Consider the following 57,671-nt stretch of genomic DNA (forward strand, 5'->3'; position numbering starts at 1 on the left):
GGCCGCACGGAGCGTCGGTCCCGATCCCGCACTGGGCGAGGCGACGCGCATCCAGCTGCTCCAGGCCCTGCCCGGCACGGGAGCCGAACTCGCCTCCGTCCTCATGGAACTGTACGACGGAGGGGACACGGCCGAGCGGATCGCCGTGCTGCGCGCCCTGCCCCTGCTCGACCAGGCCGGACGCGTCGAGGCGCACGCCAAGGGCCTGGTCGAGGACGCTCTGCGGACCAACGACGCCCGGCTCGTCGCTGCGGCCGTCGGACCGTACGCCGCACGCCGTCTCGACCAGGAGCAGTGGCGGCAGGCCGTGCTGAAGTGCGTGTTCCTCGGTGTGCCCCTGGACGTGGTGGCGGGCTTGGCCCGCCGCCGCGATCCCGAACTGGACCGCATGTTCGCGGCCTTCGCCGCCGAACGCATCGCCGCCGGGCGGCAAGTCCCCGCGGACGTGCGGCGGCAGCTCGACCCGGATTCCCCCGCGTGACAGGAGCCCGCGCCATGCGCATCTTCGACCCCCACATCCACATGACCTCCCGGACGACCGACGACTACCGGGCCATGCAGGCGGCCGGGGTTCGGGCACTCGTCGAGCCGGCGTTCTGGCTCGGCCAGCCCCGCACCTCGGTCGGCAGCTTCACCGACTACTTCGACGCCCTGCTGGGCTGGGAGCCGTACCGTGCCGCCCAGTACGGAATCCAGCACTTCTGCGCCCTCGCCCTCAACCCCAAGGAGGCCAACGACGAGCGGTGCTCGCCGGTCCTCGACGAGCTGCCCCGGTACCTGCTCAAGGACCGTGTCGTAGCAGTCGGCGAGATCGGCTTCGACCTGATGACCGAGGCCGAGGAGCGGGCGTTCATCCTTCAGCTGGGCCTCGCCAAGGAGAGCGGCCTTCCGGCCCTGGTGCACACCCCGCACCGCGACAAGGCCGTGGGAACCGCCCGTACTCTCGAACTCGTGAAGGCCTCCGGCATCGGACCCGGCAGGGTCCTGGTCGACCACCTCAACGAGGTGACCGTGCCGCTCGTCGCCGACTCCGGCTGCTGGATGGGATTCTCCATCTACCCCGACACCAAGATGACCCCGGACCGCATGGTGCGCATCCTCCAGGACCACGGCACCTCCCGCGTGCTGGTCAACTCGGCTGCCGACTGGGGTCACAGCGACCCGCTGCTGACCTTCGTCACCGCCTCCGCCATGCGCGCCGCCGGCTTCACCGAGAACGACGTGGATCAGGTGCTCTGGCGCAACCCCGTGGAGTTCTACGCACAGAGCGGGCGGCTCACGCTGGACCACGTGTCCGAGGTGGGCTCTCCGTCGGACACCTCGGAGTACGCCGGCAACTCCGTACGCAGGGGCGGCAGCTGATGAGGTTCCGTCACGGCAGCGGCGAGGACGTCCACCTCGGCTACTGCACCAACGTGCACCCTGCCGAAGATCTCGCCGGGATCTTGGACCAGCTCGACACCTACGCAGTCCCCGTCCGGGAGCAGCTGGCAGCGGACCGGCTGGGTATCGGCCTGTGGATCGCCCAGCCCGTCGCCGCCGCCCTGGCCGATGATCCCCGTGCCGCGCTCAGGCTCCGCACCGAGCTCGACCTGCGCGGACTGGAGGTGGTCACTCTCAACGGCTTCCCCTACCAAGGTTTCCACCAGCCGGTGGTCAAGCGCGCGGTCTACCGTCCCGACTGGTCCTCGCGGCCTCGGCTGGAGTTCACGGCCGACCTCGCACGGGTGCTCGCCCTGTTGTTGCCCGACGATGTCACGACCGGTTCCATCTCCACCCTTCCGCTCGGCTGGCGTGCCGACTGGACCCCGGAGCGTCACCTTCAGGCACTGCGGAACCTGGACGAACTCGGGCGCAGGCTCAAAGGCATCCGCCACCACACCGGCCGTACGATCAGGGTCGCTCTGGAGCCGGAGCCCGGTTGTGTCGTTGAGACGACCGGCCAGGCCGCCTACCATCTGCGCCATATGGATCCGGAGTACTTCGGCATCTGTCTCGACGTGTGCCATCTCGCCGTCGCCTTCGAAGACCCGCGCGCGGCCCTGCGGGAGCTGGACCGGGCCGGGTTGGGCGTCGTCAAGGCACAGCTGTCCTGCGCCCTGCACGCCGAACGGCCCGCGGACCCGGACGTCCGCCGGGCGCTGGCCGCTTTCATCGAACCCCGGTTCCTCCACCAGACCCGGCGAGCCGGAGCACCTCCCACCGGGGTCGACGACCTGCCACAGGCGCTGGCCGGTTCCATGGCGATGAATCGCGACGCACCCTGGCGCTCCCACTTCCACGTCCCTCTGCACGCCGACCCCGAACCGCCTCTGACCAGCACACGGCCGGTACTGCTGCGAGCCCTCGCCGCATTGCTCGCCACCGAGCGGCCCGGCACCACGCACCTGGAGGTCGAGACGTACACCTGGTCGGTGCTGCCCGTCCCGCCGCGCACTGCGCAGGAACTGGCCGCGGGCATCGCCGCCGAACTCGACTGGACCCGCCGGGAGCTGCTCACCCTGGGCCTCACCGAGCAGACCCCCCATTCCTCCGTGAACAGGAGTTCGTGATGAGTGTCGTGGTCCTCGACGTCGTCGGGCTCACCCCGCGCGCACTGGCCGACATGCCCCGCCTGCGGGCGGTCGCCGACACCGGCTTCAGCGCCGAGCTGGAGACGGTCCTCCCCGCGGTCACCTGCTCGGTGCAGTCCACCTTCCTGACCGGCGAACTGCCGTCCGGGCACGGGATCGTCGGAAACGGCTGGTACGACCGGGAGATGGGCGAGGTGGCGTTCTGGCGCCAGCACAACCGGCTCGTCGGCGGCGAGAAGGTCTGGCAGACCGCACGGCGGACCCGGCCCGACCTGACGGTGGCCAACATCTGCTGGTGGTACGCGATGGGCGCCGACGTGGACATCACCGTCACCCCGCGGCCGGTGTACCACTACGACGGGCGCAAGTCCCCGGACTGCTACACCAACCCGCCGGAACTCCGGGACGCCCTGACGGCCGACCTGGGCGTCTTCCCGCTGTTCGACTACTGGGGGCCCAGGGCCGGCCTCGCGTCCACGCGGTGGATCGTCGACGCCGCCCGGCGGGTCGTCGACCGGTACGACCCGGACCTGACGCTCGCCTACGTACCGCATCTCGACTACGACCTGCAACGCCACGGCCCGGACTCGGCGCAGGCACGGAAGGCCGCCCGCGACCTGGACGAGGTCCTGGGACCCTTCCTCGACGAGACCCTCGCCCGGGGCGCGACGGTCGTGGCCCTGAGCGAGTACGGCATCACCGAAGTGCGCCGCCCCGTCGACATCAACCGGGCCCTGCGCCGCGCGGGGCTGCTCAAGGTGTTCCGGCAGCAGGGCATGGAATACCTCGACCCGTGGACCTCTTCCGCGTTCGCCACCGCCGACCACCAGATCGCCCACGTCTACGTGGCCGACCCGGCGGACGTGCCGCGCGTGCGCGAGGTGCTCCGCGAGCTCGACGGCGTCGACGAGGTCCTGGACCGCTCGGGGCAGGCGGACCACGGCCTCGACCACGCCCGGTCGGGTGAGCTTGTCGCCGTGGCCGCTCCCGACAGCTGGTTCACGTACTACTACTGGCTGGAGGACCAGGCCGCACCGGACTTCGCCCGCGGCGTGGAGATCCACCGCAAACCGGGGTACGACCCGGCTGAGCTGTTCTTCGACCCGGGTGACCCGCTGGTGATGGCACGGGCCGCCGTTGCCCTGGCCAAGCTCAAACTCGGCATCCGCGGCACGATGGCCGTCGTACCGACCGACCCCGGATGCGTTCGCGGCAGCCACGGACGCATCCCCGCCAAGGCCGAGGACGCTCCCGTCCTGCTGTGTTCCGCTCCCGACCGGGCCCGGGCGCGCTTCCACGCCACCGAGGTCAAACAGTTCCTGCTGTCCTGCCTTTCCCGCTGAGGAGACCGGTGGGCCGGCGGCCGTAGCTCTGAGGGGCGGTCTCGACGAAGACCGCCCCTCAGACGTACAGCAAGCTCTGCGGGTGCCGAACACCCCTGCCCACAGGAGGAGTTCAGGAGTCGGACGGACCGGTCACGCGCTCCACCGCAGGCCGGGCCGGAGGGACGGATAAGGGAAGCCATTGCAGCCCATGGACGAGAAGCCCCAGCTGGAAGCGGGATTGAGCGCCCAGCTGCTGCTGGACGCGGGTGATCCTCCTGAGGACGGTCCGTTCGCTGACGCCCAGCATCCGGGCGATGGCCCGGTCCGTGGCGCCCGTCGCCATCAGCGCCAGCAGATGACCTGTCTCCTCGGTCAGCCAGTCGGCGGACGCGGACACGGCGTCACCCGGTTGCGGAAGCGGCGGGTGGCTCGGAACCTGGCTGTCCGCCGTGACTCTCGCCATGGGTGTCCTCAAGGGTGTGAGACGGTCCGAAAGGACCGGTGTGACGGATGGCTTGGTTGCTCCGCAGGGCGCTCTGGACTGTTACGCGCCCCGGGAAGTCGCGTCCCTCTGAGTGGACCAGGAGTGGTCCCGAGGCTGACGGAAAGCTCTTTCCCTTGTCGGTAGCAAGGCTAGAGAGGGGTGCGATCCGCAGTCAACGTGTCCCCGCGGTCGATTCGACGACATCCTCCTGACACGGCGCCGCCGCGTTCGGGATCGCTCCCGAGCTGTGCCGCCGCCGCGCCGTCGTTCACGCCCGCGTCCGGCAACCACCGTTGCAGAGGCCTCGGGTGCACGTAAGAGCAAGTCAAGTGACTGAAGCTGCTCAACTCTCTGCCGTATGAAGCAACTATTGACACCAGGAAGGGTGTCGCGGTCCACTCAGCCACTCACGCGAGGGGCCGTCCGGAACCACATGGTCGGAGTAATCCCCGCTCCGGCTCGGGCGTGCGTTCCCAGCCGCCTCCACGACCAAGGCAAGGACACATTCCCCATGCGAAGTCCATCTCCCCACACCATCGCGCGTACCGCCGTCGCCCTGGCCACGTCAGCCGCCGCCCTGTCGGCATTCGTGTTCGTGCCCAGCGCCGAGGCCTCGCCCACGGCCACCAGCCCCTCCGGCCACTCGCTGGCCGTCACTCCGCCCATGGGGTTCAACAACTGGGCCCGGTTCGGCTGCCGGCCCAACAACCCCAACACCGGCGACGAGGGAGTCAGCGAGAGTCTGTTCCTCGAGCAGGCTGACGCCCTCGTGAGCAAGGGGCTGGCGAGCAAGGGCTACGACACCGTCACCGTGGACGACTGCTGGATGACGAAGTCGCGTGACACCTCCGGGAACCTCGTCGCCGACCCCACTCTCTTCCCGCACGGGATGAAGTGGCTCGGGGACCAACTGCACGCCAAGGGCCTGAAGTACGGGGTCTACCTGGACAGCGGTACCTACACCTGCGGCGGCTACCCGGGCAGCTGGGGCCACTATCAGGCCGACGTGGACCTGCTCGCCTCCTGGGGCGTCGACTACATCAAGCTCGACGGCTGCAACATGCCTGCCGCGGCGAGTGACGCGGCCGGGTACATCAAGGCGTACAAGGAATTCGGCGCCGCGATGAAGGCCAACGCGAGCAAGCGCGACATGGTCTTCTCGGAGTCCTCCCCCGCGTACTTCTACATCGGCAAGTCCGACCTCGCCGACTGGTACACGGTCATCGACGAGGCCAGCAAGAGCGGCCAGCTCTGGCGCGAGGGCTATGACGTCAAGATGTACCGCTCCACCCACAACGCCTGGAGCACCAACATCAACCAGGCCGGGGTCATGGCCCAGTACGCCTACAACTCCCAGCTCGCCCGCTACGCGGCACCCGGCAGCTGGAACGACCCCGACTTCCTCATCACCGGTGACGCCCTCACCAAGGACGAGTCGCGCAGCCAGTTCGCCCTGTGGGCGATGATGGCCTCGCCGCTGATCCTCAGCGTCGACGTGGCGAACCTCTCCGCGGACTCCCTGTCCACACTGTCCAACACCGACATCATCGCCATCGACCAGGACGCGCTCGGCGAGCAGGCGGGCATCGTCTCCCAGAACGGTTCGGCCGACATCCTCGCCCGCCCGCTGGCGAACGGCGACCGGGCCGTCGCGCTGCTCAACCGCGGGAGCAGCACCGCGACCCTGAGCACGACCCTCACGGGCGTGGGATTCCAGGGCGGCGCGGCCTGCACCGCATCGGTCAAGGACCTCTGGACGGGAACCACGTCCAGCAGCAGTGGAACGATCAGCGCATCGGTGCCCGCACACGGTACGGCGATCTTCCGCATCAAGCCCGGCTCGGGCTGCACCGGCCAGAAGCCCACCGGGCAGATCTCCGGTATCGGCGGCAAGTGCCTGGACGACGCCAACAGCGGTTCCGGACCCAACAACCCGGTGACCCTCTACACCTGCCACGGCGGCGCCAACCAGCGCTGGACCGTCCAGGGTGACGGCACCATCCGTACCCTGGGCGCCTGCCTGGACGCGACCTACAAGAGCACCGACAGTCGCCACATCGGATACTGGGCGGTACTCAACCCGTGCAACGGCAGCGCCAGTCAGAAGTGGGCGTATCAGCGCAACGGCTACCTGAAGAACACCGGCCTGAACCTCTGCGCCGACGACTACTACTCCCGCACCACTGACACCAACCCCATCATCGTCGGAGCCTGCGGCGTGTCCAAGCCCAACCAGGGCAATCAGATCTGGGTCCTGCCCAACTGACCCCCGGAAAGAGTCGACCGGCCCCGGCACGCTCTGCCGGGGCCGGTCGGCCGCCGCCTCCGAGAGGGGTGTCTCGTCCCTCCTGCCGCCGTGGACGGTGCCTGCGTCAGCGCCGCTCACGTGGGGGCGTGCTCGCCCGGACGACGACCTCGCCCTTCACCCGCCGAAGGCGGGGGGCCGCCTCGGGTTCCGTGGTGACCACGAGATCGACCGACGTCTCCCCGATGTGTTCCAGTGGCAGCCGTACCGTGGTCAGTGCGGGAGTGACATCGCGCAGGGTGCTGATGTCATCGAAGCCCGCGAAGGCGAGGTCGTCGGGGACGGCGATGCCGAGATCCCGGCACTTCGCCATCGCGCCGACGGCCATGATGTCGGTAGCCGCGAACACGCAGTCGAGGGCGAGGCCCTCCGCGAGGAGCTGTCCCATGGACTCGTGGCCCCCGTCGCGGGTGAAGTCGCCGTGGACGACCGCTTCGAGGGAGGCGCCGGGGATGTGGGCCAGCCCTTCCCGGAAGCCCTGGAGGCGGTGGCGGGCGGTGAGCAGGTCCGGGGGGCCGCCCACCACACCGAACCGGCGGTGGCCGAGGTCGACCAACGCCTGGGCGAGCTGTCGGGCGCCGGCACGGTTCTCCAGGACGACGGTGTCGACCGGCAGCCGGTGCTGGCCGATGGACACGACGCGGCCTCCCGTGGCGCGGAAGGCGTCGACCTCCGCCCGCAGGGCATCGTTGAGCTTCGTGTCGGCGCTGCGGCTGCCGGCGAGGATGACGGCGCGGCAGCGCCGGCTGCGCAGTGCGGCGAAGTGGTCGATCTCGCGTTCCGGACTACGCGCCGTGTCGCAGAGCGTGACGAGGAGGCCGTGTACGTCCGCGGCCCGCATGACACCGGCGGCGATGGCGGAGAAGTACGGGTCGGCGATGTCGTGGACGAGCAGGCCGATCTCCTTGCTCGTGCCGCTCGCGACCGCCTGTGCCTGCACGTTCGTGGAGTAGTTGAGTCTGCGCGCGGTGTCCAGGACCTTCGCCTTGAGGTCCTCTCTCACACGGCGGGCTCCCGGGTGCAGGGCGCGCGAGGCGGTCGCCAGCGAGACGCCCGCCTCGGCGGCGACGTCGGCGAGGGTGACCGGATGGCGCTGCGACCGGTTCATGCGCGGACTCCTCGGGTGGGCGGCATGGGCCCAGCGGCGAGGCCGGCGCGGAGAGCCCATTGCCTCGGATGGTAGCGGCCCCCGTGCGGTCCTGATCATCGATCAGGCTTCCCGCAGGTCCGGTCCGTCGTCACCCATCGCGTGCACGGGTCGTGCGCGGACGGTGGGGGTGTCGTGTATACGACACCCCCACCGCGGTCGCCCAGGCCGGGCTTAGGGTGACTCTGATCCTGAGAAATGATTGGAGATGACGGAACTTCGTCTTCTCGATGCAGTATTGCGCAACTGATCTGCACTTTGCCTGGCCAGTCAGCGCGGCAACGATTCGGAGCGTCGATGAAACACATGCGATGGGTGGCGGCGTTGGTCGCCGCCGTACTGTCAGTCCTCGCGGCCGCGGTGCCGTCCGCAGCCCACGAATCCCGGTTCCGGGTGCTGGTCTTCTCCAAGACCACGTTCTTCACCCACGGCTCGATCGAGGCGGGCGTCACCGCGATCGAGAAGATGGGCGCCGACCACGACTTCGAGGTCGAGTCCACGACCGACGCCGCCGCGTTCACCGACGAGAACCTGGCGCGTTTCGACGTCATCGTGTTCAACAACACGAACTCCAACGAGACCTCGCCGCCGCTGCTCGATGCCAACCAGCGTGCGGCGTTCCAGAAGTTCATCCGCAGCGGCGGTGGCTGGACCGGCCTGCACGCCGCGACCGCGAGTGAGCGGAACTGGGACTGGTACGCCGGTCTCGTCGGTACCATCTTCGACTTCCACGGCGACTACAACGCCACGGGCGGCACCGGCCCCGGCCGGATCAAGGTCCTCGACCGCGCCCACCCGTCGACGAAGAACCTGCCGGAGCTCTGGGAGCGTAACGAGGAGTGGTACAACTGGCGCACGAACCCGACGGGGAACGTGCACACGCTCGCACAGATCAAGGTGCGTGACGGCGACAACAAGCTGGACGAGGGCGTCGACCACGCGTACTCGTGGTGTCAGAACTACGACGGCGGCCGGTCCTGGTACACGGCCGGCGGCCACTCGGCCTCGGCGTTCAGCGAGCCGGCGTTCCTGGAGCACCTGCGGTACGGCATCGAGTGGGCCGCCGGCGCTGTCGAGGGCGACTGCAGCCCCACGAAGAAGAGCTCCTACACGCGCGTCCCGTTGGTCACCGACGGCCTGTCGGACCCGTTCGAGCTTGCCGTGGCTCCCGACAAGCGGGTGTTCTACATCGAGCGCACCGGTGCCCTCAGGGTCATCGACCAGGCCACCTTGGCGGTCACCACTCTGCTGGACTTCGACTACACCGCCGAGCAGACCAGCCAGTCCGGCGGGCTGATCGGTCTGACCCTGGACAAGGACTTCGCCACCAACAAGTGGCTGTACGTCCTGTGGTCCGACAAGACCGAGTCGCGGCTCAACCTGTCGCGGTTCACCGTGTCGGGCAACTCGGTCGCCCTCTCCTCGGAGAAGCGGCTGCTGACCATCCCGGTCTTCGCGCCCAGCGGCAGCCGGGCGGCCTCGCACCTGGGCGGCTCGCTCGCCATGGACAAGTCGGGCAACCTGTACGCCGGGATCGGTGACAACACCGACCCGTTCCAGTCTTCGGGCTACACCCCGATAGACGAGCGGGCGGGCCGTGCCGCGTTCGACGCGCAGGCCACGTCGGGCAACACCAACGACCTGCGCGGCAAGATCCTGCGCATCAAGCCGCAGGCCGACGGCACGTACACCATCCCGTCGGGCAACCTCTTCGCCGCAGGCACCGCGAAGGCCAAGCCCGAGATCTACGCCATGGGCTTCCGCAACCCGTTCCGCATCACCGTCGACTCGCAGACCAACGCCGTGCTCGTCGGCGACTACGGCCCGGACGCGCGCAGCGCCAACGCGACCCGCGGTCCCGAGGGCACCGTCGAGTTCGACCGGATCACCTCTGCCGGAAACTACGGCTGGCCGTACTGCGTCGGGAACAACACCCCGTTCAACGACTACGACTTCGCCACCGACACCGCCGGTGCGAAGTTCAATTGTGCGGCCCCGGTCAACGACTCCCCGAACAACACCGGCCTGCAGAACCTGCCGCCGTCCAAGCCGGCGCTGGTGTCGTACGCCTACTCCGCCTCCGCCGAGTTCCCGGAACTGGGCACCGGCGGCGGTGGCCCGATGAGCGGGCCGGTCTACGACTACGACGCGGCCAACACCAACCCGAACAAGTTCCCTGAGTACTTCGACGGGAAGTGGATCACCTTCGAGCTGACGCGCCAGTGGTTCAAGACCCTGTCCATCCACAAGACCGCGCAGACGTTTACCAACTCGAAGTTCGCACCCACCAAGGTCGGCGACCTGCAGTCGATCAACGGGATCTTCGGTGACATGACGTGGACCCAGCCGTTCGAGGCCGAGTTCGGCCCCGACGGCGCGCTGTACGTCATCGACTTCGGCGAGGGTTCCGGATCGGGCCGTGGCGGCAGCAACGAGGGCTCGGGCATCTACCGGATCGACTACACGCCCAACGGTCCGGCACCGGTCGCGAGCATCATGGCTGACAAGGACAGCGGGAAGGCCCCGCTGACGGTGGCGTTCTCCAGCAACGGGTCCACCGGGACGAACCTCACGTACAAGTGGGACTTCGACAACAACGGCACGGTCGACTCCACAGCGGCCAACCCGACGTTCACCTACGGGACGACGGGCAAGAAGACCGCGAAGCTCACGATTGCCAACGCGGCCGGGTCGAACTCCGCGCTGAAGGAGATCACCGTCGGCAACACCCGGCCCACGGTGAAGATCAACATCCCGGACGGCGGCGTCTACGAATGGGGCGACCGCATCCCGTACACGGTGACGGTCACCGACCCCGAGGACACCGCCGTCGACTGCTCCCGTGTGACCGTCCAGACCAAGCTCGGGCACGACTCGCACGCCCACCCACTGGACACCTACACCGGGTGCAGCGGCACGCTGCTCACCGACCCGAGCGGTGCTGACGGCCACGGCGCGGGCCAGAACCTCTACGCCGTGGTCAGCGCGCAGTACACCGACGGCGGCGCGCTGAACGGCACCGTCCCCGCCCTTTCCGGCTCCACCGAGGTGGAGCTGCGGCCGAGGTTCATGGAGGCCGAGCACTTCGACACCACCAGTGGCGCGGTGAACCTGAACCGGACCACCGCGCACGGTGGTGTCCGGGTCGGCGACCTGGACCACGGTGACTGGATCAAGTTTTCCCCGCAGAACCTTCACCTGATCAACTCGGTCACGCTCGGCGCGTCTTCGGGGGCCGTCGGAGCCACCGTCGAATTCCGTGCCGACTCGCCCACGGGCCAGCTGCTCGGGTCGGTCGCCATCCCGAACACCGGCAGCTACGACACCCTGGTCTCGCCCACGGTGCCGCTGACCAACCCGAACCGGACGTTCGATCTGTACCTGGTCGTCAACAACCCGAACGCGACGGGTGACCTGCTGTCGCTGGACTGGCTGCGGTTCAACGGCCGGGGCGTCAAGCAGGAGTCCGGCGCGGGCGGAACGGCCACCGTCACCGCTTCGACGACGACGGCGCGGACGATGAACTTCTCCGCGACGGTCACACCGCCCCCGGGGCGGACGATAGTGGACCAGGCGTGGTCCTTCGGTGACAACAGCGCGGAGGTGCACAGCTACAGCACCGCGCACACCTACGCCGCGCCGGGAACCTACACGGCCTGGCTCACGGTGACCGACAACCTGGGCGCCAAGCACTCCTTCACGCGCCCGGTCACGATCACCTGAGTGCGTGGGGAAGGGTGGGCAGTGCCGACCCGCCCTTCCCCACGGGAGGATTCCCATGGACAGGGCGGTGCCCCGACGGGGGAGGGGTACCGCCTTCTCGAACACCTGCTCCGCTCCGTCCCAGGGGGCCACCAGGATCTCCCCGCCCGCTCCCGTCCGCGTACCTCCGCAGTTACCGTGCGTGAGGGGCGGTCGTGCCTTACTACCTACGGAACCCTCGCGGCGAATAGGGATGCGCCCGCATTGTTCCGCTCGCGACGAGGCCTTTTCCTGGACATGTCCGGTCCGTGCTCAGGACCGGATGGGGGGCCTCACCGCACGGGAGTCGTCATGAACCGTCCTCTTGCCCCTGATCACCGTCAGGTCGTTCGGTCCGCTCCGCTGTGGCGGGTCTCCGCCGGCCCCTCGCTCTCCGTGGTCCAGGCAGGCCGGCAGGTCAGAGAGATGCTGTGTGGATGGGGCATGGCGGATCTGGTCGAGGCCGCGGTGCGCATCGACGCGGAGCTCGTGACGAACGCTCTGCGTCACGGCACCAGACCCGTATGGCACACACTCCGGCAGGTACTGCTCGCTGACGGTGGCCTCTCGGTCCACATCGTGGTGGGCGACCGGGGCGAAGGCTGGGAACTCCGATCGGGGCCGGCAACCGCCACGGCGAAGGGTACGACCGTCCGGGGGCTCGACATCGTGGCGATGCTGGCGGTGGCCTGGGGAGCCACTCGTTCCTATGCGGGCCACCTCGTCTGGGCCGACCTGCGGGTCGGACAGCAGAGATCCCCGGGATCCGGCGGCCCTCGGTCCTCGACACCTGCGGAGTGGTGCTTCAGCAGCTCGATCTGACGTGGAGCGGCCTCCAGCCCTTCCACCCGCTGCCTGACGGCGGCACCCCTGAGCGACGGCCCGCGGCCACCCTCGTCCTGACCGGCGAGGCCGCGGGCCGTCTTCATGGCCAAGGCCGGCGGTCCTGCCACGGCGCGGGCCCCGCGGCCGGTGCCGATGCCCTCGGCGACGCATGCGGAAGGCCCGGACACCGCAGTGGCCGGGCCTTCGATGCTCCGCCTCGCGGTCAGCGTCCTGCCAGCACTTCCAGCAGCCGGGCGACTTCGTCCGTCACAGCGTCTCGCGCCGGTCCGAGGTACTTGCGGGGGTCGGCGACGTCGGGGAGGGCCTCCAGCCGCTCGCGCGCCGTGCGGGTGAACAGCTTGTTGAGGTGGGTGGAGATGTTCACCTTGGTCATGCCGGCCGCGACGGCCTTCGCGAGGTCGGAGTCGTCGACCCCCGAGGAGCCGTGGAGCACGAGCGGCACGTCGAGCACGTCCTTCAGCCGCCCTATGAGGGCGAGGTCGAGTTCGGCGTTACGGGTGAGCATGGCGTGCGAGCTGCCCACCGCGACGGCCAGGGCGTCCACGGCGGTCGCCGCGGCGAACGCGCGGGCCTCGTCCGGATCCGTCCGGACGCCGGGTGCATGGGCCCCGTCCTTGCCACCGACTTCTCCGAGCTCCGCCTCGACCCACACGCCGGCCCGGTGGCAGTGGTCCGTCACTTCGCGAGTGGCGGCGACGTTCGCGCTGTACGGCAGGGTGGAGGCGTCGAACATGACCGACGTGAATCCGAGGTCCACCGCTTCGTGAACGAGCTCGATGGACTCGGCGTGGTCAAGGTGCACCGCCACCGGAACGGAGGAGGAGGCGGCGATGGCGAGGGAGGCTACGGCGATCGGGGCGAGGGCGCCGTGGTAGCGCGCGGTGTTCTCGCTGATCTGCAGGATGACGGGCAGTCCGACGCGTTCGGCCCCGGTGACGATCGCCTCGGCGTGCTCGATCTGCACGACGTTGAAGGCGCCGACACCCGTGTCGGTGGCGCGAGCGGGCCGGACGATGTCGTCTGTGGGGGTCAGAGGCATGAGCGTTCTCCACGAAGCGGTGACGAAGGAACGGCCGGCGACGTGGAAGCGGTGTCCACGTCACCGGCCCTGCCGGTGCGGGGGTACGGGACCTGTTCTCAGGCGCCGGCGGACGTGAGGATCACGGACCGGGTCAGGTTGCGGGGGCGGTCGGGGTCGTAGCCGCGTGCTTCGGCCAGGTGAACGGCGAGACGCTGGGCTCGGATGAGGTCCGCCAGCGGGTCGAGAGCCTCGGCCCGGTCACTGGACGCACCGGCGTGGATGCCTCCGACGGCGTCGATGTCATCGGTCAGCCCCAGTGGTTCGGCGCCGAACAGCCAGACGACGCGGCCGGGGCCGGTGATGCTGATGGGACCGTGGCGGTACTCCATGGCGGGGTACGCCTCGGTCCAGGCGCCGGCGGCCTCGCGCATCTTGAGGCCGGCTTCGAGGGCGAGGCCGTAGGTCCAGCCGATTCCGAGGAAGGTGAACTGCTCGGCACCGCAGACCGCGGGGTCCAGCGGCTCCGCGACAGCGCGCTCGGCGTCCTCGATGGCGTCGGCCAGTGGACGTACACCGGCCGGAAGCGCGCCTTCGGCTTCGAGGTGGGCACGCAACAGGACCAGGACCGTGGTGGCGAACCTGGTCTGGACGACGGACTGCTCGTCGGCGAAGTCCAGCACGGCGACGGCGTCGGCGGCCGTCATGACGGGCGTTGTGGGGTCGGCGGTGATCGCGCTGGTGGCGACCGTGCCCTTGACCCGTGTCAGGAGGTCGAGGACCTCGGTGGTGGTTCCGGAGCGTGTGATGGCGATGATGCGGTCGTAGGTCCGGTCGGCCGGGAACTCGGACGCGGCGAAGGCGTCGGTCTCGCCGTGTCCGCCGCTCTCCCGCAGCTGCGCGTAGGCGAGGGCCATGAACCACGAGGTGCCACAGCCGATGACCGCGACGCGCTCGCCCCGCCGGGGGAGGACCTCCGCGTAGGAGTGGACGGAGGCGACGGCACGCCGCCAGGTGTCGGGCTGGGATGCGATCTCGAACGACGTGCGGGAGGTCTCGACAGTGGTCACGGGATTCCTTGGGCTCGAAGGAGGGGGACAGGACGGAGGGTCGTAGCGCGCGCCGTGCCCGGTGCGTTGATTGCGCTTTAAGAGCATCACGTCTGCCAAGATATGTTCAAAGAGGCCTCATTACAAGCAATTTCAAGCGTCATGAGCGGTGTCCGCTCTCCTTCACGCGGATCACTTGACGGAGTCGGTGATAGACGGTGGCGTCGATGTCGCCGGCGACGGCGCACGGGACGGCGGCGGCCGAGAGGGCCACCGCCTCGCGCAGGATGTCGGGCCACCGTGCGTGGGCCGCCAGGCCCGAGGCGATGGCGGCGACGCAGGCGTCGCCGGCGCCGGTCGGGTTGCCCGTGAGCCGTTCGGCAGGCGCCGCGCGCCATGTGCCCGTCGGCGTGACGGCGAGCACACCGTCCGGACCCGCCGACACCACGACCGCCCGGGCCCCGCGGGCGCGGAGCTCCGCGGCGGCGGCCGCGGGGTCGGCGGCCCCGGTCACCTCCCTGAGCTCCTCCGCATTGGGCTTGATCACGTCGGGACCGGCTTCCAGAGCGGCCGACAGGGCGAGTCCCGATGTATCGAGCACCGTCGTCACCCCCTCCGCGGCCGCACCGCGGATGAGTTGGGCATAGGCGTCTCCGGGCAGACCGGGAGGCGTGCTGCCGCTCAGGACCACCACGCTCGCACCCGGGATCAGCGAGGCGTAGTGCCGAGAGAAGGCCGTCCACTCCGCCGACGACACCGTCGGGCCCAGCCCGTTGAAAACGGTGGCGTCGCCGTCGTCACCCGAGACCACGGCCAGGGTGCGCCGGGAGTCGCCCTCCACGGCTGTGAACGCGTCGTGAATGCCCGCGGAGCGCAGCCCGTCGCGTATGGCGCGCCCGGTGGGACCGCCCGCCAGCCCGGTGGCGACGGGAGCGTGCCCGAGGAACGCGAGCACTCGGGCTACGTTGATCCCCTTGCCGCCCGCCTGCTCGTATGCCGTGTCGACACGGTGGGAGGACCGGGGTCGCAGCGAGGGGACGTTCCAGGTGACGTCGAGAGCGGCGTTGAGGGTGACGGTGATGATCACGAACCGGAGGCTCCTGTCAGGGGGGTGGGGATGGGGTGACCTGCCGCCTGCCATGCCATCAGGCCGGCGCCCAGACACCCCGCGCGGTCACCGAGCTCGGCCCGGACGAGCAGCGGGACGCGTGGGAAGGTGAGTCGCGCGGTCAGGCCGTCCCGTACGGGATCGAGCAGCAGCCGGTCCGCCTCGGCCAGGCCTCCGCCCAGGACGATCAGTTCCGGGGCGACCAGCGTCGTCACGGCGGCGAGTGCTTCCGCCAGGGCTTCTGTGGCACTGGCCCAGACGGCCCGGGCCGTCCGGTCGCCCGCCTCGACCAGCGCGGCGACATCGGCCGCGCCCGCGACCGGACGTCCGGTGCGGGCGCCGTAGACCGCTGCGATGGAGCTCGCGGAGGCCACGGTCTCCAGGCATCCGGTCCCGCCGCAGGCGCACACGGTGCCGGCGCGCACCACCATATGGCCGAGTTCGCCGGCGAACCCGCCGGAGCGCAGGGGCCGGCCGTCACAGACGAGGGCCGCGGCGATGCCAGTTCCGACTGCCACGAAGAGCACGTTCTGCGCACCGCGTGCCGCGCCCAGGACGCACTCGGCGACGCCGCCCGCGCGGACGTCGTGGCCCAGTGTCACGCGCAGGCCGGTACGGGCAGCGAGAACGGCGGCGAGTGGGAGATCGCGCCAGCCGATGTTGGCGGACCAGACGGCCTTCTGCAGGTCCTCGTCCACGATGCCCGGGACCACGACACCGGCGTCGCGGACCGTTACTCCGCGCGCTGCGGCCCTGTCCGTCAGAGCGAGCAGTGCGCCGGCGATGGCGTCGACCACAGCCTCCGGTCCGTCGGCGCGCGGCGTCGGCACGTGCAGGGACGCGACGGGCTTCACGGAGCGGTCCACGACCGCGCCCTTCATGCCGGTCCCCCCTACGTCGAGAGCGATCACGCCCTCCGGGGCGCGACCTCGGTCGGATCTGCCCGCTTCCGCTCCGACCGCCGAGGTCGAGGGGGGCGAGGCGTAGCTGTACATCACTTCCGAACCATTCTGTGTGAGAGATCATGCTCGTACACCAGAAAAATCGCGCGTATTCGTGCATTGCGAGTGTTCGAAGTATGTGCTGTATGGCCCTTGAGGTCCAGAGAGGAGTGCCTCACACTCGTCCGAGGTGCAGAAAGTGCTGGTCCCCGCTGTGCGCGGATCCTGGCGGTACTACGATCAACTTCGCGCATGCTTCTCCTGTCGGCTGTGAGTCCCCGCACCTGCCGCGAGACCCCGGGTGTGCGCTCGGAAGTCCCAGCGCCACGGAAGGGTGAGACGGATGTCCAAGCAGGATCGGTGGAGCAAGTTGCTCGAATTGCTGGCCGTCGAAGGCAAGCTGGACGTGGAGGAGGCGGCCGCTTCGGTGAAGGTGTCGGCAGCCACCATCCGCAGGGACTTCGACGAACTCGCCGAGCAACGGCTGCTGGTCCGTACCCGGGGCGGGGCGATCGCGCACGGCGTCTCGTACGAGCTTCCCCTGCGGTACAAGTCCTCCCGCCGGGCTTCCGAGAAGCAGCGGATCGCCGGAGCCGTGGCCGAGATGCTGGGAGCCGGAGAAGTCATCGGCCTCAATGGCGGCACGACCACGACCGAAGTGGCGCGCGCGCTCGTACTCCGGGTCGGCGCGGGCCCGGCTGAAGCGGGTGACAGCCTCTCGGGCCCCTCGTACACCGTGGTCACCAATGCCTTGAACATCGCCGGTGAGCTGGCGGTCCGGCCGCAGTTCAAGATCGTGGTGACCGGTGGTGTGGCGCGACCGCAGACCTATGAGCTGGTGGGCCCGCTGACGGCCGGGGTGCTGAACGAGGTGGTGCTCGACGTGGCGGTGCTCGGCGTCGACGGGATCGACCCGCAGCTGGGGGTCATGACGCATCACGAGGACGAGGCCGGAATGAGCCGGCTGTTCGCCGAACGCGCCCGCAAGGTCATCCTGGCGACAGACTCTTCCAAGATGGGCAAGCGTGCCTTTGCGCGGATCTGCGGCCTCGACCGGATCGACGTGGTCGTCACCGATTCCGGCATCGCCCCGGACATGGCGGCCCGGCTCACGGAGGCGGGCATTGAGGTCGTCGCCGTCTGAGCGCTGGTAGGCGCCGAGCCTCCGTGCACCCGTACGAACCCATGCGGCGCAGCCGGTCCACGCCGGGAGGCGGGACGGCTGTGCGTGGCGGTCCCGCATCGCCGGTCTCCGGTGCCGCCGTCCTCTTCCTTCGCCTGCTCTGCCCCGCCCGGCTGACGTAGTCGCCGTCGCCCTCGGCCGTCACACCGCCGCAGACCGCCGGTCTCGTTGGCCTGCCCACCCGAGGTGCAGGTCGGCGACCGTGAAGACGTCCAGGCTGCCGGCACGTACCTATCGATACGGCGGCAGTGTAGGTACCTGCCCTCATTGCCCCCGGGCGCACCCTGTCCTTGGCTGGGAGGAAGCAGTACGCAGCGCACTGAAACCCATTGCCAGTAGGCGGACTTGGCATCGTTCGCGTAACGGCTCTTGGTGGAGATACCGGCGTTCGTGTTTACTGCGGCAGAAGCAGATGCTCGTTAGTGAGCGAAAACCAGTGACATCATCCAGGTTTGCGCATGTCTCGCGTCTGCTGTTGGTTCAACTCCCCGGTTGCGTCGTCCCGACAGCCGGCAGACACAGAGGCGGTACTGATCATGAAGAAGCGGCTGCTCGTTGCGACCTGCACGCTTGGTGTGCTCACGCTCACGGCGTGCGGCTCCGGCAATGGCGGGGGTGGTTCTGCGGACGGTGACGTGACGCTGAAGCTCGTCGCCGCCGACTACGGCGACAAGGCGTCGAACAGCTCGACGGCCTATTGGGAGGACGTGGCGGAGCGCTTCACCGCCGCCAACCCCAAGATCAAGATCGATGTCCAGGTGATCAACTGGAACGACATCGATGCCCAGGTCAAGACGATGATCCAGAGCGGCAACGTGCCGGACATCCTGCAGACGGGCGGCTACGCCGACAAGGTCGCGGACGATCTGCTGTACAAGGCGGACGAGGTCCTGTCCGAGCAGACCCGGGCCAACGTCATCGACAGCTTCGCCAAGGCGGGCGACGTCGACGGCACGCAGTACGGCATCCCGTTCGTCTCCTCCGCTCGCGCGTTCTTCTACAACAAGGCCGTGTTCGCCAAGGCCGGCATCAAGGAGGCGCCCAAGAGCTGGGACGACCTCAAGGCGGCGGCGGAGAAGATCAAGGCCAAGGTGCCTGGCGTCACGCCGTACGCACTGCCCCTCGGCCCCGAGGAGGCCCAGGGAGAGTCGCTGATCTGGGAACTCGGCAACGGCGGGGGCTACACGGACGCGGCGGGCAAGTACACGCTCGACAGCAAGGCGAACACGGAGGCCTTCTCCTGGCTGAAGTCGAACCTCGTCGAGAACGGCCTGACCTACGCCAACCCCGCCACCACCGACCGCAAGACGGCGTTCGCCGACTTCGCGGCCGGCAAGACCGCGATGCTCAACGGCCATCCTTCCCTGATCCAGATGTCCAAGGACGGCAAGGTCGACTACGGCGTCGCGCCCATCCCCGGCAGGGCGGGGGCACTGAAGTCCACCCTCGGCGTCGCCGACTGGATGATGGCCTTCAAGGACGGCGGGCACAAGGAAGAGGTGCGCAAGTTCCTCGACTTCGCGTACTCGAAGGAGAACACGCTGAAGTTCGACGAGACGTACAACCTGATGCCGGTCACCAAGGACACGCTCAAGGAGATGACCACCAACGGCAAGCACAAGGACCTGGAACCCTTCTTCGCCCTGCTGCCGAACGCGGTCTTCTACCCGCTGGGCGACACCACCTGGGACTCCGTATCCGCCGAGATCAAGAAGAGCGGCGGCACGGCCGTGAACGACCCGGCCAAGGTGCTGGGCGAACTGCAGAAGAAGGCCGAGACGGCTGTCGCCGACAAGTAGCCCGGCGAACCCCACGTCAGGGAAGGCACCTCCGTGTCCAGCAATTCATCCACTGCCTCCCGCCCCGCCCGCAAGGGCCGGGGTGGCCTGGCCCGCCTCGGGCCGCTGCCCTGGGTCGGTCCGGCCGTCCTGCTCATCGTCGTCGTCGTGCTCTGGCCCGTCTATGAAATGGTCCGTACGTCGTTCCTGAAGATCAGCAGCAGCGGGTTCGTCCGCGGCTCGGCCGGATTCGACAAGTACAAGCAGCTGTTCGACGAGCCGTCCCTGCCCTCGATCGTCGTGGCCACCGTCGTGTGGACGCTGGTCGTGGTCACCGCCACCATGGGGATCTCGCTGGCACTGGCCCAGTTGTTCAACCAGAAGTTCCCCGGCCGCCGCGTCACCCGCTGGGCCCTGATCGCGCCTTGGGCCGCCTCCTTGGTGATGACCGCCATCGGCTTCAAATGGATGCTCAACCAGACCGCCGGCGTCCTCAACACCGCGATGACGGACCTCGGGCTCATCGACCGTCCCGAGGACTGGCTGGGCAACCCGTCCACGGCCTGGCCCTGGATGATGTTCGTCGCCGTCTTCGTCTCGCTGCCGTTCACCACCTACACCCTGCTCGCCGGACTCCAGACCATTCCGACCGAGGTGTACGAGGCCGCGAAGGTCGACGGCACCAACGCCAGGCAGACCTACCTGCGGATCACGCTGCCGTTGTTGAGGCCCGCTCTGCTCGTCGGCATGGTCATCAACCTGATCAACGTCTTCAACTCGTTCCCCATCATCTGGAGCATGACCCGCGGCGGCCCGGACAGCGAAACCGCAACGACCACGGTGTTCATGTACCAGCTGAAGAACTCCGACATCGGCCAGTCCGCGGCGATGTCCGTCGTGAACTTCGTGCTCGTGGTGGGCATGGTCGTCCTCTTCCTGAAGGCCAGCCGCTGGAACCAGGAGGAGACCTGATGGCCCAGAACACTCTGACCCCCACACGTTCCGGGGCCCCCGCCCCCGCCCCCGCCAAGACCCGGAAGTCCGCTCCCCGCACCGCGCGGACCCTGGGGCCGCGCACCCTGCTGATCACGGCAGTCGCCTGGCTTCTGGCCGCCGTGTTCCTGCTGCCGTACGCCGAGATGGTGATCACCGCGCTGCGGCCGGCGCACGAACTGCGCGACGCCACCTACCTCCCGGGCGCCTTCGAATGGTCGAACTTCGTCGACGTGTGGCGCGAGTCCCATCTGGTTGACAATCTCCGCGTCACGCTGCTCGTCGCCGGGGGATCCACGCTGCTCGTACTGCTGGTCGCCATTCCCGCCGCGTACTACACCGCGCGCATGAAGTTCCGCGGCCGCAAGCTGTTCCTGCTCCTGGTGCTCGTCACCCAGATGTTCCAGCCGACGTCGCTGCTGGTCGGGCTCTACCGCGAGTTCTACCAACTGGACATGCTCAACTCCGTGTGGACCCTGATCCTGTGCAACGCCGCCTTCAACCTGGCCTTCGCGATCTGGATCCTCACGGCCTATTTCTCCTCCATCCCCGAGGCACTCGAAGAGTCGGCCATGATCGACGGCCTCGGCCGGGCCGGCGCGCTGCTGCGGATCACCCTGCCGCTCGCGATGCCGGGCGTCGTCACCGCGATGATCTTCACCTTCATCGCGGCGTGGAACGAGTTCGTGATGGGTCTGACGCTCTCCACCATCCCGGAGAACCAGCCCCTCACGGTCGGCATCAACAGCTTCATCGGCAACTACACCGTCCAGTGGAACTACCTGTTCGCCGGCTCCGTCATCGCCATCGTTCCTGTCGTCATCCTGTTCGCGCTCATCGAGCGCAAGGTCGTCTCCGGACTGACCGCCGGATCCGTCAAGTAGTAGCCCAGTGAGCCGCTCGCGGCCCGCTCGCTCGTCCTTCTCTGGTCAGCGAGTCGGGCCGCTCTGACGTTGGCCATCCCGCGCGGAGGAGCCTGACGTCCCACTGCTGGTCGAGGAATGCGTCGAGGCGCGGCGCCGCCGTGAACCTGGAGACACCGGTGAACTGCGCCAACTCGGTGCGGGTGCGGGCTGGTTGGTCGACCGTGTGCCGCCTCCGGGGCAGCTGCTCCCTAGCCATCTGACTAATCGCGGAATCGGCTGCACTTATGGTTGACGGTCATCATAAGTCGTTCATATGATCCGTCCCATGCTCGACATAAGACGACAGTCAGCGGAAGTAAGAGCTGGACTCGTCGGAACTGGTTTCATAGGGCAGGTCCACGCCCGAGCCGTCCGGCAAGCCGGTGCCAGGCTGGTGGGTGTCGCGGGCGCGAACCTGGACAGTGCTCTGGAAGGCGCCCGCATCCTGGGCGCGGAGAACGCATTCGAATCGGCCGATGAGCTGATCGAGTCGGGTCTCATCGACGTTCTGCACGTCTGCACCCCCAACCACCTGCACGCGCCCATCGCGCTCAAGGCGCTGGACGCCGGACTGGCCGTGGTCTGCGAGAAGCCGCTGGCCACCGACGCGTCCACCGCCGCGATGATGGCCGGCCGTGCCCGGGAGGCAGGTGTGGTCGCCGCGGTCCCCTTCGCCTACCGCTTCCACGCGATGGTCCGTGAGGCCAGGGCGCGGCTCGACGACCTCGGCCGGATCAGTCTGATCCAGGGCAGTTACCTGCAGGACTGGCTGCTGAGGTCGACCGATGACAATTGGCGGGTGGACCCCAAGCAGGGTGGACCCGGCCGCACGATCGGCGACATCGGCTCGCACTGGTTCGACCTGGTGGAGTTCGTGACCGGCGACCGGATCGCCAAGGTCTGCGCGCAGGCCTCCGTGGTCGTCGCCGACCGGTTGAGCGGACCGGCCCTCACCGAGGACCTCGCCACGGTCCACTTCGCCACCGCGACCGGCGCACTCGGTTCGGTCTCCCTCAGCCAGGTCGCCCCCGGCCGCAAGAACCGGTTGTTCCTGGAGGTCTCCGCGGCCTCCGGCAGCCTCGCCTTCGACCAGGAGGACCCCGAGCGTCTCTGGCTCGGCGGACGCAGCGGCTCCAGCACGCTGGTGCGCGACCCGATGACGCTCTCCAGGGCCGCCAAGCCCTACTCGCCGCTCCCGGCCGGCCACGCGCAGGGCTTCCACGACTGCTTCGACGCGTTCGTCGCCGACGCCTACGCCGCGATCCAGGGTGAGGACCGTGACGGCCTGCCCACGTTCGAGGACGGTGCGCGTGCCGCTCACATCACCGACCAGATCCTTCGGTCCGTCAGGGAGGGTGGGTGGGTCGCATGCTGAGGATGACGGGCATAGGCAAGAGCTTCCCCGGTGCGCGGGTGCTGAGCGACGTCGATCTCGACGTCGCCGCGGGGGAGGTGCACGCCCTCATCGGCGAGAACGGCGCCGGGAAGTCCACCCTGATGAAGATCCTCGCCGGAGTGCACCGGCCCGACGAGGGCACCATCGAACTCCAGGGCAAGGCAGTGGAGTTCGGGCACCCGATCGACGCCCGGCGAGCCGGTGTATCGATCATCTACCAGGAGTTGACGCTTCTCCCCGAGCGGACCGTCGCCGAGAACGTCTTCCTCGGCCGGGAACCCGCGCGCCGCGGCCTGGTCGACCGGGAGGCCATGGAGAAGGCCACAGCCCTGCTGATGGACGAACTCGGCGAGTTCTCCTTCGGCCCACGCGACCTGGTGGCCCGGCTGTCGGTCGCCCAGCAGCAGGTCGTCGAGATCGTCAAGGCGCTCTCGGTGGACGCCCGGATCGTCGTCATGGACGAGCCCACCGCGGCCCTCGCCGAGCACGAGGTCGAGCTGCTCTACCGGCTGGTGCGGCAGCTGAGCGAGCGCGGCATCGCCGTCCTCTACATCTCGCACCGGCTCCGCGAGATATTCGAACTCGCTGACCGCGTCACCGTGTTGAAGGACGGCGCCAAGGTCGCCACCGTGCCGATCGACCAGCTCACCACCGCCGACCTGGTCCGCATGATGGTCGGCCGTGATGTGACGGACTACTACCCGGCGCGCGCGACCCGCGAGGCCGGGGACGTACTGCTCAAGGTGAGCGGTGGTGGCAACGACCGGCTCGACGGCATCGACCTGGAACTGCGCGCCGGGGAGATCGTCGGGGTCGCCGGGCTCCAGGGCGCGGGCCGCACCGAACTGGCCAAGGCGCTCTTCGGCGCCGAGCCCTTCAGCCGGGGCGAGATGACCCCCAAGCGCCCGAGATCCGTGCAGGAGGGCATCGCCGCCGGCTTCGGCCTGGTCACGGAGGACCGTAAGTCCGAAGGACTGGCGCTGCACCAGTCGGTCCGCGACAACGCGCTGCTGGTGGCCCGGACCCGCGGGCAACGCTCCGGAGCGAAGGTGCTGGACCTCCTGAAGCGCGTCCGTCTCGCCCCGCCGAGCCCGGAGAAGGAGGTGCGTCTCCTCTCGGGCGGCAACCAGCAGAAGGTCGTGCTGGCCAAGTGGCTGACAGTGGCTCCGAAGGTGCTGCTGTTCGACGAACCCACCCGCGGTGTCGACGTCGGTGCGAAGGCCTCCATCCACGAGCTCGTCCGGGAGCTCGCCGAGGACGGCATGGCCGTCCTGATGATCTCCTCGGAGCTCCCCGAACTCATCGGCATGAGTGATCGCATCGTCGTCCTGCGCGACGGCCGGATAGCCGGCCACCTGCCCGCAAACCCCTCGGAGGAAGCCGTGATGCACCTGGCGGCCGGATCATGACCCAGCACATCGCAACGCTGTGGGCGAAGAGACCCACCCCGCGAGGCCTGGCCGTCGACAGCCCCGCCCGCCCCGTCTTCCTGGCCCTCGGCCTGATGCTGGTGGTCGGCTGGCTGCTCTTCACCATCGACGGCGGCCAGTTCTTCAGCCAGGCGAACATCGTCGGCATCCAGCAGCGGTCGGCAGCCCTCGGCATCGTCGCCGTCGGGCAGACCCTGGCCATCCTGGCCGGCTCGCTCGATCTGTCGGTCGCCTTCCTGATCAGCCTGAGTTCGCTCATCGCGGCCGAGACCATGGCCGAGTACGGAGTCCTCGCAGGGATCGGTGCCACCCTCGTCGTCAGCGCCGTGGTCGGCCTGGTGAACGGATTGGTCATCACCAGGCTGAAGGTGCACGCCTTCATCGCCACCTTGGGCGTCGCACTGATCATCAAGGGCGTCCTGGAGAGCCGGTACGACGGGCCCGCCGGCCACGTCCCGGAGTCGTTCCAGAGGATCGGGTTCGACCGGATCGGCCCAGTGCCCGTCTCCGCCCTGCTCTGGCTCGCGATCGCGGTGGCGGCCTGGTTCCTGCTGAGCCGCACCACGCTCGGCTACCGGATCTTCGCCGTCGGCGGTGACCCCGAAGTCGCACGGCTGTCGGGGGTCCGGACCGACCGGGTCATCGTCACCACGCACGTCCTGTGCTCCCTCGCAGCCGGCGCGGCGGGACTGCTGCTGGCCGCCCGGCTCGGTGCCGGAGCCCCCACGGTGGGCACCGACGGCGGCTACGACCTGGAGTCCGTCGCCGCCGTCGTGCTCGGCGGAACCGCACTGGCGGGCGGCCGAGGCGGCGTCGCGGGCACGGTCGGGGGAGTCCTGCTGCTTGCGGTCCTCGACAGCAGCTTCAATCAGCTCGAGATCAACTCCTTTGCCAAGGACGTGGTACGCGGCGTCGTCCTCGTCGCGGCCCTGGCGGTCTACGCCCGCAGGAGGTACGCCCGATGAGACGCAACCTGCCCATCTTCGGCGTGTTGACCGTCCTGCTCGTCGCGATCGCCATCGCCAACCCGTACTTCCTCGAACCGCAGGGATTCCTGGCCTTCGTCAAGCGGGCCGCACCCCTGGCGATCCTGGCCGCCGGCCAGTACTTCGTCATCGTGTCAGGTGAGTTCGACCTCTCCGTCGGCTCGCTGGTCACCGCCGAGGTGGTGATCGCCGCACGGCTGGTCGATGGCGACCCGGGCGCGACCTGGCCGGTGATCGCTCTGCTTCTCGCCTTCGGCGCGCTGGTCGGAGCGGTCAACGGACTGGTGACCACGCTGCTGCGGGTGCCGTCGTTCATCGTGACCCTCGGCATGCTGCTGATCCTGTCCGGCGCCGTCTCGCTGTGGACGGACGGTTCCCCGCGCGGTGCGCTCAGCGAGCAGTTCCGTCAGTTCGGGCGGGGCACCATCGGGCCGGTGCCGTGGTCGGCGCTCATCCTCGGCGCAGTGGTGGCCTACGTGGTCTGGCTGATGAGGGCCGACTTCGGCCGAACCCTGGTCGCCACCGGTGACAACCAGACTGCGGCAGCCCTGTCCGGCGTACGCGTCCACCGGGTCAAGACCATCGCCTTCGTCCTGTCCGGACTGTCCGCCGCGGTCTGCGCCATTCTGCTCGGAGGCTTCGCCGGGGTGTCGGCCCAGGTCGGCCAGGGCCTGGAGTTCCAGGTCATCACCGCCGTCGTGCTCGGCGGCGTGGTGCTCGGAGGCGGCCGCGGCTCGGTCGCCGCCGCCATCGCCGGAGCCTTCACCCTGCAAGCCCTCTTCACCCTGCTCAACCTGCACGGAATCTCCGGCGCACTGGAGTTCACCGTGCAGGGGCTCATTCTGATCGTTGCCGTCGCCCTCGGAACCCTCCAGCCCTCATGGCGCCCACGGCGCCGCAAGCCCCCCGCTCTCACCTCGTAAGGAACCACCATCGTGCCGCTCGACCGCAGATACGTTCTCGCCGCCGCCGCGCTCGCCACGCTGCTCCCGCTCAGCGCCTGCACCACCGACAAGCCCGACAGCGCCTCCTCGCCGAGGTCCTCCGCCGGGACGAAGAAGAACACCGGCGACCAGTCGAAGTTCTTCGTCCAGGCCGACTACGACGCCCAGCTCGCGATGCGCTCCAAGACGGCGACCGGTCCCGCGGAGAAGCCGTGGGAGCAGGCCATCGACCCGCAGATGGTCGACACCGCGCGATACAAGAAGGCCGGCCCGTACCACCTGTGCTTCTCCAATGCGGCGACCAACAACCCCTGGCGACAGGTCGGCTGGAAGACCATGCAGGCCGAGGTCGCCACCCATCCGGAGATCAAGGAGTTCACCGTCCTGGACGCCGAGGGCAAGGACGACAAGCAGATCTCCGACATCGCCGAGCTTCAGGCCAAGGGCTGCGACGCGCTCATCGTCTCGCCCAACACGACCACCACTCTCACCCCCGCCGTCAAGGCCGCGTGCGGGAAGGTCCCGGTCATCGTGTTCGACCGTGGCGTCCAGGCAGACTGTCCGGTCACCTTCATCAAGCCGATCGGCGGCTACGCCTTCGGCGCTGAGGGCGCCGAGTTCCTCAAGCAGAAGGTCAAGCCCAAGGGCAAGATCCTCGCGCTGCGCATCCTGCCCGGCGTGGACGTCCTGGAGACCCGCTGGTCGGCCGCCAAGATCGCGTTCGACAACAGCGAACTCGACGTCGTGGGAGTCGAGTTCACCGAGGGAGACGCGGCCAAGACCAAGAGCATCGTCACCAACTACATCCAGCGTCACGGCAAGATCGACGGCGTCTGGATGGACGCCGGGGCCACCGCCGTCGCCGCCGCCGAGGCCTTCGAGGACGCCGGCCAGCCCGTCCCGCCGATCAACGGCGAGGACCAGCAGGACTTCCTGCAGAAGTGGAAGGACGCGAAGCTGACCGCGATCGCGCCGACCTACCCGACCTACCAGTGGCGCACCCCGATCATCGCCGCTCTGAAGGTCCTGGGCGGCGAGAGCGTGCCCAAGGTCTGGAACCTGCCCCAGCCCACCATCACCCAGGACAACCTGGACAGCTACCTGAAGCCGGGCATGCCGCCGCTCCACTACGCGCTCTGCGGCTGTGAGGACATGGCCGGCTACCCGCAGAACTGGGGAGGCAAGAAGTAGATGCTCCCGATCGGCGTGAACACCTGGGTCTGGACCTCGCCCCTCACGGATGCTTCACTCGCTCGACTCGCGCCACACGTGGCGCGGATGGGGTTCGACGTGATCGAACTCCCGGTGGAGCAGCCGGGCCAGTGGGACCCGCACGCGGCCGCCGAACTGTTGCGGGGACTCGGCCTGGCCGCCTCCGTCGTGCTCGTCATGCCACACGGCCGGGAACTGGTCGCCGCCTCGCCCGAGACCATCCGCGACACCCAGGAGTACCTGCGGCACTGCGTCGACGTGGCGGCCGTCGTCGGCGCCCCGGCGATCAGCGGGCCCGCGTACACCTCGGTGGGCCGCACCTGGCAGCTGGACCCCGGCGAACGCAAGTCCGCATACCAGGAGTTGAGGGAGAACCTCAAGCCGGTCCTGGACCATGCCGCACGGCGCGGGGTGAGGATCGGCGTCGAGCCGCTCAACCGCTATGAGACCAGCCTGATCAACACCGTTGAACAGGCGTTGGATGCACTACCCGTCGAGTGCGGCCTCGCTCTCGACACATACCACCTCAACATTGAAGAAAGGAGCCCCGACCGGGCCGTTCGCGCCGCAGGGGAGCGGATCGTCCACCTCCAGGTCTGCGGCACCGACCGCGGTACCCCCGGAGGCGACCACTTCGACTGGCCTGGTTTCACCGCGGCAGTCCACGACATCGGCTACGCCGGCCCGCTGGTCATCGAGTCATTCACCCCCGACAACACGACGATCGCCACCGCGGCGTCCATCTGGCGCCCGCTGGCTTCGAGTCCGGACGCGCTCGCCGCGGACGGCCTCGCCTTCCTGAAATCGCTCTGAGCACTGATCCACCCCCGTTACCCCCTCCATCGGGAGATTTCTGGTGCAACGAACCCGACTGAAGCGCGCCCTGACCGCGCTCAGTGCCCCCCTCCTCGCCCTGGCCGTGGTCCAGGCGCCGCCCGCACAGGCCGCCACGCCGGACTTCAAGGTCCTGGTGTTCACCGAGACCGCCGCTGGTGCCTACCGGCACGGCTCCATCGACGCCGCCGTCGAGATGTTCAAGCAGCTCGGCACCGACAACAACTTCCAGGTCGACCAGAGCGCGGATTCGGCGATCTTCGCCTCGTCGAACCTGAACAGCTATCAAGCAATCGTCATGCTCCAGACCTCCGGGATGGTCTGGGACACCGACGCCCAACGCCAGGGCATGCAGAACTTCGTGCGCAGCGGCCGCGGCGTCGTGGCGGTCCACAACGCGGTCGACATGAACATCGAGTCCCAGTTCCCCTGGTGGGACCAGACCGTCATGGGCGGCGCCCACATGACGCAGCACTCGGCGATCCTCCCCGGCACCGCCAAGGTCGCCGACCAGGCGCACCCCTCGACCAAGGGGCTGCCGAGCCGCTGGCCACGCACCGAGGAGTGGTACAACTTCGACAAGAACGCACGCGGCGACGTGCACGTGCTGGTCACCGCGGACGAGACCACCTACGACGCCGGCCCCAACAAGATGGGCGCGGACCATCCCATCTCCTGGTGTCGCAGTGCCGAGGGGGGCAAGGTCTGGGCCACCGCCATGGGCCACCAGGCCTCCGCGTACTCCGAGCCGCTGTTCAAGCAGCACCTCCTGGGCGGCCTGAAGTGGGCGGCGGGCAACGCACCCGGTGACTGCGGTGGCGGCGTCACCCAGCGCTACCAGAAGGTGACCCTGGACGGAGCGCCCGACCAGCCCATGCAGCTGGACGTGGCCCCCGACGGCAAGGTCTTCTACATGTCCCGTTCCGGGAAGGTCAACGTCATCCACACCCACGGCGGTGCATCGGAGACGCACCTCGCGGGCAAGCTGAACGTCTACGACGGTGGCGAGGACGGCGGCATCGGTCTGGTGCTCGACCCCGCCTTCGCCACGAACCGCTGGATATACGTCGACTACTCACCCGCCGGCACTGCCGAGATCAACCGCGTCTCCCGCTTCACGGTCAAGGCGGACGACACCCTCGACATGGCGAGCGAGAAGAAGATCATCGAGGTCCCGGCCTATCGCGGTGCCGACGAACCCGGTCACACGGGCGGCAACCTCGCCTTCGGGCCCGGCGGAAACCTCTACATCGGTGTCGGCGACGACACCAACCCGTTCGCCTCCGACGGCTTCACCCCGATCGACGAGCGGCCGGGCCGGGAGAGGTTCGACGCCCAGCGCTCCTCGGCCAACACCAACGACCTGCGTGGCAAGATTCTGCGCATCAAGCCCCAAGCGGACGGCACTTACACGATTCCCGCGGGCAACATGTTCGCCCCGGGCACCGCGAAGACCAAGCCCGAGATCTACGCCATGGGCTTCCGCAACAGCTTCCGCTTCTCGGTCGACAAGAACACCGGGTGGATCGCGGCCGGCGACTACGGGCCCGACTCGCACGCGGCCAACGCCAACCGCGGCCCCGAAGGCACGGTCGAGTGGAACCTGATCAAGGAACCGGGCTTCTACGGCTGGCCGTACTGCACCGGTAACAACACACCGTACAACGACTACGACTTCGCCAACCCGACCCCAGTCCTGCCGAAGTTCGACTGCGCCGCACCGGTGAACAACTCGCCCAACAACACCGGGCTGACCACCCTGCCGGCGGCCAAGCCCGCGACGGTCTGGTACAACTACCACGCCTCCGCAGAGTTCCCCGAGATCGACCTCGCCGGCGGCGCCGCCCCGATGGCCGGTCCGTTCTACCACTACGACGCGGCGAGCACCTCCGAGCGGAAGTTCCCGGCGTACTTCGACAAGACGCCGTTCTTCTACGACTGGACCCGCGACTTCGTCAAGGAGATGCGGCTGGACTCCGCCGGCAGCCTCCTGAAGATCAACCCCTTCGCCGCACAGCTCAACGCGCACGCCCTGATCGACATGAAGTTCGGCCCGGACGGCGCGATGTACGTCGCCGAGTGGGGCGAGGGCTACGGCCACGCGAACACGGACGACGGCATCTACCGGATCGACTACGTGGCCGGCAACCGGGCGCCGCTAGCCAAGGCGGTCGGCAGTCCCGACTCCGGCCAGGCCCCGCTGAACACCACCTTCTCCGCCGAAGGGTCCAGCGACCCCGACGGTGACGCCATCACCTACAAGTGGGACTTCGGTGACGGCACCACCGGCGTCGGCGTCAAGCCGTCCCACAGCTACACGGCCAACGGTACCTACACCGCCCGCCTGACGGTCACCGACCCGGGTGGCAAGACGGGCACCGCCAACGTGACCGTCACCGTCGGCAACGCCCGCCCGAAGGTCACGCTGAACACCCCGGTGAACGGCGGCTTCCTCTCCTTGGGTGACACCATCAGCTACACGGTGAACGTGGTGGATCCCGAGGACGGCACCATCGACTGTTCGAAGGTCAAGGTGACCGCCGCCCTCGGCCACGACAGCCACAGCCACGACACCGGCCAGTACACCGGCTGTTCGGGGACGATCCAGACCAGCGCGTCCGGACATGACGCGGACGCCAACACCTACTTCGTGCTCTCGGCCGACTACACCGACCGGGGCGGGTTGACCGGCACCACCAGTGCCACCCTGCAGCCCAAGAAGAAGCAGGCCGAGTACTTCACCGGCCAGTCCGGCATCCGAGTCGTCGAGGCCGCTGCTGCCGAAGGCGGGAAGCGCATCGGCTCCATAGCCACCAACGACTGGATCTCCTTCGCACCGATGAACATGTCCGGGCTGGACTCGGTGTCCTTCCGGACCTCGGCCCCGACAGGCGGCAGCGGCACGGTCGAACTGCGCGCCGACTCCCCGACCGGCACGCTCATCGCCTCCAGCCCCATCACCAGTACCGGCAGTTGGGACACTTACGCGTCTCAGCCGGCCGTCAAGGTATCGGACCCGGGAGGCACCCACACTGTGTACGCGGTGTTCAAGCCGGGCTCGGTCTCCTTCGACCTCGATTCGGTGACCTTCAACGGCCGTGGCGTCGCCACCGGTTCGGGGACGGGCCCGCAGGCCGGTCAGACGTACAACCTGACCAACAAGGCGACCAACTTGTCGGCGGACGTGCGAGCCGCGTCCTCTGCCGACGGCGCGGCGGTGATCCAGTACACGCCGGGCACCGGTGCCAACCAGAAGTGGCGGCTGACGGACGCCGGCAACGGCACCTTCACGCTGGTCGCGGCACACAGCAACAAGTGCCTGGACCTGCCGGGCGGGAAGATCACCACGGACGGTGCCCTGATCCAGCAGTGGGCCTGCAACACCGGTTCGAACCAGAAGTGGCGGCCCGAGCTCGTCAGCGGGACCACCGATGTCTACCGGCTGGTGTCGGTCGCCAGCGGCAAGTGCCTGGACGTCCCGGGCGCCACGACGGCCAATGACGTCCAGCTGATCCAGTGGACGTGCCACGGCGGTACCAACCAGCAGTGGAAGCTCAACAAGGTGAGCTGACACCTCAACCCCCGGCGCCCGTCCGACCTGACAGCGGGCGGGCGCCGGCCTTCCGCGGGCAGCATCGCGGCCGGCTCGGGCGGCATGGTGCTCCGCTCGTTCGCCGACGGTCCGTCCCGCCCGCGGGGCACGGAAATATGCTTCCCGAAGGTGGTGTCATCGGCAGGGCTCGGAAAGCGAGGCGCCGAGCGTGTTCTGCCTATGTTGTGCGCTCCACGTTGCTGTGTGTCCTGGATCGGCCTACCGTTCTGGACATGGCCACTCCTGTGCGGACTCGCTCGGGTGGTAGCGGCATGCCGGTGGAGTTGACGACCTTCGTGGGACGTCGGGAGGACATCACGGCGGTCAAGGCCGCGCTGTCAGAGTTCCGAGCGGTGACCCTGACGGGTGTAGGCGGCGTGGGCAAGACGCGGCTGGCGATGCGGGTGGCTGACGAGCTGCGGAGGGCGTTCGCGGACGGTGTGTGGTTCGTCGACCTGTCCGCGGCGACGACTCGTGCGGCATTGGAAGCGTCCCTGATCGAGGGCCTGCAGATCCACGACGGGTCGGGACGCGAGGCCGTGGACGTCATCCTGGACTTCCTTGGCGAGCGGCAGGTACTGCTCCTCCTTGACAACTGCGAGCAGATCGTCGCAGAGGCCGCGTTCTTGATCAACGGGGTCATTCGCCGGGCGCCGCGGGTACGGATCCTGGCGACGAGCCGCGAACGCCTGTGGATCACCGGTGAGTGTGTGTGGCGGGTTCCTCCACTGCCCGTACCGGACCCGGATCTCGGCGGGGGAGGCGCGCAGAGTTCGCCGGCGCCGACACAGTACCCGGCGCTGGTGCTGTTCGCGGAGCGGGCCGCGGCGGCCAGTGGAACCCTGGTGAACAAGGAGGACTGGGACGACGTGGCTCGGCTGTGCCGCAGGATGGACGGCTTGCCGCTGGCCATCGAGCTGGCCGCCGTCCAGACCAGGGTGTTCTCCCCCGGACAGCTCGTCCGGCGTTACGACGAGTGGCTGGCGTCGATGATGGGCACACTCGACCGCACGGTGCCCGACCGGCACCGCACCCTGGAGGCGGCGATCGACTGGAGTCACGAGCTGTGCACGCCGTTCGAGAGGCTGCTGTGGTCCCGGGCCTCGGTGTTCGCCGGCAGGTTCGGCCCGGACGCGGCCGAAGGCGTCTGCTCGGACGAGGACCTGCCACAGGAGGAGGTCCTGGACACCCTCGCCGGACTGATGGACAAATCGATCCTGGTCCCCGAGGAACACCTCGGCGAGCTGCAGTACCGGCTGCTCCAGACACTCGCCGACTACGGGCGCACCCGGCTGCGCGCAGCCGGCGAGGAGGAGACGCTCGCCAGACGCCACCGCGACTGGTACCTGCAGCGGACCGAGGAGATGGCTACGCGGTGGTGGGGTCCCGACCAGCTGGAATGGTCGCGGTGGTTGCGCCGTGAGTACGGCAATCTGCGGTCCGCCGTGGAGTACTGCTTGACGACGCCGGGGGAAGGGCAGGCCGGGCTGAGGCTCACGGCCGCACTGCTGCCGCGCTGGCATGCGGGCGCCGAGACAAGTGAGGGGCGGCTGTGGCTCGAGAGGGCCCTGGCCGCCGACACGGAACCCACCTTGGCCCGCGCGATGGCCCTCCGGAGTCTGGCCTCGATCTGCGCCAGTCGGGCGGACCATGCCCCTGCCGAGGCGGCCTTGAGGGAATGCCACAGCGTGGCGCGTCACCTGAACGACCCGCTCATGGTCGCCCGAGCGCACAGTACCGAGGCGGAGCTGGAGGCGAACCGGGCCGACTACGCCGCGGTACTCGCCCGCGCGAACCAGGCCCTGGCCTGCCCTGAGTACGCCAGGGGGCCGGAGCGGGCACAGGTGTTGCCCACCGTGATCATCGCGCACGCACTGCTCGGCCACTACGGCGAGGCGGTCAGCGCCCACGAGGACGCGGTGCGGTGCAGCGTGGAGTTCGGTGGGCGTGCGGACCTCGTGTGGGCACTGGCCGGCCGTGCCATCGCGGAGTACGGCGTCGGCGACCACCAAGCGGTGATCCGGTACGCGAGGGAGTGCATCCGGATTGCACGTGACTATGACAATGTGATCGCTGTGGCCACTGCCTATTTGCTCCTGGTTCGTTCCTGGGTGGCCGAGGGCGATTTCGAACGCGCCGCCGAACTCCTCGGAGCACGTCGGCGGGTCTGCGAAGAGCTCGGCGTACCCGCCCTCAACGAGGAGCAGTCCCTCTTGAACGATGCTCTCGCCACGCAGCTCAAGGCGAAACTCGGTGGGAGGACCTTCGAGGCGGCCGTGGCACGCGGCTATGCCTTCGATTTCGACGCGGCGATCGACCATGCCCTGGGCATCGAAGGTGACGAGCCTGAGCGTTCTGCCGATGCGGGGACCACGGACGCGGAGCCCGGTCCGCTGACCGCACGGGAACAGCAGGTCGCGGGGCTGGTGGCGAGGGGACTGTCCAACCGGAAGATCGCCGAGGAGCTGGTGATCTCCCCACGGACCGTCGAAGGGCACGTGGATCACATCCTCACCAAGCTCGGCTTCACCTCCCGGGCCCACATCGCCGCCTGGGCCGCGCGCCACGGCGCCTGACAAGGAGCAGGCGGAGTGGCGGTTGCCCTTCCGAGCGAGCGGGTGCAAGCATCGAATATGGAAGCTACCGTTCCGCCCCCGTCCCACCGTGGATCCACCGGCGAGATGCCCGCCGAGCTGACGAGCTTCGTGGGGCGGACGGAGGACATCGGCAAGGTCGGTACGCTCCTGTCTGATGCCAGGGTGGTCACGCTGACCGGACCCGGCGGCATCGGCAAGACACGGCTCGCCCTGCAGGTGGCCACTCGGGTTCGCCGGTGGTTCCGGGATGGCACACGTTTCATCGACCTCGCGCCCCTGACGGACAGCGGTCTCCTTGCCTATTCGCTGGTCGACGCCCTGAGGATCGACAGCTCGGTCAGGGGCGGTGGGCTGGAGGCCGTCACCGCTTTCCTTCGGGAGCGGAACATGCTCCTGGTGCTCGACAACTGCGAGCAGGTCGCCTCTGCCTGTGCGGAACTCATCCGTGTGGTCCTGCAGCGGGCCCCCGATGTCCGGATGCTGGTGACCAGCCGGCAGTCCTTGGGCATGACCGGGGAGCCCGAGTGGCCGGTGAAGCCGCTTCCGGTGCCGGCTCCGGAGGATCCGGGCGGTGACCGTCCCATGACGCTTGCCGTCGCCGCGGAGTATCCGGGGGTCATGCTGTTCGCCCAGCGCGCCGCAGCCGCGAGCGGATTCCTCCTCTCGGAGGAGAACGTGTCCACGGTCGCACAGGTCTGCCGTCGTCTGGACGGCCTGCCGCTGGCGCTCGAGTTGGCCGCAGCCCTGACCCGGGTGCTGTCTCCGGTGCAGATCCTTCAGCGCATTGAAGACCAGTTCGGAGTCCTGGTGACGGGGGACCGCGCGGTCCCCACCCGACAACGCTCCCTGAGGGCCACCGTCGACTGGAGCCATGAGCTCTGTTCGGACGAAGAACGCCTGCTGTGGGCTCGTTCCTCCGTGTTCGCCGGCTGGTTCGGCCTGTCTGCGGCCGAGGAAGTGTGCGGCGGGGAGGACCTGTCGGCCGGGCTGGTCCTCGAGACGGTCACCGGCCTCGTGGACAAGTCGATCCTGATGAGGCAGGAGAGGCGCGGCGTAGCGCAGTACCGGTTTCTGGACACGCTCGCTCGGTACGGGCGGGAGCGCTTGAAGGAGTCCGGCCATCAGCCTGAATTCGCCCGGCGGCATCGGAACTGGTTCCTGGCCTTGGCCACGCGGATGGAGAAGGAGTGGTTCGGCCCCGAACAAGTCCGCTGGGCGGGGCGGATGCGGGCGATGCGCGCCGATCTGCGCGCCGCTCTCGAGTTCAGTCTCTCCACTCCCGATGAGAGCCAGGAGGGCATTCGGATCCTCGCGGCCATGGACTCATGCTGGGTTGCGTCCGGGCCTGTGGGGGAAGGCCGCCTCTGGCTGAAGCGCGCGCTCGCGCTCGATACCGAGCCGTCACATGCGCGGGCCGGTGCCCTGAGGACCTTGGGGCACCTTGCCTCCATCCAGGGCGATCAGGCCGCGTCCGCAGTGGCGCAGCGGGAGTGCGAGAGCCTCGCGGAGCGATTCGGGGACCGTCCACTGGAGGCGAGTTCCCTGGCCAGCCAGGGGCTGATCGCCCTGAGTACCGGTGACCTGGCCGCGGCAGTCGCGCTGGGTGACGAAGCCCTGCGGCGCCTTGGAGAGGTGGACGGGGCGGACACGGACGAGGTGCAGGCCAAGGTGCAGGCGCTCCTCCTGCTGGCCCTGGCCAAAGACCAGCTCGGAGACTTCGACCAAGCCGCGGAAGCCGCCGAGGAGGCCCTCGGCTACTGCGTGGACCACGGGGAGCAGTGGTTTCGCTCGTGGGCGCTCATCGCCCTCGGCTTCGCCGAACTCGGCCGACTCGATCCGATCGCGGCAGCGGGCCGAGGTCGTGAAGTCCTCCGGATCGCGCAGGCCTTCAGGGACATCACGGGCACGGGCCTGGCCACCCTGCTCATGGCGGGGGCGGGTGTCGTCAGTGGCGAGAACGAGCGCGGCGCCGTCCTCCTGGGCATCACCGAGAGGCTGGGCGAGAAGGCCACGCTGCTCAGGTCCATCGCCTTCTACGACAGCACGAGGAGGCTCTTCGGGGAGCTGGCCCGCAAGGAGCTCGGCGAGGGACCGTTCGACGCGGCCGTGGCCCGTGGACACGGCTTCGGCATCGACCAGGCGGCCGATTTCGCCCTCGGAGTGGCCATCGGCGAGGATACGTCGGCGCGGACCGGGTCGCCCGGGTCCGGCAAGGAGCTGCTGAGCCGCCGGGAGTGGGACGTCGCCCGTCAGGTCTTCCGAGGTCTGTCCAACAAGGAGATCGCCGCGGCACTGGGCATCTCGCCACGCACCGCTGAGGGCCATGTCCAGAAGATCCTCGCCAAGCTCGGGTTTCACTCTCGCACAGAGATCGCCACCTGGATGGCCGGCCGCTCGGACGCTTGAGCGCTGGGTGGTGATCCTTTGACGGTCGCCGCCGACGACGATTCCGGCGGGGCGGCACCCGGCCCGCGTGGCTCTCCCCGCCCAGTACCTGGAACGTGCTGCCGCACCTGTCCTTCAGCACCCCGGGTACTACGTGGGTCGTACCGGGCAGCGAACAGGTAGTACTACGGCTGTGCGCGATGGGGCGACCGGCGAATGTGGATACATCGTCCGATTCGTCCCTTGGAGTCCCGATGACTACAGCAGCCGTTTGTACCCGGCCTTGCGTCGCGGGTGCCTCTGGGCCGGACCTGACCCTCAGCACGGATCACGTCGCGGGCATCAGCGCGATGAGGCGGCGGCTGATCGAGACCCTCAGGGTCCGTGGTTGTGCCGAGCCGACGGTCGACACGGCGGCGCTGCTGGCCACGGAGCTGCTCAGCAACGCACTGAAGCACGCCGACGTGGGCGGTGAGCCGTTCCCGGTCCGGCTGGACGCGTACTGGAACGCGTGCGGTCTGACGATTCTGGTGACCGACCCGGACCCGCGGCTGCCGGTCGCTTCCGACACCGACGACGACGCGGAGAACGGGCGGGGCCTCGGGCTGCTGCAGGCGCTGGCCACCCGCTGGGGCGCCTGTCACGTCGCGGACGGAAAGGCTGTGTGGTGCCAGATCGCCTGAGGCGCATGGCCGCCGGACCCGGCCCGCCCTTCGAGCGGCCCGACGCCTTACCGATACGAAGCGAAGCGAATCGAACCGAAGAGTAGGGAAGCACCCGATGTCTCGAACCTCGAACCATTCACCGGTCACGCTGCCGCCGCGCCCGGCGGTCGATCCAGTCGGTATGAAGCCGAGGGAACGGCCGGATCGGCGCCAAGGGGGCCGGGCAGGTGTGCGTGGGAGCGGCGGATGTGGCTGCGCACGGCCGACTCGGCGATGCCGGGGTCCTCCGTGGCGAGCCTGCCACGACACGCGCGTGCTCCTGGCATGTCTCGGTCGCCATGTCCTCCCGAAAGCGCATCCGTTACGGCTGTGCGCGGGCGTGCCGGCGGTCGACCACCCGGCGCGTCAAGGCGCTTCTGCACGCGGCGGCGATGCGGTCGTGGACTTGTGCGCCGTGAGGGGCACACCAGGGACGGTGTAGGACTGAACGGCAGCGGTGACGTCGCCGGAGAGACCTGCCGGGAAGGGGGAGGCGCTGCCGGTGACGAGATCGGCAGGGCCCGTCGTGCGGTTCGGTCCTAGACCTTGGTGAAGGTCCAGGACTGCAGGGGTGCGGGCATGATGCCCGAGGCGATGACCTTGGCGCCGTTCGTGGCCGACGTTGCGGTGATGGCCTGGGCGCTGGCGGTCGTGGCCACCAGTGAGTAGCCGGTGGCGGCGGTCTGCCAGAGCGACCAGCGCTGGGCGTTGGCCGAGGTGCAGGCGGTCTGGATGATCGCCTGGCCCCCTTCGTTCGAGTCGGTGGAGATGGCGATGCAGAGTCCGCTGGCGACGTTCTTGAGCGTGTAGGTGTTGTTCGAGTTGGCGGTGATGACGAACTTCTGGTTGTTGCCGGTGTGCGGGCTGTAGACGGTCGCCTGGGTGCCGTCGGTGTTGGTCGTGGGGATGTCCATGGCCTTGCCGCCGGTCGTGAGCTGGTAAGTGGCTCCGGACTGGATGACCGGTGCGTAGACCTCGAACTCGTACAGCGAGTAGCCGTAGCCGGTGGCGCGGGCGGTGCCCTGCATACGGACGTAACGGCCGGTACCGGACAGGCCGGTCAGGTCGTCGGTGCCGCCGTCACCCGCGGTGGTCGTGTAGATCGTCCTCCACGTGGTGGCGTCGTCGGAGACCTGGATCTGGTAGCCCTTGCCGTAGGCCTTCTCCCAGTTCAGCTTCACTCGGCTGACTGGCTTCGGGACGCCCAGGTCGACGGTGATCGACTGGTTGTCGGTGTAGCCGCTGGCCCAGCGCGTGGCGTAGTTGCTGTCCACGGCGTTCGCGCTCGGCACGGTGCCGGCCTCGGTGCTGGAGACGGTCACGGGCCGGCCCGCGGCGACGTTGCCCTGCTGGGCGTCGGCCGGCCATGCGGGGTTGCTGCCGATGGTGGCGATCAGGGTCTTGAAGCTGGTCCAGGGGGTTGCCGGCTTGGGCGAGCCCCAGGTCCGCTGGGCCAGCATGCGCAGCCCGTCCTTGATATCGGCGGCCACGCGTTCCTGGGTCGCGGTGTCGCGGTCCATCCAGACGTGGATCTTGGAGCCTAGGTTCTTGGAGTCCGAGGCGTCCGTGATGGTCTGGTTGCCCTGGAACACGTCGAGGTCCCAGGTGCCGTAGCCCGACTGGGAGCCCACCGCACCCGGTCCGCCCGATCCGACGACGTAATAGGTCGGATTCCAGCTCTCGTTGGAGATCAGATGTCCGTTGTCGATGTGCTTCTGCGGCGAGAGGCCGATGTTGTACCAGAACTCGAGGATGATGTTCGAGTCCACGGTGACGGCGCTGCCGCCGCCCACTCCGTCGTTCCAGGCGCGGGTGGTCTTGCCCTTGGACCGGACGATGTCGTTGGCCCAGTTGATGAAGCCGAGGTAGACGTCCTTGCCGGTGGCGTCGGGGCCGTGCTCGTCCTTCGCGTACTGCTGGAGCTGCGGGTAGTCGCTGTAGCTGCCGACGTGGTACTCGTCGGCGCCGATGTGGAAGTACGGGCCGGGGAAGAGAGCCAGGTACTCCTCGTAGAGGTCCTTCAGCAGTGTGTAGGTCCCGGGCTTGCTCAGGTCGATGGACTCCCACATCTTGGTGCCGTTGCTTTTGACCAGCCGCAGTTCGGGGTGGACGTTCAGGACCTGGCGCAGGTGTCCGGGGGCGTCGACCTCCGGAACGATGGTGACCTTGTACTTGGCCGCCAGCGCGATCAGGTCCTGGATCTCCTTCTTGGTCAGGTGCTCGTAGGACACGATCTCCGGATGCGAGGTGCTCTCGATCCGGAAGCCCTGGTTGTCGGACAGGTGCAGGTGGAAGTAGTTCATCTTCAGGTAGGCGAGTTCCTTCACGTGGTCCTTGAGCCACTGCGGTGTGAAGTACTTGCGCCCGACGTCCACCATGAGGCCCCGTTCCGGCTTGAGCGGCCAGTCGCGGGCGGTGCCCTGCGGGATCGACGTGCTTCCCTTGAGCAGTTGCAGGAGGGTGCGGGTGCCGTAGAAGGCGCCGCGGTCGTCGCGGGCGGTGATGGTGATCTTGTCGGTGACCGAGAGGGCGTAGCCCTCGGTGCCGAGCTTGGTGTCCGTGGAGCCCAGCGCCAGGTAGATGTCACCGGCGCGCAGATCTGCAGTCGTCCCTGTGGCCTGCGCGGGTGCCTGGCCCTTGAGGGCCTTCAGGTCGTCGGCGAAGACCTGGCTGGTGGTGGCCAGAGCGTTCGCGTTCGTGGTGGAACGGACGATGCGCGTGGCACTGGAGTAGCTGAACGATCCGGTGCCGCCGGTCCATTCCTGCAGCGCGGGAATGGTCTGGGGCTTGGGATTGTCCGTGGCCTGCGTGGCCGCCGGGCTGCCTGCCACGGAGGCGGTGGCAGGCAGCCCGACGAGAACGGCCAGCCCGAGGAGAACAGCGAGCACACTGCGGGGAAGCGACGGCAAGGGCTTCATCTCGGTTCCTTCGAACGGGTGATCGGGGCGCCGGGGGCGGTGGCTGGGAAGTCCTGTCCCGGGGCGGGAAGGTAGACCCGTCTCCGGATGGGGCGGCCGCCGCGGGGCCGGTCGGGATCCGCGGGGCCCTGCGGGGCCGGGACCGTCATGGGCCTGGGATCCGGGCGACCACGGCGAGCGGGCGGAGGGGGGCCTGCTGGATCCGCTTGCTTCTCAGGTGAGTTGGCGGATGCGGGGGCGCGACTGCGCCAGTGGTCTAAACCACACGCCGACATGGTCGGCGGGTGGCGAGCCTGGTGTCAAGAGGTTCGTCACCGCGACGGGCGGGCCGGCATGGTCTGCACTCCGGCCTGCTCCGGTGTGCGCTGCCGCGTGTGGGGCCATTCGGCCCCCTCTTACTTCGATGAGCAGCGTTATAAAGGCGAGTGGTACGAGGTCTTTTGTCGTCATTGAGCCTCGACTTGAAGGTGAAGTATTGCCTGATGGCTGCCGTGGCTCTAGATTGCGGCTCCATATAACGCCGCTGACTGAAGTAAAGGCGATCGTGTGACCCAGCTCAGATTCACCCAGAAGGGGACGAAGGGGTCTCTACGTGCCCGCAATGACGTGCTGGTGCTGCAGTGTGTCGCGGCGGGCGGAGGCCGGTTCGCCCGCAGCGACGTGATCCGCAGTACGGGGCTGCCTGCGGCGACGGTGTCTGCGATCGTGGCCGACCTGATCGAGCGGAGGCTGGTGCGGGAAGCCGGCAGGGAGGTGCAGGGCGTCGGCAAACCGAGGGTCCTCCTCGAGCTCGATGACGCTCACCATCGTTTCCTCGGCGTGCATTTGGGCCGGAACGGGATCCACGCGAGCCGGCTCACGCTCACCGGCCGTGTCGAGGAGAGCGCCGCGGTCGCGCACGTGCCGGGCGAGGGCACCCTGTCGATGGTGGCGGAGGTGGCGCGTCGGTTGATCCCGAGTGGTGACGGCTCGGTCGCCGCGATCGGCGTAGCGGTACCCGGCATCGTCGGCGACGACGGCGTGATCCGGGAGGCGGTCAACTACGGCTGGCACATGCTGCCGTTGGGGCAGAGCCTGTCGGAGCTCTGCGACGGACTGCCGGTCCACGCCGTCAACGACGCCAACGCGGTGGCGTTGTCGGAAGTCGCACTGTCCGCGGACGGCAGCGGGGCGGTGGTCGCCCTGTGGATCGGCACCGGCATCGGGGCGGGCATCGTGCTGGACGGCCGGCTGTACCAGGGGGCCGGGTTCCGCAGCGGCGAGATCGGGCACATCGACGCCGGGGCGTCGCTGCGGTGCGGCTGCGGTCTGATCGGCTGTCTGGAGACGGTGGCCGCCCAGCCGTCGATCCGGGGAGACGCGGACGATGCCACCGTTGAGCGCTTCCTCGACGGGGCCGACGACGGCGAGGTCAGGGCACTGGGTGAGCGGGTCACCCGCGCCGCCCGGGAACTGGCCCGCCTGCTGTCGACGCTGGCGGGGACCTTGGACGTCACCGAGTTCGTTCTCGGTGGGCCGATGGCCTCCGACCGGCTCGGCCCGGCGCTGGTGCGTCAGGTCAACGAGACGCTGGCGCTGCGCGTGATGTCCGGATTCGCTCCGCTGACGCTGCGCCCCTTCACACTGGGCCGCCACAGCGTGGAATTTGGCGCCGCGGCCCACGCGATCCGTCAGCAACTCGGCGTCATGATCACGATGTCCGCGGGGGGCATCGCGGTCGGCGGAATCGAGGCGAGTTCTTCCGAGGCAGCCTCTACTGAGTCCGCTGTCGCGGAGACCACCTGAAGAAAAACGGCCCGTTGCACCTCATCCATGAAAGGGACGCCATGAAAAGACCCCCCGTCGCGGCTGTGCTTGCAGCCGCTGCCGTGGCCATAGCACCGCTCTGTATCCTGACGGCCACTCCGGAAGCGCATGCCGCGACCACCACTCCTGCGACCGTTCCGGCGGTGCGTCAATGGACGGGAACGACAGGTTCTTTCACGTTCGGTTCTGCCGGACGGGTTGTCGTCGATCCGGCCTACGCTTCGCAGATCACCGGTGACGCCAACACCTTCGCCGCAGAACTGTCGGCCCTCAAAGGCCGTACCGTCTCCGTGGTCCAGGGCGTGGCAGGTCCGGGCGACATCGCGCTGACCCTGGGCGGCTCCCAGCCGGACGAGGGCTACACCGTCACCGTCGGATCGAGCATCAGGATCCAGGCCAAGACCTCGACCGGCGAGTTCTGGGGCACGCGGACCGTGCTCCAGATGCTCAGCAAGAGCTCCACGATTCCCGCCGGGACGGCCAACGACTCCCCGACCAAGCCCGAACGCGGGCTCATGATCGACACCGGCCGCAACTTCTTTCCGGCCGACTGGGTCAAGAGGCACATCCGCGAGATGTCCTACCTGAAGATGAACTACCTCCACCTGCACCTCTCGGACCGCCACGGCTTCCGCCTGGAGTCCAGCACGCACCCGGAGATCACGTCTGCCCAGCACTACTCCAAGCAGGACATCCGGGACTTCATCGACCTGGGCAACAAGTACCACGTCCAGATCGTCCCGGAGATCGACATACCGGGGCACATGAACGCGGTCCTGGCGGGCGAACTGGCGATCGGCAAGGACTACCGCCTCAAGGACTCCGCGGGAACCGCCGACGACGGCTTCATCGACCTGTCGATCCCCGGCGCCCGAACCCTGATCACGGATCTGATCAAGGAGTACATGCCGCTGTTCAATAACTCGAACTACTGGCACCTGGGCGCCGACGAGTACGTCACCAACTACAACGCGTACCCCCAGCTGCTCACCTACGCACGGGCCAAGTACGGCGCCACCGCGAAGGCCAAGGACGTCTACTACGGCTTCATCAACGAGGCCAATTCCCTCGTTCGCGGCGCCGGCAAGACGATGCGCATGTGGAACGACGGGATCGGCACCGGCGACGGCACGATCACGCCGGACTCCAACATCATCGTCGAGTACTGGTACGGCTTCGGCAAGAACCCGCAGCAGCTCATCGACGCCGGGCACACCGTGGCCAACGCGTCCTGGACGCCGACCTACTACATCTACGGCAAGAACAAGCCGGACACCAAGTGGATGTACGAGTCCTGGAACCCTGACCTGTTCCAGGACGCACGCACCATCACCGACCCGGTCAAGAACCGTGGCTCGCTGATCCACGTCTGGTGCGACACCCCCACCGCCGAGACCGTTGAGCAGACGGCGGACGGGATCAAGAACCCGCTGCGCGGCCTCGCGCAGATGACCTGGGGCTCGCCCAAGCTCGTCCCCACCTACGCCGAATTCGTACCGATCATGGACGCGATCGGCCGTAACCCGCTGTGGCAGACCACCAGCGCCCCCAGCAACTTGACCCAGGGCAAGCCCACCACCTCCTCCAGCATCGAGGGCTCCGGCACCCCGGCGGCCAATGCCACCGACGGCTCCATGAGCACCCGTTGGGCCAGCGCGTCCACGGACCCGAGCTGGATCAAGGTCGACCTCGGATCGGTCCAGACCGTCAACCGGGTCGTCCTGGCCTGGGAGGCCGCCTACGGCAAGGACTACCAGATCCAGATGTCGAATGACGGCACGAACTGGACCACCGTCTACACCCGGACCGCCGGTACCGGCGGCACCGAGACGCTCACCGGGTTCAGCGGTTCTGGCCGCTACATCCGGATGAACGGCACGGCGCGCGGTACAACGCACGGCTACTCGCTGTACGAGTTCCAGGCCTTCCACGACACCGACTTGGCAAAGGGCAAGCCCACCACCGCCTCCAGCGTGGAGACTCCCGTCTTCCCGGCGGCCAATGCCACCGACGGCAATGCCGCCACGCGCTGGTCCAGCAGCCGCGCCGACTCGCAGTGGCTGCAGGTCGACCTCGGCTCGACGAAGTCGATCAACCAGGTCCGGCTGTCCTGGGAGACCGCATACGCCAAGGCTTTCCAGATCCAGGTCTCCGACGACGGCAGCCACTGGATCAATCTCTACTCCGCCACCGCCGGCACCGGCGGCGTCCAGAACCTGACCGGTCTCGCCGGCAACGGGCGCTACATCCGGATGAACGCAACCGCTCGCGGCACCGTGTACGGGTACTCGCTCTGGTCCTTCGAGGTCTACGGCAGCTGACGGCTTTCGCTTCTCGGGAAGGGGAGCGAAAACCGATTCCGTACAACTGATGCCGGGGTGACGTCGGCAGACGTCGGGGTCACCTCGGCACAGCCCGCGGTTGATGCCGCCCCGGAATCCTGACCGGGGCGGCATTGCGGGTGCCCCCTCGACTCTCGAAGCCCAGTCGGGGCCTCCTTGATGCACTCGTCGTCGGTGGCGACTACTACGCAGTCGAGGCGCTGGGCCTCCATGCAGCGTTGGTGAACGTCCAGACCAGCGGCTTGTTCCCGAGCCGCGCCAGAGGATTGCCGGGAATCCGGGAGACGCCCCAGCGGCAGGAAATGACCGCAATGTGTCGGCGTATGGGGGGTGTGGTGAAGCGGTGGCAGCCACGGGGTGCTCCTGTCGGTGAGTGGCGAGCGTGGTGCGAAGTCGTGGGCAGCCCGTTATGCCGCGTGGCCGTACGCGGCGGAACCGGTGGCCAGTGCCTGCATGTGGGCTCGCATGCCGGTGTGGAGGTCGACCTGGGGCCGCCAGCCGAGGACCTCGTGGGCACGGCCGGGGTTGGCGCGAGTGGTGAGTACGTCGCCGCTGCGCGGGCTTTCCTGGTGAACCTGGATCTCGCGCCCGGCGAGACTGTTGGCGATGTTGATCACTTCGAGCAGGGATGCGCTTGAACCGCCCCCGACGTTGATCACCCCGCTGGCTGTCGGGATGGTGGCCGCGGCGATGGTGGCGGAGACCGCGTCATCGATGTACGTGAAGTCCCGGCGCTGGTGCCCGTCCCCGTACAGACGCAGCGGTCGGCCGACCAGGGCGGCTGTGAGGGCGCGGTGCGTGAACATGTCGGGTCGCTGTCGAGGACCGTAGACGGTGAAGTACCGCAGGGCGACGACGCTGGTCGGGCAGTGGGCCTGGGTGGAGTGCACGAGGCAGAGCTGCTCCTCGGCGAGCTTCGTGACCGCGTACGGGGATGCCGGCTGGGGCCGATCGGTCTCGACGCTCGCACCGCCGTCGGTGGGGCCGTAGACGCTGGAGGAGGAGGCCACCACAAGCCGGGGCACGCCCATCCGGGAGACGGCGTCCATGACGCGGTGGGTGGCGAGGACGTTGGAGGCGACGTACTCGCTGAACTTCGGTCCCCACGAAGGGCGTACCCCGGGGATGCCCGCCAGGTGGAAGACGGCGTTCGCGTCGACGAGAAGCGGCTCGATCGCGCAGCTGAGGAGATCGGCGGTGACGTGCATGTACCCCGGGAGCCCCTGCAGGACGGCGAGGTTGGCCGCGGCCGTGGGGTCGGTGGCCGGGTCGCGCCGGTCGACGCCGACGACGATGGCGCCGGCCTGGACGAGGGCGTGCGTGAGGTGGGAGCCGATGAAGCCGGCGGCGCCGGTCACGACCGCCCGGCGGGGGACAGCGGTGGTCAAGTGGGATGGATGCTGCGGCACGGGAATCTCCATGAATCGGGGGAGGCGGCGGCTTAGGTGACGCGGGCCAGCACGGTGCGGCCGTGGGTCTTGAGGGCGAGGTCGTCCTGCTCGTGTCCACGCACCAGGGCGGTGACGGCCTCGATCGCGCCGAAGGACTCCAACAGCCGCTGCTCGGTGTCGTTCAGCGGCTGTCCGTATCCGGCGAAGAACGCCGTTCGGAGGTTCGGGACGGCCTGCCAGCGGCGGAACTCGAGCCGGGCGAAGTCGCGGATGCGGGCGTCACGGCGCATGTGTTCGAAGTCGCACAGCCCGAAAGCGTCGCCGAGGAGCCAGTTCCGCGGCTGGTAGTCGAGGTGGCATACGGCGCTGTCCATGAGCGTGTTCGCCAGGACGTCCGCGTTGTGGTTCAGGCGGTCGCGTTCGACCTTGGAGATGAGGTCGGCCCGGTCTGCGCGGGCGATCCAGTCGCGCAGCCGCTGGGCGAGTCCCGTGCCGACGGCGCCGGTACGCGGCACCGCAGTGGAGTGGTGCAGCTTGCCCAGCACGCGTCCGGCCTCGAAGTGGGCCTGCTCCTCCTCGGGCGACCCCGGTGTGACCGTGTCCGCCCGTACGCCGGGGACAGCGGTGAGAAGCAGGCTGCATGTTGCGTCCTGTCGGCCGACCACGTGGGGGACGTGGCCGATCAGGTGGGTCCCCCAGGCGAGATAGGCGTGCAGCTCGCGGGCGTACCGGTCGCGCTCGCTGTGCTGCTTGGCGAAGAACTCTTTGCCGTCGGCGTTGACCAGGCGCAGGACGCGGGGCGGGAGAGCCTGATCGGGCACGACACGGACCGCTCCGAGCGCGCCTCGGGCCAGTTTCAGGCGCGGATCATCGTAGATCGTGATCACGAGGCGGCCTCCTGCGATAAAGCGACCAGGTGCTCGGTGTCGTTGTGGCGGTCGAGCATCCACCTTCTCTGTCCGAGCCGATTGAGGTGGTGCTGCCAGCGAGTGATGGACCCGTGGGAGACCGTGAATCCGGCCGGGGAACCGACAGGGATTCCCAGGAGCAGGGTGTGCGCGACGATCACGGTCTCGCCGTGCGCGGCGAACAGGACGCGTTCGCCTTCGTGCCGGTCGATGAGTTCCTGCAGGAAGCGGCCGGCCCGCTCCAGGTATCCGTTCCAGGAGTCGGATCCAGCAGCCCAGGGCTTGTCGGGATGGGCGTGCGGGCCGCCGTCGGCGGCGGTCTTCACGTCGGTCCAGGGCAGACCATCGGCGGCGCCGTGGACCGGACCGTCGAGACGGTCTTCCGTGCACATGGGGAGCCGGAGGGCCTGGCTGATGATCTCGGCGGTCTGGCGCAGGCGGATGCGAGGGCCGGCGTACAGCGTGTCGAACGGCTTGTCGCGGTGCTCGGCGGCGAGGCGGAGCGCGACCCGTTCGGCCTGCGCGTATCCGCGGTTGCTTAGCCCGGTGCAGGTGCGCGGGCCGCCAACCAGGCCGTCGAGGTTGCACTGGGCCTCGCCGTGGCGGACGAAGACGAGTTCTGTGGTGATCATGCGGAACCTCAGGGGCAGGGTCGGGACGGCCAGTTGTGGCGGTAGCCGTTGCGGCCGGCGTACGGGGCGGTCAGGACGGCGTGCAGGGCGAGGAAGTCGTCGAGCCGATCGCGATCCGTGGTGCCGAGCCGGTGATCGTGGCGTTCGGCGGCCTCGTTGTAGGCGCGCAGGGCGGAGTCGATGGCTGGCGCCGGCAGCGGCCCATACGTCAGGACCATCGTCGCGATCAGCTTCGCCAGGTCGTACCCCATTGGCGCCAGCGTGAGGTCGTCGGTGTCGACCGTGTAGACGTCGCCGGCCTCGGCGATGATGAAGTTCCGGGGGTTGCTGTCCTTGTAGAAGGCGGTCGGCCCCTCGGCAGTCTTCTCCAGCAGCGCCAGCATCGCGTGCAAGGCGACCCGGTCTGCCAGGTACCCCTGCTCAAGTCTTCTTCCGAGGGCCGTCTGCCGGGGACCGATGTAGTCGCCGAACGCGATGCCATCCTGGAAACGGTGCGGCGTGTTCAGAGAGGCCGGCCGCAGGTCCGTGGTCCAGGCGGCTCCGTGGGCGTCGCCCAACAGCGCGGCCAGGGCCAGCAGGTCCTCGGGCCGGGCCGGGCTGCCGTCGATCCACTCGTACGTCAGACTCGTCGGCCCGACAACTGTCAGCGCCGGCAGCCGCAGGGGCCGGGCGTGCTCGGCGAGCCAAGCGTGATGGCGGGCTGCCGCGGCCACCCGATCAGGAGCCTCGTAGCGCTTGGTGAAATACCGGAGCATCATTGCCGTCCTTTCTTCGACTGGGCTACGACGAAGGTGACGACGGACTTGGTGGTGAGGGGCTGGTCAGGCAGGAGCTCGTGCAGGGTCGCCGCGAGCGCGTCCGCGTTGCCGTTGAGGCCGGGGGCGAGGTCGTACTTTGGGTTGGTGGCGAGGTACTCGGCGACGTGGTCGTGGCCGTCGAAGGTGAAGCTGTGTTCCTCGTGCTCCACGGCGAGTACGTCGAGCGGCACGGCGGCCAGGTCGGCGAGGTTGCCGCTGTGCGCCGAGACGTAGAGGCTCTCGTGCTGCTCGGCTCGCGGGTCGAGGCCGGCGGCGGCCACCAGTTGGTCCATCTCCCGGTAGCTGTCGAGGCTCTTCGTGACGAACACGGCCAGACCGCCGGGAGCGAGTGCCCGACCGATCCCTGCGACCACAGCCTGCGGGCGCGGCGAGTGGTAGAGGCAGAACGCGGCGACGACGACATCGCACGACCCGTCGGACACGGGGAGACGGTGGAAGTCGCCCTGGTGGAAGGTCACCGGGAGGCCGTGCAGTTGCCGGGCTCGCAGGCGAGCTTGCTCAAGCAGGGTCGGCGCGGCGTCGAGACCGATGACCCGCCGGGGGCGGAGTTCGTTGGCGAGGGTCAGGCTGCTCGTTCCGCGACCGCAGCCGAGGTCCAGGACCAGGCCGAGGCGATCCGGTCGCTCATGGTGGTCGCGGACCAGCGCGACGATCGTGTCCGGTACAGGGCGCCCGGAGCTCTTCGCCCGCATCAGCGCGCTGGACCGACTGGCCAGTCGGGAGGCGTCCCCATACAGATCCGCCTGCCGAGCTGGGTCCAGGAAAGGGTTGGTCCCGTTCATGCCGCACCCTCCCCTTGGGGGAGCGGAGAGCTCAGCGGCGCTCGTCGGCGACCTTCCGCAGCCAGCGGCCCGTCTGACGCCGGCTTGACAGCAGCACCACCTCGGCACGGCCCGAGGCGAACTCGCTGATCTTGGCCATGACCCGCGGGCGCATCTTGCGGCGGTACGTCGCCACGTACTTGATCACGCCCCAGTGGATGCGGTTGTGCACGCCATTGCCCTTGTGCCCGGCCCCGTGCCGGATCTGCCGGGAGAACATCCCGTACAGTGCGGCCACGGTCGAGACGTCCATCAGGACCACCGTGTCGCAGGCTTCGAGCCGGATATGCAACGTGGAGTTGTAGTTCCCGTCGATCACCCACCTCGGCTGGGCGACCAGTTCCCGCTGCAGGTCGGCGAACCTCTCCGCGGGCAGCTCGTTCCACTCGTCGTCGTAGAACGCGGCGTCCAGGTGCGTCACCGGGGCGCCGAGAATCCTGCCCAGCTCGCGCGCCAGGTACGACTTGCCGCTGCCTCCGCAGCCGACGATGGCGACCTTCTTCATGATGCTCCAGCGTAGAGGTGCTCGGGTGCCCGGTCGGACCGGCCGCCTGGGCACGTTCGGATGATCCAGACGTGGTGGCCTGGCTGCTCAGCTGCATCAGGCCGCCCCACGTTCCATGGCGAGGGGACTGGCGGCCGTGTCCAGGACGGCTTCCAGCGCGTCGACCTGTCGGCTCAGACGGAACAGGTCCAGACGGTCCAGGCAGGCCGCGATCAGGTTTGCGTGCTGCTGGGTGCCAGCGATCCGCCGGAGGTGATTCAGCCGCTCGATCACCTCGCCACCAGAACGGACGATCAGCTCCTCGGGCACGAAGCGGTCGGCGTGCACGATGTCGGCAGGGGCGAGCGGGAGGCAGCCAGCGAGCACGGCCTCGAAGATCCGCTGCGTCATCTGCCCGACGGCGGCGTACCGCTCCGGCAGCATGAGCACGGTCGCCAACGACCTGCCGTACACGCCGTGGACCGCCTCGAAGGGGAGCTTGCCGAGGAACCGGACGTGCGGCCAGCGGCCGGTCCTGGTCCATTTGCCTCCGACGAGGTGATCGAAGCGTGCGGCGGCCGGTGCGAAGAAGCGGTCGAAGTGCTCGTCGCGGTCGTACTGGTTGCCGAGGTACCCGAGGACGAGATCCCGGGGCTGCTTGGCGAGCGCGACCGGATCCGACCCGGCGAGCAGGCGGTCGTCGACGGGGAAGAGCAGGCGGTGCGCCCCAGGCGTCGGTTCGAGAGCGGCCTCGCAGACAGTGGCCTGGGGAACGCGCCGCCACACGCTTTCCGCCCGGAGCTTGCGGTCCTTGTCCCAGATCACGGTCGGCGTCTTCCTGCGCACGGTGTACCGGGTGATCAGTTCGGCCTGGCGATGCAGGTCGCAGGTGTGGCCTTCGGCGCCGCACGGGGTGGTGTTTCGCCCCGCGATCGCCCAGCGCCACTCCAGGAACAGGGCGTCGATGTCCGGGCTGCCGCTGTCGAAGGTGTAGGTGTTGCCCAGGTCGTCGCCGGCCTCGATCAGGTCGCGGTTGGCCTGCAGGAAAACGATCTCGTGGCCGCGGTCGACGAGAGCGTCGATCAAGGGGCGGCGGTGGCTGCGGCCCCCGTCCGGGGTGTCCGTGACCCCGCTGCCGAGGAAGCCCCAGAAGCTGTACCCGATCTTCATTTGGTGATCCACCGCCCTTCCAGCAGGAGGGCGTCCAGGCCCGAGTTGGCCAGGCAGTCGAGCGCCATCGCGGGTGTTCCGCAGATCGGCTTGCCCTTCACGTTGAGCGAGGTGTTGATCAGCACCGGTACGCCCGTGCGCCGGGCGAAGGCTCTGAGGACCTCGTGCATGAACGGGTTCTGCGAGCGAGTGACGGTCTGGAGGCGGGAAGTTCCATTGGCGTGCACGATGGCCGGCAGCAGCTCGCGCGCCTTGTCGGTGACACCGGACGCCATCGACATGTACGGCGCCTCCTGGCCGAGAGTGAAGAACTCCGAAGCCCGCTCGACCAGCACCATAGGGGCGAAGGGACGGAACGGCTCCCGGAACTTCACCGTGGCGTTCAGCCGCTCGACGACGCCCGGCTCCCTCGGGGAGGCCAGGATCGAGCGGTTGCCCAGGGCGCGGGGGCCAGCTTCGACCCGTCCTTGGAAGAGCCCGACGATCAAACCGTTGGCGAGCTGCTCGGCGAGGAACTCGGCGGCCTCGCTGCCCAGCGCCTTCTCCTGGAGGCCGGGCCACGAGGTGAGGTCGAGGGCCGTTTCCTCGAAGGACGGCCCGAGGTAGCAGGCCCGGGCGACGCCAGACAGGGGCTGTCGGGCGTGGCCATCGTGGTGTACGGCGATGGCGGCACCGATCGCGGTGCCGGCGTCGCCCGGGGCGGGCGGCACGAAGACCTCGTCGAACACGCCGGCCTCGATGATGCGGCCGATGCTCACGCAGTTCGTGGCGACGCCGCCTCCGACGCACAGGCGGCGGGAGCCGGTGACGGTCCGCGCTCGGCGGGCCAGGTGCAGCATTACCTGCTCGGTGCGCTCCTGGAGGGCCGCAGCCAGATCCCGGTGCACGTCGCGCAGCGGCTCGCTCGGGTGGCGTTCGGGGCACGTCTCTTCGATGAAGCGCCGGGTGGTCCTTGGATAGCCCGAAGTCAGCACCCGCGGGGGGAAATAGAGAGGGTTGACGGCGAAGCCCGTGGAGGTGACGCGGATGGCCCGGGCGAAGAGTTTCCGGAATCGCGCGGGATCGCCGAGCGCGGCGAGCGCCATCACGGTGCCCTCCTCGTCACCGCGGCGCCACCCGAGGTGCTCGGTGACCGCGCCGTACACGTACCCGAGGGAGGCGGGATCGTTGATCGCCTCCAGGGTGCGGGTGCGTGGCCGGAGTGCGTCGTACCCGTGGGCGATGGTCGTCGTCTGCCTCTCGCCGAGGCTGTCGACGACGAGCACGGCGGACTCGTTCCACCCGGAGGCCGCGAAAGCCATCAGCTGATGAGCCCGGTGATGCAGGACCGGGGAGACACGTGCGGCGGGGAACCGCCGGCCGAGGTCGCGGAGACGGAGCTGGGTGCGCATCGCCACCTTGGCGAAGCCACGGGCTCGCGGCACCGCCCGGTCACGCGTGCTCGGTGACAGCCCCAGACGCAGCGCGGCCGGGGATTCGAGTAGGTAGCGGGCGGGCTGGAAGTTGTAGGCCACGGCGTCGACGTCGGTGGCGGCCAGCCCCGCCTCGCCGAGCAGCCACTCGACGGCATGGCGCGGGTAGTCCTTGGTGTGCTTCTGCTGGGACAGCCGCTCCTCCTCGACGAAGCCGATGAGCTGCCCGTCGACGAGCAGCGCGGCTGCGGAGTCGTGGGTGTATGAGCACAGGCCGAGGATGACCGAGGGCGTCTGGTCCACGGCCGCCGTCACCGCACACCGGCCGAGGTGCGCGCCGGTGAGGTTGTGGCGCGACGGCCCAGTTCCTCGTACCAGGCGGTCATGGCCTGGCCGAGCGGCCCGTCGATCTTGCCGGCCAGATCAGTCGCCTGATCCCGCTGGTCGCCCTTCCAGAGCTGGTAGCTGCGCAAGGTCTCGGACATGGCGTCCCAGCCGGCGTGCCCGGTCACGCCCAGCCCCCTGACCTGATGGAGGAGGTCGTCGAAGCCCTCCCACGACGTGGTGAGGTCCGGCATCTCGGAGCTCGCGACGATCGAGGTCAACTCCTCCGCCTGGTCGAGGTGGTTCTCGTAGATGTGCAGCGATCCGACGTGGTGGTGGAAGTCGCCCAGCTCGGCGCCGATCCACCCGGCCACCAGCTCGTGCAGGACCGTGTAGAAGAACAGGTCGTACGGCATGCCGATCCACACATCTTGGCCGCGCATCGTCGTCGACATGTGCAGGCGACCGTCACGCAGGTAGAAGCGGAAGCCGAGCGTGCAAGGCACGTCCTTGTGTCCGGCGGCGTCACGGGCCGGGTTGTAGAGCTGGATCAGGGCCCGGCGGGAGTCCGGGTCCTCCGTGAGGATCTCCACGACGCGGGCCAGCTGGTCTACCGTGCCCGCCCACTTCCGCATCCGCGGACCGTAGGCACCGCGCAGGACTCCGTCGTCGGCGTACTGGCGGAGCTTCGTGTTGTAGTCGAAGATCCAGGGCTCGTCCGAGCCGGAGAGGATCCAGACGGTCTCGGCCACCGCGAACGCGGGATTCAGGATCCTGGACGGGGGCGCGTACAGCAGGCGGGCCCGCGGACGGGTGAGCCGCATGTGGACGTCGAGGACCTCACGAGTCGCCATGCCGCGCGGGCTGACGCTCTCGCCGGACTTGGCCAGGGCGACGGCACCCACGAAGAGCTCGGCGATGCTGTCGGCGGTCAGGGATGTCATCGGGCGGAGACTCCTTCGTTTCTGAGGTGTTCGAGCTGATTGCCGGAGGCGCGGCTGACGATGAGTTGCGCGACCAGGGCGGCGCTGTCGCCGCCCCAGCGGCACACCGCGTCGGTCGAAGCGGGTTCGGTGGCCTTGAGCGGCATGAGGAGTGCGGAGAGCCCGTCGGCGACGTCCCCGGCGGTGGTGCAGCGTCGCGCGAGGCCGTGAGCAACAAGCCCGAGCGTGCGTTCGTCGGCGGTTCCGATCTCCAGGACCGGCACGCCCAAGAGTGCGGCCTCGATGCCGCACGTCGAATAGGCGCTCGCCACGACGTTGGCGCCAGCGAGACAACCCCGGGCCCCTACCTGCGGATCGGCGACGGCCACGAGCGGCCTTCCGTCCCGCTGCATGAGCGAGGCGAAGACCTCCGGGCTCTGCGCCGGGTGCGGGGCGATGACCAGTCCCCATTCGCCCGCGGCCTTCCACATCCCGTCCAGGAGGAGGTCGGCGTGGGCCTTGAGCCGGTCAGGGCCGAAGGGCTGGCAGGCCCAGACCATGATCCGGTCGGGGCTCCGCCCAGATCCGGGGACCAGCAGCTTCTCGAGGTACCGCCTCTGGGCTGCCCGCCCGAGGCCGGCGAGAACGTCGAAGCGGGGCTGCCCCAGCACGTGGACCTCGGCGTCCGGGTGGCGCGCCCACGCCTTGGCGAGCGGGGCGTCGCGATCGCCCATGACGATGATGTCCCGGCTGTACAGCGCGGGCCACGCGACCGACTCCGCAGTCCAGGCCCCATGCTGCACATGGACTGTGTTCACGCCGTTGAGATCGGCCAGGTGGACGGCGAGCGCGCCAACGGGGCTGGTGTCATTGCTGACGAGCAGCGTGTGCGGGCGAGACGCCTGCAGGACACCGCTCAGCCACGTCTCCAGACGGACCACGGAGCGCCACGACGGCTGGGTGCATCCACCGCTCGTCTCCAGCAGGACGGCCAGCAGACGGACCAGACGCGAGAGCCGGACGACGTGCTCCCCCACCTGGACGACGTGCTCGTCGTCCCACAGCTGCAGGCGCTCCACGGCTCCGGACAGAGCGAAGAGGCCAGGAGTAGGCGTAACGAGCCTGATGCCTTCGACGGCTGGGGTGCCGCAGTGTTGGGCCGGGTCCGTGGCGAGATCGACGAGGAGACTCGTTCGGCCACTATCTGCCAGGTTTTTGAGCACCGGCAGCAGGGTGGCCGCATGGCGGGACGACCACGAGAGCGCGACGACGCCGGTGCGTGGCAGCGCCGACGGGGGAGGGCTCGGCACCCGGGTGTCGACGCGCGCCGGCTGCAGGTTGCTCAGCTGCGCGGTACGGAAGGGGTTGTACAAGGCGGCTGCCCCGAGCAGATACGCGATGCCGGACCACGTGACGGTGTAGGCGCGGTACTCCCGGGAACTGCTCTCTCGAAGCCCGACAAGTCCCTCGTGCGGATCGATCTTCAGGGGGCCGGGCGCATTCCTGAACGGCTCCCAGGCGCTGAGGGCCATCAGCTTGCGTACGACGTGAGCCACCAGGCGCCGGACCGGTACCTGCTGCACGTACAGCCACCCGGCCCCGCTCGGCGTCGTCCTGAGAGAGGCCCCGTACCACTGGAGCGCGTCCATGACACGCTCGACGAGCGCTTCGCGCTCCTGCGTGTCGAGGGGCAGAGTCTCCAGCTCACCGGCGGTGATCCGGTCGGATGCCAGAGCCGCGACCGCGCCTTCACCGACCAGTGCCCACGCGGGCCGTCCCTTGATGTCGGCGCGTGCCAGACCGTGGACATGACGAGAGGGCGTGGTCACAACAGGCTCCCCTCGAGGAAGGGGCCTGGGGCGAGGAGGCTCAGCAGGTTCTTCGGGGACTCGGCGACCACGGGGGAGGGGGCACCCGGGCAGCCGTACCCCCAGCCGGCGTGGAGGTACGGGACACCGGCGCGGCGGGCGGCTTCCTGGTCGACCGTCATGTCGCCCACATACACGGCGTCGGCGGGATCGACACCCAGGTCGGTCAGCGCGAGGAGGACCGTGTCCGGTGCGGGCTTTCCACGCCCACCGCTGTTCGGCGTGCGCACCGTGGAGAACGGGCATCCGAGGCGGGCCAGGAGCGAGCTGGCCCGGTCAAGGGGCTTGGATGTGACGATGCCGAGGCGCCAGCCGGCGGCGACGAAGGCGTGCAGGACCTCCACGGTACCGTCGAACTCGCGGGCGAGGTGGGACGCTGCGATCGACGCCTCGTCGTACGTACGGTGAAACTGCTCGGACTCGGTGAATCCGAGCAATTCCATGATGTCGGCGAACGGCCGGCCGAGGTGGCGCTCGTACTCCTCGAACGGTACGTCGAGACCGTGCTCGTTCAGGACTTGCTGCCATGCGCGCTCAATGACCGGGCGGGTGTCGAGGAGCACGCCATCGAGGTCGAGGAGCAGCGCCTTCGGAGGTAAAGGCGAGGGCGGGAGCATGGTGGTCATGAGGTATCTCCGGTGAACGGGATCAGAGGGTGAGGCAGGTCTCGGGAGGCTTGACGAAGGCGATCACCCGCTTGCCGCTGCCGTCCCGCTTGGGACAGGCGGTCCAGGCGTCGGCCAGGGCGGATACGAGCAGCAGGCCACGTCCGCTGGTCGAGTAGGAGGAGGCGATCCGCGGGACGGGGGGCTCCGGGGAGTTGTCCTCCACCTCGATCCCCACGACGCCGGCCTGGAAGGCGAGCGTCAGCGTGATCTCGTCAAGGTTCCTGTCCGCCGCACTCGGCCAGTTGTCAGGTTCGGCAGGCTGGCGACCGTGCTGCTCGGCGTTCGTCGTGAGCTCGCTGACGACCAGCACGACTTCGTCCAGGAGGTCTTCGGCTCCCCAGGCAATCAGGGCTGCGCGGGTGAAGGAGCGGGCGCGACTCGGCGCCAGCTCGTCAGCGGGCAGTGTGAGACTCGTCCGATGCGCGGGGGCGTCGATCACGCTGCCCAGGTTTCCGATTCGTTCCATGATCGCCTTCTCACAGGTCGTGCCTCAGCCCTTGAGGGAAGCGCCCGGTTGTTGCGTTGCAGCGCGTGAACCGGCCGCCCGCTTCGCAGCAATGAGCGAATGAGGGCCTCGGCATGCGTCGTTCGGATACGGTGTGATCAGCTCGTACCCGACGATGAAAACGGCCGGGCGGCCTCGCCGGGAGACTTCGCATGGGGCCCCGTGTGCTGGCCCCTCTGGCCCCATCCAGCTGCAGGCGGAGCCGTCGGAAGCACCCGCAAGGCGGGCAGGAGTTCACGAGGGGGAGGCATGGGGCAGCAGCCGAGCGAGCTGACGCCGGACGCCGGCCCGTGGCACCGATGGGGCTACGAATTACGCCAGTTCCGAGAAGCCCGAGGACTGGCGCAGCAGGCACTCGCCCGCAAGGCCCTGATCGACCGCTCCCATCTGGGGCGGTTCGAACGTGCCGAACGCCCCGTCCCCCGCCATGCCGCAGTTGCGCTCGACGAGGCCGTCGACGCTGCCGGAGCGTTGGTCCGCCTCTGGGACTGGGCCGAGGGCGCACAGCCCCAGGTGCATTACGCCCCCGTGTCCAGAACCGTGACACAGGTCCATGGGGCCAATGCACAGAGCCATGGGGCCAGCGCCTCAGAGATCCTGGCCTTTGGGGCGTTCGGGCAGGCAGGCTCAGTCGACGACGACACGGACACGGTCGTCGTCCCTGCCCGAATCCAAGGAAGGATCCTCTTCGTGCCCGTTCCTCGTCGTGTCGTTCTCGCTTCCGGGCTCGCCGGCCTTGCCGCGACCGCGCTCCCGGCTCCGACAGTGGCGACTGCGACCGAGGTCGCCGACATGGGATCCCCCGTCGAGCACTTCGCACGTCTTCGCCGCGTGATGATCCAAGCGGACAACCTCATGGGCCCCCGGCACGTGCTGCCCGCGCTGGAGCAGCAGCTTGTCGCGCTTGCCGCGCGGCGTCGGGCAGCCCGTGGTGCTGACGCAGCCGACCTTCTGGCCCTGGAGACGCGGTACGAGGAGCTGGCCGGCTGGTTCGCCCAGGACATCGGTCACGATCGCGCCGCATACGGCCATACGGCGAAGGCGCTCGACGCCTCCCATGTCACCGGCGACACCGATCTCACCGCGTACATCCTCGCTCGCAAGGCCCAGCTCGCTGTTGATACCGGCCATCCCACCGACGGCCTGGGCCTCGCCGCTGCCGCCCGGCGCACAGCCCGGCCGGGCAGCCGGCTCGAAGTCATCGC

At 68.8% G+C, this 57,671-nt stretch carries 43 protein-coding genes (2 of these 43 cut by a window edge); 24 read left to right on the top strand and 19 right to left on the bottom strand.

Translation table 11 applies throughout. The annotated features are described in order from the left end of the window. The 4 genes in view from IE237_RS41815 to IE237_RS32370 are tightly spaced (at most 14 nt apart) and all read left to right on the top strand, a layout consistent with a single transcriptional unit that may run on beyond the window. Window positions 1–481, top strand: partial view of an EboA domain-containing protein gene (locus IE237_RS41815; protein ID WP_229843144.1) — the 3' portion only. The gene continues 2 nt to the left of window position 1, outside the view; only the last 481 of its 483 coding nucleotides appear in the window; only part of the start codon is in view: it crosses the left edge, with 1 base visible at window position 1; it ends in the stop codon at window positions 479–481. 14 nt (window positions 482–495) lie between these two features. Further along, window positions 496–1,362: a TatD family hydrolase gene (locus IE237_RS32360; RefSeq protein WP_189805716.1), complete on the top strand. Its 867-nt coding sequence runs from the start codon at window positions 496–498 to the stop codon at window positions 1,360–1,362. After that, on the top strand, window positions 1,362–2,552 hold the full coding sequence (gene eboE / locus IE237_RS32365) for a metabolite traffic protein EboE (protein WP_189805717.1): 1,191 nt from the start codon (window positions 1,362–1,364) through the stop codon (window positions 2,550–2,552). Before IE237_RS32360 ends, eboE begins: the two co-directional genes overlap by 1 nt. Continuing rightward, entirely contained in the window at window positions 2,552–3,916 is a 1,365-nt protein-coding gene (locus IE237_RS32370) for an alkaline phosphatase family protein (RefSeq protein WP_189805718.1), read from the top strand. Before eboE ends, IE237_RS32370 begins: the two co-directional genes overlap by 1 nt. A gap of 112 nt (window positions 3,917–4,028) precedes the next feature. On the opposite strand, the gene IE237_RS32375 is transcribed toward IE237_RS32370, so the two are convergent. Next, the gene (locus tag IE237_RS32375) at window positions 4,029–4,295 is read right to left on the bottom strand and encodes a helix-turn-helix domain-containing protein (RefSeq protein WP_229843039.1); all 267 of its coding nucleotides are present in this window, start codon (window positions 4,293–4,295) and stop codon (window positions 4,029–4,031) included. Window positions 4,296–4,893: 598 nt separating this feature from the next. On the opposite strand from IE237_RS32375, the gene IE237_RS32380 reads away from it, so the two are divergent. Next, complete coding sequence (locus IE237_RS32380; RefSeq protein WP_189805720.1) at window positions 4,894–6,648, top strand: ricin-type beta-trefoil lectin domain protein; 1,755 nt, start codon at window positions 4,894–4,896, stop codon at window positions 6,646–6,648. 106 nt (window positions 6,649–6,754) lie between these two features. Here the strand turns inward: IE237_RS32380 and IE237_RS32385 are convergent, their stop codons facing one another. Beyond that, window positions 6,755–7,795: a LacI family DNA-binding transcriptional regulator gene (locus IE237_RS32385; protein WP_189805721.1), complete on the bottom strand. Its 1,041-nt coding sequence runs from the start codon at window positions 7,793–7,795 to the stop codon at window positions 6,755–6,757. 336 nt (window positions 7,796–8,131) lie between these two features. On the opposite strand from IE237_RS32385, the gene IE237_RS32390 reads away from it, so the two are divergent. Together IE237_RS32390 and IE237_RS32395 are read left to right on the top strand one after the other, a co-directional pair. Further along, complete coding sequence (locus IE237_RS32390) at window positions 8,132–11,557, top strand: ThuA domain-containing protein (RefSeq protein ID WP_189805722.1); 3,426 nt, start codon at window positions 8,132–8,134, stop codon at window positions 11,555–11,557. Window positions 11,558–12,019: 462 nt separating this feature from the next. Further along, window positions 12,020–12,397: an ATP-binding protein gene (locus IE237_RS32395; RefSeq protein ID WP_189805723.1), complete on the top strand. Its 378-nt coding sequence runs from the start codon at window positions 12,020–12,022 to the stop codon at window positions 12,395–12,397. Window positions 12,398–12,623: 226 nt separating this feature from the next. On the opposite strand, the gene IE237_RS32400 is transcribed toward IE237_RS32395, so the two are convergent. The 4 genes from IE237_RS32400 to IE237_RS32415 all read right to left on the bottom strand — a co-directional run bounded on the left by IE237_RS32400 (window position 12,624) and on the right by IE237_RS32415 (window position 16,477). Then, on the bottom strand, window positions 12,624–13,460 hold the full coding sequence (locus IE237_RS32400; RefSeq protein ID WP_189805724.1) for a class II fructose-bisphosphate aldolase: 837 nt from the start codon (window positions 13,458–13,460) through the stop codon (window positions 12,624–12,626). A gap of 98 nt (window positions 13,461–13,558) precedes the next feature. Beyond that, the gene (locus IE237_RS32405) at window positions 13,559–14,509 is read right to left on the bottom strand and encodes an SIS domain-containing protein (protein ID WP_189805725.1); all 951 of its coding nucleotides are present in this window, start codon (window positions 14,507–14,509) and stop codon (window positions 13,559–13,561) included. A gap of 139 nt (window positions 14,510–14,648) precedes the next feature. Beyond that, a complete protein-coding gene (locus IE237_RS32410) occupies window positions 14,649–15,575 on the bottom strand; it encodes a 1-phosphofructokinase family hexose kinase (RefSeq protein WP_189805726.1) in 927 nt (308 codons plus the stop codon). Then, window positions 15,572–16,477 carry an ROK family protein gene (locus IE237_RS32415; RefSeq protein WP_229843041.1) on the bottom strand — a complete coding sequence of 302 codons (906 nt, stop codon included), beginning with the start codon at window positions 16,475–16,477 and terminating at the stop codon, window positions 15,572–15,574. Before IE237_RS32415 ends, IE237_RS32410 begins: the two co-directional genes overlap by 4 nt. A 403-nt stretch (window positions 16,478–16,880) precedes the next feature. Here IE237_RS32415 and IE237_RS32420 point away from each other — a divergent pair, with 403 nt between their 5' ends. The 14 genes from IE237_RS32420 (at window position 16,881) to IE237_RS32485 (ending at window position 37,455) form a co-directional block, all read left to right on the top strand. After that, window positions 16,881–17,681 (top strand): DeoR/GlpR family DNA-binding transcription regulator, encoded by an 801-nt coding sequence (locus IE237_RS32420; RefSeq protein ID WP_189805727.1) that lies wholly within the window; start codon window positions 16,881–16,883, stop codon window positions 17,679–17,681. 674 nt (window positions 17,682–18,355) lie between these two features. Beyond that, window positions 18,356–19,519: an extracellular solute-binding protein gene (locus IE237_RS32425; RefSeq protein ID WP_440862299.1), complete on the top strand. Its 1,164-nt coding sequence runs from the start codon at window positions 18,356–18,358 to the stop codon at window positions 19,517–19,519. 33 nt (window positions 19,520–19,552) lie between these two features. After that, window positions 19,553–20,470, top strand: a complete 918-nt coding sequence (locus IE237_RS32430; protein WP_189805729.1) for a carbohydrate ABC transporter permease — start codon at window positions 19,553–19,555, stop codon at window positions 20,468–20,470. Beyond that, window positions 20,470–21,375 (top strand): carbohydrate ABC transporter permease, encoded by a 906-nt coding sequence (locus IE237_RS32435; protein WP_189805730.1) that lies wholly within the window; start codon window positions 20,470–20,472, stop codon window positions 21,373–21,375. Before IE237_RS32430 ends, IE237_RS32435 begins: the two co-directional genes overlap by 1 nt. Window positions 21,376–21,682: 307 nt before the next feature. Beyond that, window positions 21,683–22,771, top strand: coding sequence for a Gfo/Idh/MocA family protein (locus IE237_RS32440; RefSeq protein WP_189805731.1), 1,089 nt, complete (start codon window positions 21,683–21,685; stop codon window positions 22,769–22,771). Next, entirely contained in the window at window positions 22,765–24,201 is a 1,437-nt protein-coding gene (locus IE237_RS32445; RefSeq protein ID WP_189805732.1) for a sugar ABC transporter ATP-binding protein, read from the top strand. The genes IE237_RS32440 and IE237_RS32445 overlap by 7 nt, the downstream gene beginning before the upstream one ends. Beyond that, window positions 24,198–25,187, top strand: a complete 990-nt coding sequence (locus IE237_RS32450; RefSeq protein WP_189805733.1) for an ABC transporter permease — start codon at window positions 24,198–24,200, stop codon at window positions 25,185–25,187. Before IE237_RS32445 ends, IE237_RS32450 begins: the two co-directional genes overlap by 4 nt. Next, window positions 25,184–26,131 carry an ABC transporter permease gene (locus IE237_RS32455; protein ID WP_189805734.1) on the top strand — a complete coding sequence of 316 codons (948 nt, stop codon included), beginning with the start codon at window positions 25,184–25,186 and terminating at the stop codon, window positions 26,129–26,131. The genes IE237_RS32450 and IE237_RS32455 overlap by 4 nt, the downstream gene beginning before the upstream one ends. Window positions 26,132–26,143: 12 nt before the next feature. After that, a complete protein-coding gene (locus tag IE237_RS32460) occupies window positions 26,144–27,343 on the top strand; it encodes a substrate-binding domain-containing protein (RefSeq protein WP_189805735.1) in 1,200 nt (399 codons plus the stop codon). Beyond that, entirely contained in the window at window positions 27,344–28,177 is an 834-nt protein-coding gene (locus IE237_RS32465; RefSeq protein ID WP_189805736.1) for a sugar phosphate isomerase/epimerase family protein, read from the top strand. A gap of 43 nt (window positions 28,178–28,220) precedes the next feature. Next, window positions 28,221–31,769 carry a ThuA domain-containing protein gene (locus IE237_RS32470; RefSeq protein WP_189805737.1) on the top strand — a complete coding sequence of 1,183 codons (3,549 nt, stop codon included), beginning with the start codon at window positions 28,221–28,223 and terminating at the stop codon, window positions 31,767–31,769. Window positions 31,770–32,023: 254 nt separating this feature from the next. After that, on the top strand, window positions 32,024–34,366 hold the full coding sequence (locus IE237_RS32475; RefSeq protein WP_189805738.1) for an ATP-binding protein: 2,343 nt from the start codon (window positions 32,024–32,026) through the stop codon (window positions 34,364–34,366). Window positions 34,367–34,471: 105 nt separating this feature from the next. Continuing rightward, entirely contained in the window at window positions 34,472–36,793 is a 2,322-nt protein-coding gene (locus IE237_RS32480; RefSeq protein WP_189805739.1) for a LuxR C-terminal-related transcriptional regulator, read from the top strand. A gap of 233 nt (window positions 36,794–37,026) precedes the next feature. After that, entirely contained in the window at window positions 37,027–37,455 is a 429-nt protein-coding gene (locus IE237_RS32485; RefSeq protein WP_189805740.1) for an ATP-binding protein, read from the top strand. 560 nt (window positions 37,456–38,015) lie between these two features. Here IE237_RS32485 and IE237_RS32490 read toward each other — a convergent pair. Continuing rightward, window positions 38,016–40,394, bottom strand: coding sequence for a family 20 glycosylhydrolase (locus tag IE237_RS32490; RefSeq protein ID WP_189805741.1), 2,379 nt, complete (start codon window positions 40,392–40,394; stop codon window positions 38,016–38,018). Window positions 40,395–40,940: 546 nt separating this feature from the next. Here IE237_RS32490 and IE237_RS32495 point away from each other — a divergent pair. Further along, window positions 40,941–42,179: an ROK family transcriptional regulator gene (locus tag IE237_RS32495; protein WP_189805742.1), complete on the top strand. Its 1,239-nt coding sequence runs from the start codon at window positions 40,941–40,943 to the stop codon at window positions 42,177–42,179. A 41-nt stretch (window positions 42,180–42,220) separates the two neighbouring features. Further along, window positions 42,221–44,521, top strand: a complete 2,301-nt coding sequence (locus IE237_RS32500) for a glycoside hydrolase family 20 protein (protein ID WP_189805743.1) — start codon at window positions 42,221–42,223, stop codon at window positions 44,519–44,521. Between the two features lie 428 nt (window positions 44,522–44,949). Here the strand turns inward: IE237_RS32500 and IE237_RS32505 are convergent, their stop codons facing one another. The 12 genes from IE237_RS32505 to IE237_RS32560 form a co-directional block, all read right to left on the bottom strand. Beyond that, on the bottom strand, window positions 44,950–45,930 hold the full coding sequence (locus tag IE237_RS32505; protein WP_229843043.1) for an NAD-dependent epimerase/dehydratase family protein: 981 nt from the start codon (window positions 45,928–45,930) through the stop codon (window positions 44,950–44,952). Window positions 45,931–45,983: 53 nt separating this feature from the next. Then, window positions 45,984–46,820 (bottom strand): phosphotransferase, encoded by an 837-nt coding sequence (locus tag IE237_RS32510; protein WP_189805745.1) that lies wholly within the window; start codon window positions 46,818–46,820, stop codon window positions 45,984–45,986. After that, on the bottom strand, window positions 46,817–47,473 hold the full coding sequence (locus tag IE237_RS32515; protein WP_189805746.1) for a histidine phosphatase family protein: 657 nt from the start codon (window positions 47,471–47,473) through the stop codon (window positions 46,817–46,819). The genes IE237_RS32510 and IE237_RS32515 overlap by 4 nt, the downstream gene beginning before the upstream one ends. 8 nt (window positions 47,474–47,481) lie before the next feature. After that, window positions 47,482–48,231 carry a phosphotransferase gene (locus IE237_RS32520; protein WP_189805747.1) on the bottom strand — a complete coding sequence of 250 codons (750 nt, stop codon included), beginning with the start codon at window positions 48,229–48,231 and terminating at the stop codon, window positions 47,482–47,484. Then, window positions 48,228–48,983 carry a class I SAM-dependent methyltransferase gene (locus tag IE237_RS32525; protein WP_229843045.1) on the bottom strand — a complete coding sequence of 252 codons (756 nt, stop codon included), beginning with the start codon at window positions 48,981–48,983 and terminating at the stop codon, window positions 48,228–48,230. Before IE237_RS32525 ends, IE237_RS32520 begins: the two co-directional genes overlap by 4 nt. 121 nt (window positions 48,984–49,104) lie before the next feature. Continuing rightward, window positions 49,105–49,617, bottom strand: a complete 513-nt coding sequence (locus IE237_RS32530; RefSeq protein ID WP_189805749.1) for a P-loop NTPase family protein — start codon at window positions 49,615–49,617, stop codon at window positions 49,105–49,107. Window positions 49,618–49,713: 96 nt separating this feature from the next. Next, the gene (locus IE237_RS32535) at window positions 49,714–50,766 is read right to left on the bottom strand and encodes a glycosyltransferase family protein (protein WP_189805750.1); all 1,053 of its coding nucleotides are present in this window, start codon (window positions 50,764–50,766) and stop codon (window positions 49,714–49,716) included. Next, window positions 50,763–52,481, bottom strand: a complete 1,719-nt coding sequence (locus tag IE237_RS32540; protein WP_189805751.1) for a carbamoyltransferase family protein — start codon at window positions 52,479–52,481, stop codon at window positions 50,763–50,765. Before IE237_RS32540 ends, IE237_RS32535 begins: the two co-directional genes overlap by 4 nt. An 8-nt stretch (window positions 52,482–52,489) precedes the next feature. Beyond that, window positions 52,490–53,446, bottom strand: a complete 957-nt coding sequence (locus IE237_RS32545) for a thymidylate synthase (RefSeq protein WP_189805752.1) — start codon at window positions 53,444–53,446, stop codon at window positions 52,490–52,492. Beyond that, a complete protein-coding gene (locus tag IE237_RS32550) occupies window positions 53,443–55,254 on the bottom strand; it encodes a CDP-glycerol glycerophosphotransferase family protein (RefSeq protein WP_189805753.1) in 1,812 nt (603 codons plus the stop codon). The genes IE237_RS32545 and IE237_RS32550 overlap by 4 nt, the downstream gene beginning before the upstream one ends. Then, a complete protein-coding gene (locus IE237_RS32555; RefSeq protein ID WP_189805754.1) occupies window positions 55,251–55,919 on the bottom strand; it encodes an HAD family hydrolase in 669 nt (222 codons plus the stop codon). The genes IE237_RS32550 and IE237_RS32555 overlap by 4 nt, the downstream gene beginning before the upstream one ends. Before the next feature lie 22 nt (window positions 55,920–55,941). Next, a complete protein-coding gene (locus IE237_RS32560; RefSeq protein ID WP_189805755.1) occupies window positions 55,942–56,427 on the bottom strand; it encodes an ATP-binding protein in 486 nt (161 codons plus the stop codon). 288 nt (window positions 56,428–56,715) lie between these two features. Between IE237_RS32560 and IE237_RS32565 the strand changes: the two genes are divergently transcribed. Further along, a protein-coding gene (locus IE237_RS32565; RefSeq protein WP_189805756.1) for a helix-turn-helix domain-containing protein crosses the window boundary here: on the top strand, window positions 56,716–57,671 show its 5' portion. It continues 472 nt past the right edge of the window; 956 of the gene's 1,428 nt are visible here — the first part of the coding sequence; the start codon lies at window positions 56,716–56,718; the stop codon falls past the right edge of the window.

This window comes from Streptomyces tanashiensis (genome assembly GCF_014648895.1).
Classification (GTDB): Bacteria; Actinomycetota; Actinomycetes; order Streptomycetales; family Streptomycetaceae; genus Streptomyces; species Streptomyces tanashiensis.

What these genes read in the sequence shown, in the direction of transcription:
- IE237_RS32555 (WP_189805754.1), bottom strand. Translation starts at nt 55,919, where the DNA reads ATGACCACCATGCTCCCGCCCTCGCCTTTACCTCCGAAGGCGCTGCTC.
- IE237_RS32360 (WP_189805716.1), top strand. Translation starts at nt 496, where the DNA reads ATGCGCATCTTCGACCCCCACATCCACATGACCTCCCGGACGACCGAC.
- IE237_RS32435 (WP_189805730.1), top strand. Translation starts at nt 20,470, where the DNA reads ATGGCCCAGAACACTCTGACCCCCACACGTTCCGGGGCCCCCGCCCCC.
- IE237_RS32545 (WP_189805752.1), bottom strand. Translation starts at nt 53,446, where the DNA reads ATGACATCCCTGACCGCCGACAGCATCGCCGAGCTCTTCGTGGGTGCC.
- IE237_RS32515 (WP_189805746.1), bottom strand. Translation starts at nt 47,473, where the DNA reads ATGATCACCACAGAACTCGTCTTCGTCCGCCACGGCGAGGCCCAGTGC.
- IE237_RS32485 (WP_189805740.1), top strand. Translation starts at nt 37,027, where the DNA reads ATGACTACAGCAGCCGTTTGTACCCGGCCTTGCGTCGCGGGTGCCTCT.
- IE237_RS32395 (WP_189805723.1), top strand. Translation starts at nt 12,020, where the DNA reads ATGGCGGATCTGGTCGAGGCCGCGGTGCGCATCGACGCGGAGCTCGTG.
- IE237_RS32560 (WP_189805755.1), bottom strand. Translation starts at nt 56,427, where the DNA reads ATGGAACGAATCGGAAACCTGGGCAGCGTGATCGACGCCCCCGCGCAT.
- eboE (WP_189805717.1), top strand. Translation starts at nt 1,362, where the DNA reads ATGAGGTTCCGTCACGGCAGCGGCGAGGACGTCCACCTCGGCTACTGC.
- IE237_RS32390 (WP_189805722.1), top strand. Translation starts at nt 8,132, where the DNA reads ATGAAACACATGCGATGGGTGGCGGCGTTGGTCGCCGCCGTACTGTCA.
- IE237_RS32535 (WP_189805750.1), bottom strand. Translation starts at nt 50,766, where the DNA reads ATGAAGATCGGGTACAGCTTCTGGGGCTTCCTCGGCAGCGGGGTCACG.
- IE237_RS32475 (WP_189805738.1), top strand. Translation starts at nt 32,024, where the DNA reads ATGGCCACTCCTGTGCGGACTCGCTCGGGTGGTAGCGGCATGCCGGTG.
- IE237_RS32455 (WP_189805734.1), top strand. Translation starts at nt 25,184, where the DNA reads ATGAGACGCAACCTGCCCATCTTCGGCGTGTTGACCGTCCTGCTCGTC.
- IE237_RS32530 (WP_189805749.1), bottom strand. Translation starts at nt 49,617, where the DNA reads ATGAAGAAGGTCGCCATCGTCGGCTGCGGAGGCAGCGGCAAGTCGTAC.
- IE237_RS32445 (WP_189805732.1), top strand. Translation starts at nt 22,765, where the DNA reads ATGCTGAGGATGACGGGCATAGGCAAGAGCTTCCCCGGTGCGCGGGTG.
- IE237_RS32400 (WP_189805724.1), bottom strand. Translation starts at nt 13,460, where the DNA reads ATGCCTCTGACCCCCACAGACGACATCGTCCGGCCCGCTCGCGCCACC.
- IE237_RS32420 (WP_189805727.1), top strand. Translation starts at nt 16,881, where the DNA reads ATGTCCAAGCAGGATCGGTGGAGCAAGTTGCTCGAATTGCTGGCCGTC.
- IE237_RS32385 (WP_189805721.1), bottom strand. Translation starts at nt 7,795, where the DNA reads ATGAACCGGTCGCAGCGCCATCCGGTCACCCTCGCCGACGTCGCCGCC.
- IE237_RS32490 (WP_189805741.1), bottom strand. Translation starts at nt 40,394, where the DNA reads ATGAAGCCCTTGCCGTCGCTTCCCCGCAGTGTGCTCGCTGTTCTCCTC.
- IE237_RS32415 (WP_229843041.1), bottom strand. Translation starts at nt 16,477, where the DNA reads ATGAAGGGCGCGGTCGTGGACCGCTCCGTGAAGCCCGTCGCGTCCCTG.
- IE237_RS32520 (WP_189805747.1), bottom strand. Translation starts at nt 48,231, where the DNA reads ATGATGCTCCGGTATTTCACCAAGCGCTACGAGGCTCCTGATCGGGTG.
- IE237_RS32380 (WP_189805720.1), top strand. Translation starts at nt 4,894, where the DNA reads ATGCGAAGTCCATCTCCCCACACCATCGCGCGTACCGCCGTCGCCCTG.
- IE237_RS32480 (WP_189805739.1), top strand. Translation starts at nt 34,472, where the DNA reads ATGCCCGCCGAGCTGACGAGCTTCGTGGGGCGGACGGAGGACATCGGC.
- IE237_RS32450 (WP_189805733.1), top strand. Translation starts at nt 24,198, where the DNA reads ATGACCCAGCACATCGCAACGCTGTGGGCGAAGAGACCCACCCCGCGA.
- IE237_RS32370 (WP_189805718.1), top strand. Translation starts at nt 2,552, where the DNA reads ATGAGTGTCGTGGTCCTCGACGTCGTCGGGCTCACCCCGCGCGCACTG.
- IE237_RS32440 (WP_189805731.1), top strand. Translation starts at nt 21,683, where the DNA reads ATGCTCGACATAAGACGACAGTCAGCGGAAGTAAGAGCTGGACTCGTC.
- IE237_RS32465 (WP_189805736.1), top strand. Translation starts at nt 27,344, where the DNA reads ATGCTCCCGATCGGCGTGAACACCTGGGTCTGGACCTCGCCCCTCACG.
- IE237_RS32500 (WP_189805743.1), top strand. Translation starts at nt 42,221, where the DNA reads ATGAAAAGACCCCCCGTCGCGGCTGTGCTTGCAGCCGCTGCCGTGGCC.
- IE237_RS32525 (WP_229843045.1), bottom strand. Translation starts at nt 48,983, where the DNA reads ATGCGGGCGAAGAGCTCCGGGCGCCCTGTACCGGACACGATCGTCGCG.